The sequence below is a fragment of the Cryobacterium tagatosivorans genome, assembly GCF_004402215.1.
Lineage (GTDB): Bacteria > Actinomycetota > Actinomycetes > Actinomycetales > Microbacteriaceae > Cryobacterium > Cryobacterium tagatosivorans.
Genome location: NZ_SOEZ01000022.1, coordinates 1 through 46,946 on the forward strand (window position 1 = coordinate 1; position 46,946 = coordinate 46,946).

The 46,946-nt window shown below is 64.8% G+C and carries 40 protein-coding genes, 1 tRNA gene and 4 pseudogenes; 14 read left to right on the forward strand and 31 right to left on the reverse strand.

Going from position 1 to position 46,946, the window contains the following annotated elements:
• Positions 1 to 171 precede the first annotated feature (171 nt).
• Together E3O23_RS03895 and E3O23_RS03900 are read right to left on the reverse strand one after the other, a co-directional pair.
• Positions 172 to 1,509, reverse strand: coding sequence for a class I SAM-dependent methyltransferase (locus E3O23_RS03895; protein WP_134488359.1), 1,338 nt, complete (start codon positions 1,507 to 1,509; stop codon positions 172 to 174).
• The gene (locus tag E3O23_RS03900) at positions 1,506 to 2,882 is read right to left on the reverse strand and encodes an FAD-binding oxidoreductase (protein WP_134488361.1); all 1,377 of its coding nucleotides are present in this window, start codon (positions 2,880 to 2,882) and stop codon (positions 1,506 to 1,508) included. Before E3O23_RS03900 ends, E3O23_RS03895 begins: the two co-directional genes overlap by 4 nt.
• 519 nt (positions 2,883 to 3,401) lie before the next feature.
• Between E3O23_RS03900 and E3O23_RS03905 the strand changes: the two genes are divergently transcribed.
• Positions 3,402 to 3,725, forward strand: coding sequence for a YciI family protein (locus tag E3O23_RS03905; protein WP_134488363.1), 324 nt, complete (start codon positions 3,402 to 3,404; stop codon positions 3,723 to 3,725).
• Between the two features lie 11 nt (positions 3,726 to 3,736).
• Here the strand turns inward: E3O23_RS03905 and E3O23_RS03910 are convergent, their stop codons facing one another.
• The 3 genes from E3O23_RS03910 to E3O23_RS03915 form a co-directional block, all read right to left on the reverse strand.
• Positions 3,737 to 4,333: a potassium transporter TrkG gene (locus tag E3O23_RS03910; protein WP_198415127.1), complete on the reverse strand. Its 597-nt coding sequence runs from the start codon at positions 4,331 to 4,333 to the stop codon at positions 3,737 to 3,739.
• A gap of 30 nt (positions 4,334 to 4,363) precedes the next feature.
• A complete protein-coding gene (locus E3O23_RS18355) occupies positions 4,364 to 4,618 on the reverse strand; it encodes a hypothetical protein (protein WP_198415128.1) in 255 nt (84 codons plus the stop codon).
• Between the two features lie 108 nt (positions 4,619 to 4,726).
• Positions 4,727 to 6,712, reverse strand: a complete 1,986-nt coding sequence (locus E3O23_RS03915) for an APC family permease (protein ID WP_166790395.1) — start codon at positions 6,710 to 6,712, stop codon at positions 4,727 to 4,729.
• 462 nt (positions 6,713 to 7,174) lie between these two features.
• On the opposite strand from E3O23_RS03915, the pseudogene E3O23_RS03920 reads away from it, so the two are divergent.
• Positions 7,175 to 7,381: pseudogene (locus E3O23_RS03920) on the forward strand (PDDEXK nuclease domain-containing protein); the annotation flags it as partial.
• 173 nt (positions 7,382 to 7,554) lie between these two features.
• Here the strand turns inward: E3O23_RS03920 and E3O23_RS03925 are convergent.
• The 4 genes and pseudogenes from E3O23_RS03925 to E3O23_RS03935 form a co-directional block, all read right to left on the reverse strand.
• Complete coding sequence (locus tag E3O23_RS03925; RefSeq protein ID WP_134488367.1) at positions 7,555 to 8,871, reverse strand: flavin monoamine oxidase family protein; 1,317 nt, start codon at positions 8,869 to 8,871, stop codon at positions 7,555 to 7,557.
• 106 nt (positions 8,872 to 8,977) lie between these two features.
• Positions 8,978 to 9,118 (reverse strand): annotated as a pseudogene (locus E3O23_RS18825) (IS3-like element ISAar4 family transposase); the annotation flags it as partial.
• A gap of 148 nt (positions 9,119 to 9,266) precedes the next feature.
• A pseudogene (locus tag E3O23_RS18830) lies at positions 9,267 to 9,542 on the reverse strand (methyltransferase domain-containing protein); the annotation flags it as partial.
• 615 nt (positions 9,543 to 10,157) lie between these two features.
• Positions 10,158 to 11,543 carry an NAD(P)/FAD-dependent oxidoreductase gene (locus E3O23_RS03935; RefSeq protein ID WP_134488369.1) on the reverse strand — a complete coding sequence of 462 codons (1,386 nt, stop codon included), beginning with the start codon at positions 11,541 to 11,543 and terminating at the stop codon, positions 10,158 to 10,160.
• 204 nt (positions 11,544 to 11,747) lie between these two features.
• Between E3O23_RS03935 and E3O23_RS03940 the strand changes: the two genes are divergently transcribed.
• Together E3O23_RS03940 and E3O23_RS03945 are read left to right on the forward strand one after the other, a co-directional pair.
• Positions 11,748 to 13,202 carry a purine-cytosine permease family protein gene (locus E3O23_RS03940; protein ID WP_134488371.1) on the forward strand — a complete coding sequence of 485 codons (1,455 nt, stop codon included), beginning with the start codon at positions 11,748 to 11,750 and terminating at the stop codon, positions 13,200 to 13,202.
• Positions 13,203 to 13,221: 19 nt separating this feature from the next.
• The gene (locus tag E3O23_RS03945; protein ID WP_166790396.1) at positions 13,222 to 14,760 is read left to right on the forward strand and encodes an aldehyde dehydrogenase family protein; all 1,539 of its coding nucleotides are present in this window, start codon (positions 13,222 to 13,224) and stop codon (positions 14,758 to 14,760) included.
• A gap of 1 nt (position 14,761) precedes the next feature.
• Here E3O23_RS03945 and E3O23_RS18905 read toward each other — a convergent pair whose 3' ends face one another.
• The 10 genes and pseudogenes from E3O23_RS18905 to E3O23_RS03990 all read right to left on the reverse strand — a co-directional run bounded on the left by E3O23_RS18905 (position 14,762) and on the right by E3O23_RS03990 (position 25,640).
• Positions 14,762 to 15,082, reverse strand: coding sequence for a helix-turn-helix domain-containing protein (locus E3O23_RS18905; RefSeq protein ID WP_241983312.1), 321 nt, complete (start codon positions 15,080 to 15,082; stop codon positions 14,762 to 14,764).
• A 24-nt stretch (positions 15,083 to 15,106) separates the two neighbouring features.
• A pseudogene (gene istB / locus E3O23_RS03950) lies at positions 15,107 to 15,865 on the reverse strand (IS21-like element helper ATPase IstB); the annotation flags it as partial.
• Positions 15,865 to 17,088 carry an IS21 family transposase gene (gene istA / locus E3O23_RS03955; RefSeq protein WP_420897634.1) on the reverse strand — a complete coding sequence of 408 codons (1,224 nt, stop codon included), beginning with the start codon at positions 17,086 to 17,088 and terminating at the stop codon, positions 15,865 to 15,867. The pseudogene istB and the gene istA, both read right to left, overlap by 1 nt.
• A gap of 99 nt (positions 17,089 to 17,187) precedes the next feature.
• Positions 17,188 to 18,621, reverse strand: coding sequence for a PucR family transcriptional regulator (locus E3O23_RS03960; RefSeq protein WP_134488378.1), 1,434 nt, complete (start codon positions 18,619 to 18,621; stop codon positions 17,188 to 17,190).
• 767 nt (positions 18,622 to 19,388) lie between these two features.
• Positions 19,389 to 20,129, reverse strand: coding sequence for a TIGR03943 family putative permease subunit (locus E3O23_RS03965; protein WP_134488380.1), 741 nt, complete (start codon positions 20,127 to 20,129; stop codon positions 19,389 to 19,391).
• A gap of 7 nt (positions 20,130 to 20,136) precedes the next feature.
• Complete coding sequence (locus E3O23_RS03970) at positions 20,137 to 21,144, reverse strand: permease (protein ID WP_134488382.1); 1,008 nt, start codon at positions 21,142 to 21,144, stop codon at positions 20,137 to 20,139.
• A gap of 38 nt (positions 21,145 to 21,182) precedes the next feature.
• A complete protein-coding gene (locus E3O23_RS03975; RefSeq protein ID WP_134488384.1) occupies positions 21,183 to 22,571 on the reverse strand; it encodes a WD40 repeat domain-containing protein in 1,389 nt (462 codons plus the stop codon).
• A gap of 222 nt (positions 22,572 to 22,793) precedes the next feature.
• Complete coding sequence (locus E3O23_RS03980; RefSeq protein WP_166790397.1) at positions 22,794 to 23,354, reverse strand: M23 family metallopeptidase; 561 nt, start codon at positions 23,352 to 23,354, stop codon at positions 22,794 to 22,796.
• Positions 23,355 to 23,910: 556 nt separating this feature from the next.
• Entirely contained in the window at positions 23,911 to 25,383 is a 1,473-nt protein-coding gene (locus tag E3O23_RS03985; protein ID WP_134488387.1) for a multicopper oxidase family protein, read from the reverse strand.
• Positions 25,383 to 25,640 carry an SHOCT domain-containing protein gene (locus tag E3O23_RS03990; protein ID WP_134488389.1) on the reverse strand — a complete coding sequence of 86 codons (258 nt, stop codon included), beginning with the start codon at positions 25,638 to 25,640 and terminating at the stop codon, positions 25,383 to 25,385. The genes E3O23_RS03985 and E3O23_RS03990 overlap by 1 nt, the downstream gene beginning before the upstream one ends.
• Positions 25,641 to 25,721: 81 nt before the next feature.
• On the opposite strand from E3O23_RS03990, the gene E3O23_RS03995 reads away from it, so the two are divergent.
• The 5 genes from E3O23_RS03995 to E3O23_RS04010 all read left to right on the forward strand — a co-directional run bounded on the left by E3O23_RS03995 (position 25,722) and on the right by E3O23_RS04010 (position 31,516).
• A complete protein-coding gene (locus E3O23_RS03995) occupies positions 25,722 to 27,131 on the forward strand; it encodes a phenylacetate--CoA ligase family protein (RefSeq protein ID WP_241983311.1) in 1,410 nt (469 codons plus the stop codon).
• A gap of 57 nt (positions 27,132 to 27,188) precedes the next feature.
• Positions 27,189 to 27,323, forward strand: coding sequence for a hypothetical protein (locus E3O23_RS18670; RefSeq protein ID WP_255453288.1), 135 nt, complete (start codon positions 27,189 to 27,191; stop codon positions 27,321 to 27,323).
• A gap of 82 nt (positions 27,324 to 27,405) precedes the next feature.
• Positions 27,406 to 27,837, forward strand: coding sequence for a hypothetical protein (locus E3O23_RS04000; RefSeq protein ID WP_134488391.1), 432 nt, complete (start codon positions 27,406 to 27,408; stop codon positions 27,835 to 27,837).
• Positions 27,838 to 27,953: 116 nt separating this feature from the next.
• On the forward strand, positions 27,954 to 30,431 hold the full coding sequence (locus E3O23_RS04005) for a heavy metal translocating P-type ATPase (RefSeq protein WP_134488393.1): 2,478 nt from the start codon (positions 27,954 to 27,956) through the stop codon (positions 30,429 to 30,431).
• A 257-nt stretch (positions 30,432 to 30,688) separates the two neighbouring features.
• Positions 30,689 to 31,516 carry a DUF418 domain-containing protein gene (locus tag E3O23_RS04010; RefSeq protein ID WP_134488395.1) on the forward strand — a complete coding sequence of 276 codons (828 nt, stop codon included), beginning with the start codon at positions 30,689 to 30,691 and terminating at the stop codon, positions 31,514 to 31,516.
• A gap of 201 nt (positions 31,517 to 31,717) precedes the next feature.
• On the opposite strand, the gene E3O23_RS04015 is transcribed toward E3O23_RS04010, so the two are convergent.
• From E3O23_RS04015 to E3O23_RS04045, 7 genes are all read right to left on the reverse strand, one after another.
• Positions 31,718 to 32,575 carry a WD40/YVTN/BNR-like repeat-containing protein gene (locus E3O23_RS04015; RefSeq protein WP_134488397.1) on the reverse strand — a complete coding sequence of 286 codons (858 nt, stop codon included), beginning with the start codon at positions 32,573 to 32,575 and terminating at the stop codon, positions 31,718 to 31,720.
• Positions 32,576 to 32,677: 102 nt separating this feature from the next.
• A complete protein-coding gene (locus tag E3O23_RS04020; protein WP_134488399.1) occupies positions 32,678 to 33,955 on the reverse strand; it encodes a M23 family metallopeptidase in 1,278 nt (425 codons plus the stop codon).
• Positions 33,952 to 34,587, reverse strand: a complete 636-nt coding sequence (locus E3O23_RS04025) for a M23 family metallopeptidase (protein ID WP_134488401.1) — start codon at positions 34,585 to 34,587, stop codon at positions 33,952 to 33,954. The genes E3O23_RS04020 and E3O23_RS04025 overlap by 4 nt, the downstream gene beginning before the upstream one ends.
• A gap of 246 nt (positions 34,588 to 34,833) precedes the next feature.
• Positions 34,834 to 35,424, reverse strand: a complete 591-nt coding sequence (locus E3O23_RS04030) for a DUF305 domain-containing protein (RefSeq protein WP_134488403.1) — start codon at positions 35,422 to 35,424, stop codon at positions 34,834 to 34,836.
• Between the two features lie 95 nt (positions 35,425 to 35,519).
• Positions 35,520 to 35,993, reverse strand: a complete 474-nt coding sequence (locus E3O23_RS04035) for a hypothetical protein (RefSeq protein ID WP_166790398.1) — start codon at positions 35,991 to 35,993, stop codon at positions 35,520 to 35,522.
• 98 nt (positions 35,994 to 36,091) lie between these two features.
• Positions 36,092 to 38,377, reverse strand: a complete 2,286-nt coding sequence (locus E3O23_RS04040) for a heavy metal translocating P-type ATPase (protein WP_134488407.1) — start codon at positions 38,375 to 38,377, stop codon at positions 36,092 to 36,094.
• Entirely contained in the window at positions 38,374 to 38,700 is a 327-nt protein-coding gene (locus E3O23_RS04045) for a heavy-metal-associated domain-containing protein (protein WP_134488409.1), read from the reverse strand. The genes E3O23_RS04040 and E3O23_RS04045 overlap by 4 nt, the downstream gene beginning before the upstream one ends.
• An 84-nt stretch (positions 38,701 to 38,784) precedes the next feature.
• Between E3O23_RS04045 and E3O23_RS04050 the strand changes: the two genes are divergently transcribed.
• The 3 genes from E3O23_RS04050 to E3O23_RS04060 all read left to right on the forward strand — a co-directional run bounded on the left by E3O23_RS04050 (position 38,785) and on the right by E3O23_RS04060 (position 41,343).
• A complete protein-coding gene (locus E3O23_RS04050; RefSeq protein ID WP_134488411.1) occupies positions 38,785 to 39,108 on the forward strand; it encodes a metal-sensitive transcriptional regulator in 324 nt (107 codons plus the stop codon).
• Positions 39,109 to 39,159: 51 nt separating this feature from the next.
• Positions 39,160 to 39,468 (forward strand): thioredoxin family protein, encoded by a 309-nt coding sequence (locus E3O23_RS04055; protein ID WP_134488413.1) that lies wholly within the window; start codon positions 39,160 to 39,162, stop codon positions 39,466 to 39,468.
• 309 nt (positions 39,469 to 39,777) lie between these two features.
• Positions 39,778 to 41,343 (forward strand): molybdopterin-dependent oxidoreductase, encoded by a 1,566-nt coding sequence (locus E3O23_RS04060; RefSeq protein ID WP_134488415.1) that lies wholly within the window; start codon positions 39,778 to 39,780, stop codon positions 41,341 to 41,343.
• Here E3O23_RS04060 and E3O23_RS04065 read toward each other — a convergent pair.
• The 4 genes from E3O23_RS04065 to E3O23_RS04080 form a co-directional block, all read right to left on the reverse strand.
• A complete protein-coding gene (locus E3O23_RS04065) occupies positions 41,305 to 41,790 on the reverse strand; it encodes a recombinase family protein (protein WP_478213505.1) in 486 nt (161 codons plus the stop codon). The two genes, E3O23_RS04060 and E3O23_RS04065, sit on opposite strands and share 39 nt — an antisense overlap.
• Before the next feature lie 102 nt (positions 41,791 to 41,892).
• Positions 41,893 to 41,966, reverse strand: a tRNA-Ile gene (locus E3O23_RS04070).
• Between the two features lie 12 nt (positions 41,967 to 41,978).
• On the reverse strand, positions 41,979 to 43,187 hold the full coding sequence (locus E3O23_RS04075) for a glycosyltransferase (RefSeq protein ID WP_174776593.1): 1,209 nt from the start codon (positions 43,185 to 43,187) through the stop codon (positions 41,979 to 41,981).
• 230 nt (positions 43,188 to 43,417) lie between these two features.
• Positions 43,418 to 44,329 carry a DMT family transporter gene (locus E3O23_RS04080; RefSeq protein WP_134488419.1) on the reverse strand — a complete coding sequence of 304 codons (912 nt, stop codon included), beginning with the start codon at positions 44,327 to 44,329 and terminating at the stop codon, positions 43,418 to 43,420.
• Between the two features lie 40 nt (positions 44,330 to 44,369).
• Here E3O23_RS04080 and def point away from each other — a divergent pair, with 40 nt between their 5' ends.
• Positions 44,370 to 44,936 (forward strand): peptide deformylase, encoded by a 567-nt coding sequence (gene def / locus E3O23_RS04085; protein ID WP_134488421.1) that lies wholly within the window; start codon positions 44,370 to 44,372, stop codon positions 44,934 to 44,936.
• Positions 44,937 to 44,984: 48 nt separating this feature from the next.
• Here the strand turns inward: def and E3O23_RS04090 are convergent, their stop codons facing one another.
• Positions 44,985 to 45,362, reverse strand: coding sequence for a peptidase associated/transthyretin-like domain-containing protein (locus E3O23_RS04090; RefSeq protein WP_166790399.1), 378 nt, complete (start codon positions 45,360 to 45,362; stop codon positions 44,985 to 44,987).
• Between the two features lie 302 nt (positions 45,363 to 45,664).
• Here E3O23_RS04090 and E3O23_RS04095 point away from each other — a divergent pair.
• On the forward strand, positions 45,665 to 46,946 hold a 1,282-nt coding region (locus tag E3O23_RS04095), incomplete at its 3' end, for a DUF222 domain-containing protein (protein WP_134488425.1).

Below are 46,946 nucleotides of genomic sequence, written 5' to 3' on the forward strand. Positions count from 1 at the left end.
CCGCCGTTGCGACGTCATCTACGCCATGCTCCGCGACGGCACGCTCTATCAAGCCGAGCACCCACTCGCCGCTTGACAAAAACATAGGGGCACCCCCCCGCTCGTTGGCTCAACCTATCGCGTGCGGCAGTGATGCGACGCGCGCCACGTCCTGCACGGCCTCGTCACGAATCAGGGCGTCCACCACGGCCGCAGCGGCAGGTCGCCGACGCTGCCGGCGGCATCGGGCCTGACCGCCAGCACCTGGTGCAGCTGGATCCCCCCGGTCTCGAAGGCGAGGCGTGACCCGGCCATGTACAGGCCCCACACCTTCGCGGTGTGCAGCCCCACCTCGGCGACCGCCTCATCCCAGTGCCGGGCGAGGTTGGCGCACCAGTCGCGCAGTGTCATCGCGTAGTGCTGGCGGAGGTTCTCCTCGTGCAGCACCTCCAGTCCGACGTCCTGTGCCGCGCTGATGATGCGGCCCGAGCCGGTGAGCTCCCCATCGGGGAAGACATAGCGGTCGATGAACCCGCGGGTGGAGGGTTCGGAGCGGTTGTCCGGCCGGGTGATGCAGTGGTTGAGCAGCAGCCCGCCGGGGCGCAGCCGGGCTTGCAGGAAGCGGAAGTACGACGGATAGTTGCGCACTCCGATGTGCTCGAGCAGCCCGATCGACGACACGGCGTCGAAACCGGTCTCGGCGATGTCTCGGTAGTCGCCGTAGTGGACCTCGGCCAGATCGGTCAGGCCCTCCTCGGCGATCGCCCGCTGTGCCCACGCGGTCTGCTGTTCCGACAGCGTGACGCCGGTGGCTTTGACGCCGCGCCGGGCGGCGTAGCGCACCATTCCGCCCCAGCCGCACCCGACGTCGAGCAGCCGGTCGCCCGGCTTCAGCCGCAGCTTCTCGAATACCAGCCGGTACTTGTTCTCCTGCGCCTCGTCCAACGACGCGTCCGGGCGGGGGTAACACGCGCACGTGTAGGTCATCGACGGCCCGAGCACCCACTCGTAGAACGTATTCGAGACGTCGTAGTGGTGGTGGATCGCGTCGGCGTCCCGGGTCTTGCTGTGCCGGAGTCCCCCGGCGACGCGGCGCCAGCGCGGCGGCGCCTCCTGCGGCGGCGGTGCGATCGGGCGCAGGTGCTCCACGCCGATGGAGCGGATGATGTTGGCCGTCACTCGCGGCGGTGGCAGCTTGAAGACCAGCTCGCCGGCGAGGGCCTTGAGGATTTCGTAGGGGTCGCCGGGGTGAACCCCGTGGACCTCGAGGTCCCCGGAGATGTAGGCGCGGGCCAGGCCCAGATCGCCGCGGCCGGTGGCCAGATAGGTCGTGCCCCGTGGCGTTTTCAGTTCCAGCCCGAGCGGTGCATCCGGCGGACCGGCTGAACTCCCGTCGTAGGCGGTGAATCTCAGCGGGAGCCGCCCGCCGGCGAGGATCTCCAGGATCTCGGCGAGGGTGAGCTTCCCCTCCCCGTCCGGTTTCCCTGCCGATTCTGCATTCTCCGGCCGAGGTTCCTTGATCGTGGTCATCGTCGTTGCACCGCCTTTGCATAGAGATCGAGGAGACGTGAATCGGGGTCGTACCGCTGCTTCACGCTCCGATAGGTTTCGCCTCCATAGAGTTCGCAGAAGTCCTCCCGGGAGTAGTACGAGTCGGAGTACAGCGACTTGTGCCCGTGGAGCTCGGTGACCTTGCGTTCGATCAGACGGTTCGTCTCCCCGTCGGTCGACCCCACCGGCACCGTCGACCAGAAGCCGACGTTGACGTAGGTCCGCTGCGGCTGGATCGGGTAGAGCGGCCAAACGTCGCCCCGCAATCGCAGCGGGCACAGCCAGATCGGCTCGATCGGCACGGTGGCAAGGAACCAGTCCAGGAAGTCCACAGAGCGCTCGATCGGCACCTCGACGTCCTGCACGACGCGTTCGCGGGGCGGACGGTGGCCCAGTCGCTCGATGCGATCGCCGATGTGGAATCGCTGTTCGTAGCGCATCAGCCTGGAGTAGAAGCTGCTGCGCCGAAGCGTTCGCGGCCAGAACCGGCGGATCCGCGGGTTCTGGGCGCCGAAAGCCGCCGAGCACCAGAACCAGTCAGTGTCCCACCGCCACAGGTAGTCGGCAATCGTGAGCCGGTCGTTCTTGATGCCGTCATCGTGCTGGATGGAGCGGTAGTAGATCTGCCGGCCGGTGTAGTCGCTCACCGGGCCGGTTGCCGCGGTCTGCGTGGCCGCACAGAGGTAGCTCTCGTCGGCGCTGAACACGACACCGTCGAGGTAGTCCACGCGTTCGCCGCCCAGCGTACCGGTCGCGACGATGCGGTCCATCGCCGCGACCAGGTCGCTGAGCGAGTGGTACCGGAGGTGCCGGAGCGCGACGAACCGTTCGACCGGCTCCAGTTCGATGCGCAGGCGCACCGCGTAGCCGAGCGTGCCGTACGAGTTGGGGAAGGCGCGGAAGAGGTCTTCGTGCTCGAGGGGCGAGGCTCTGACCAGCTCTCCCGCGCCGGTGAGGATGTCCAGCTCCAGCACCGACTCGTGCGGGAGGCCGTTGCGGAAGGACGTCGACTCGATGCCGAGGCCGGTGACCGCTCCGCCCAGGGTGATCGTCTTCAGTTGCGGCACCACCAGCGGCGCCAACCCGTGGGGCAGCGTCGCGGCGACGAGATCTTCGTAGGTGCACATGCCGCCCACGTCGGCCGTGCGCGCTTCCGGGTCGACCGCGATGACGCGCGTCAGTCCCGACGTGTCGAGGCCCGGAGCGTTCGGCTTCGCGCGTGACCGGAACAGGTTCGAGGTGTGCTTGGCGAGCCGAACGGAGGCCGACGGTGGCACCGCCCGATAGCTCTCGAGGAGCCGCTCCACGCCGGCGGCGTGGGCGGTCCGTGCGTCGATCGCGGGAGTGGACACGCCTTCAAGCTAGTCCCAGGTGACTACTTTTCTGTAGGGCGGATGGGACTTGAACCCATGACCGACGGATTGCGGCCGGCCACGTTTGCCCGTAGGCCCTGGATGACGAGACCTCTACTGATCTCGAGGTGACCAGGCATTTCTTGTGAGATGTGCCCCCATTCCATCGCAACGCCTCGGCCCGCCTAGGCCGGTCTCGACGCAATAAGCGTTGAATATACGTGCGCGCATCCTAGTGCGAAGCCCAGCAGACCCAGCGACACCGCGATTGAGCCGCTCCGGAGTCCTGGTCGGCGTCCGGATTGCACAAAGCCCGGAGCGAGGGAGTTCCATGAAGCGGGCCACCACCAACTCCCTTGGGACAAGCTCCCCCGCACGCTTTCGACACTGAAGTCGGCCAGAAGCTGTGCCATTCGCCGCCCCTGAGTTCGGGGTCGGCGCGCCACTCCTCGAGGGATGGATGCCTTCAACTATCCACAACCGTTGCTGTCCGGCCCGCCCGCGGTGCACCATCGAGACATGACCAAATACCTCATCTCCTTCCCCAGCGAAGCCATGGCGCTCACCGACGAGGAGTTCCCGATCGTCTCCGCCGAATCCCACGCAGTGATCCAGGAGGCCAAGGCCGCCGGCGTCTATGTGTTCGGCGGCGGGATCGAGGAGGACGTCGATCCCGTGCTGGTCTCCGCCGACGGGTCGGTGAGCACCGAGATCTATCCGGGCAGCGAACTCAAGGGCGGGTTCACCGTGCTGGAACTGCCGACGCGCGAGGACGCGGTCGAGTGGGCGAGGAAGATCGCGCTGGCCTGCCGTTGCTCGCAGGAGCTCCGCGAGTTCATGTAAGACCCGGAGAGCTAGGCGCGTCTGCAATCCTTCCACCGCGGGGACGGCCGAGACAAGCCCGTAGGATGTTCGACTTGGCAGCCGGTCATGCCCAAAACGGCCACACGGTGAAGCCGGCTGAGAACAGCACAAACAGACTGGCGACAATCCCCGCGACAACCAGAAGAAGGCTCACGCTGCTCATCACTATTGAGCGTTGAGGGATCGGTACGAGCTATGCCATGATCAGCGCGACGCAGCCGGCGGAGCTGCACGATCACCGGGAAGCCGATGCCGCCCAGGATGACCGCGAACGCGATCGGGAGGCAGACGAACGGATCCGTCGGAAACGAGATGAGGTTGTCGCTGAATAGCGCGAATCCGGCGTTGTTGAACGAGGACACGGCGTGGAACACTCCCAGGCAGATCGCCCGGCCGACCGGTTCGCTGTAGCCGGTGAGGAAGCGCAGGCTGAGAATGACCGCGGCCGCGAGCTCGATCGTGAGCGACATCACGACCACGCCGCGCACGAGGCCCTTGACGTCTTCGAGGCCGACGCTCTTGATCTCGGCGGCCGCGGTGATCGTCGACCGGAGCGACAGCTTCCGGGCGATCGTGAGGCCGATCACGGAGGATGATCCCGAACCCGCTGACCTGGATCAGCAGGAGGATGACGACCGGGCCGACTGGGCTCCAGTACGTTGCCGTGTCGACGACGGGAGCCCGGTCACGCAGACGGCCGAGGTTGCCGTGAAGATGGCCTCGAGGAAGGTCGCCCCGCCGTCGCCGAGTTTCGCGTTCGGCAGCATGAGCAGGGCGGTGCCGATCAGGATGGTGCCGGCGAATCCGGCGACCACGATCTGGGCCGGGTGCGGCCGTCGACGGATCGTTTTCGTCCCGCCCTGGCGGGTCATCCGTGATTGCGCGTGCTCACTCTACGCGCGCGCCGGCGCGGACAGACCCCGGGTATCCCCCCAGCGCGCGCGGTGCGCCAGCTCACCCGCGCGGGCCCAACGACGCTCTCAGCCGCCGCCCACGTGGATACCCGGCCTCCGGCTCGGGTCGGACTCGCTCTTGCGCAGAATCTCACGCACGACCGGTGCGGTGTCTCCGATCCCGAGCAGCAGGTAGCGAAGAAGATGTCCCAGCGGATTGCCCTCCGACCATTCGAAGTAGGCGTGCGGCCGCACCCCGGACGCGTCCCGCATCGCAAGCAGGATGGCCGCGATGGCGTTCGGGGCCGCAGGGCTCTCCGCCCGCAACACCCGATAGCCGGCGATCTCGACGCCGCGAACCCGCAGCGTCTCGCTGAAGCCGGACGGATCCACGACATCGACCTCCAGGAACAGGACGTCGGCGGCGCCCGGCACCGGGTTCATCCCTCGCTGTTCGGCCTCCTTCGCCGCATACCCCGCCTCCTCGTCGGCCTGAGGCCGGTTGGCGATGACGTTGAGCGCGCCATCGAAGACGAGAGAATCGCTGATGAACCGGCGGGCAGCCTCGTCGAACTCGACGTGCTCCACCCGCAGCTCGGTCGTGCGTGACACCCGGGACACCAGGGAGACGGCGATGATCCCGGCGATGAAGAACGCCGAGATCATGATGCCGTCGGGCTTCTCCAGGATGTTCGCTCCCAGGGCGTACAAGAGCACGACGGTCAGGGCGCTGAAGGCCATGGTGGCTCGTCGTTGCCCACGCCGGGCGGCCGAAATGGTGACGGCCACGGCCCCGGAGACCATCATGGCGAGGATTCCGGTGGCGTAGGCGCCGGCCTGGGCGTTCACGTCGGCGTTGAATCCGATCGTGATCAGGATGCTGATTCCGGTGTAGACGAGCACGACCGGCCGCACAGCACGACTCCAGTCCGGGGCCATGCCGTACGCCGGGAGGTAGCGCGGAACGATGTTGATCAGGCCAGCCATCGCGGATGCTCCGGCGAACCACAGGATGAGGATGCTGCTGATGTCGTAAGCGGTGCCGAACGCGTTCCCGACGCGCTCATGGGCCAGGTAGGCCAGGGCGCGGCCGCTGGCTTCGCCGCCCTCCTGGAAAGCCTCTGCCGGGATGAGTACCGTGGTGACGAAGCTGCTGGTCAGCAGGTACACGCTCATGATGACGGCGGCCGCGGTCAGGAGCTTTCGCGTATTGCGGATCCGCGACGCCAGTCGCTCCTCCTGGGTCTTCCCCTTCGAGGCAACCAGCGGCATCATGCTCACCCCGGTTTCGAAACCCGACAGCCCGAGTACCAGCAGCGGGAACGCGATGAGCGCCGGGCCGATGATGTCGCCGAAGCTGCCGCCACGGGACAGGAGGGCGTCCGTCCAGCCGGCCAGGGCACCAGGTTCGGTGAACACGTCGTACAAACCGACGCCGATGACGATCCCGTTGAGGAGCAGGTAGACGGCCACGAGCGGAATCGCGACCCTGACGGCTTCGGTGAAGCCGAGGAGAAAGACTCCGCCCAGGACGAGGAGAAGTACGATCGTGATCGTGACCGCCTGCCCCTCGAGGAACGCGGGAACGTACGGGTTCTCGAGCAGGTGCACCGTGGCATCCGCCGACGACAGCGTGATCGTGATGATCCATGACGTCGCGACGAACCCGAGCAGAACCAGCACAAAGAACTTGCCCCGCCAGAACGGCAGCAGGCGTTCCAGCATGGCCACGGACCCCTGGCCGTGTGGGCTCTCCTTGGCGACCCGATGGTACATCGGCAGCATCCCGAGCAGCGTGAGGGCCACGATCAGCAGCGTAGCCAGGGGCGACAGGGCGCCGGCGGCGAGGAAGGCGATTCCGGGCAGATAGGAGAGCGTCGAGAAGTAGTCAACTCCGGTCAGGCACATCACTTTCCACCAGGAGTGCGTCGTCGCGGTGTCTTCGGAACTCTCTGGCCCGACGGGCTGCACGCTGTGCTGCAGCAGCCAGCGCGTAAGGCTGTTCGGCTGCGCTCCGACATGGATGGGCCGGGGAACGCTCTCCGGGATTATCGGCGTATTTGCTGAATCCACTTCGCTCTTCCTCTTGTTGCTCGCGCAGGTCGAACATCGAACGATTGCGCGAATGCGCGAATGCGCGAATGCGCGAATGCGAAACTCCAGCTTCAATTGTCTGCCCTGCAAAGGCAAGCGCCGCACATTCAGGCTGGGCACGCGGGGGGAATGTCGTTAGGTTTCCGGCCACGTCCGTTAGGGAGTCGTAAGGCCCGTTTCGTACCCGCTCCGGCTGGGTGTGTACTCGTGCCGTACCCCGGTACTCGCGCACCGATCGGGTGACGCGTTTCCGGCCTTCGGATGGAGTCTTCTGTGCTGGACACTGCGTACGTGCTCGGCGTGATCGCCGTCTTTGCACTGATCGGATTCGTCGCGTGGGGAGTCGAGAAGCTGTGATCGTCTTGGACCTCTCGTCACCCGGCAGTGGGGTCTCCTGAGGGTTCCAATTGGCGCCCCGACGAGAGCGCAGAGGGAACAGCCGCTGATTCTGACCTGGCCCGACAGATCGGCAAAGACCCGTACGTGTTCGACTTTCTGGAACTGACCGAGGACGCGGCCGAACGCGATCTGGAGCGAGCGCCCATGGACCGAATCGTCGACACCCTCCGTGAACTCGGTACCGGGTTTGCCTTCGTACGTCGTCAAGTACATTTCGATGCGGCCGGCGATGACTTCTATCTCGACTTACGAACCTCGATCACTCGGTCTGCTGCTCTCGACGCACCTACGTGAGAATCTCTTCGGGCGGGGCAAACGGGACGGCTCGTTCAGCAGGAGCGCTTAAGCCTATTCGCGGTGGCGCTCCAGCCCACACGCCGAACTGAGGGCGAAACGGGACGCTCCAGCCTGGAATCGAGACTTCATTTTTCGATGAGTTCTCGGGCGGCTGCGCGTCCGGTGCGAACGGCGCCTTCCATGTAACCGCACACCCATTGGTCGGAGCCCACCACCCAGAAGGGAGGTTCGTGGGTGCCGTGAAGGGGACCGACGGCAGTGAGTTCCCCGGGACGCCACGCGGTGATGTAACCCTGCGTCCACGGATCCGCACCCCAGTTGCGCATGAAGACGGCCTCCGGGGCCGCCGCCCTCGGCCCGTAGGCTGATCCCAGTTCCGCCGTCAAGGCCTTCTCACGAAGCATTGGCGGCGTGGCAAAGTAGGGCCCCAGTTTGCCAACGGGTACGAGTGCAGAGAGAATGCCCGTGTTCTGCACCCACGTCCCGCCGAGGATGGTGTGTTCAAAGTAGCCGGTGCCGTTCTGGTTGTTCTCCTCCCAGAACGAGGAATCGTAGACGGTCACGAACTTCGCGGTCGGGGCGTGTTGTTGGCGGTGTAGCGATGCGAGGCGCTCGGCGCTGAGACCGGTTATGCGAACGTCCCGAAGCGGCCCTGCCGGCAAGGAGCAGACGACGTCGGACGCGGTGAAGCGCTCACCGGTGTGGAGGGTCACGGAGACACCGTTCGTGGTGATGTCGATGGCGGCCACGGGGCTGGAGTAGCGAATGCGGTGCGCGAGTTGCTCGGCCATGAGAAGTGCGACGGTAGCGGAGCCCTCGACGACCTTCAAGCTCTCCCACGCGTCGTAGTTGTAGAACCCGAGGGCACCCGCCGCCGACTCCTTGCGGAGGTCGCCGAGCAGCGACCGCCGCTCGACGGAGTCGTCCGCCAAGGCCATCGCACGAACTTCCATGGCGCGTACGATGTTGGCGGTGGCGCCTTCAGAGCGCAACCAGTCACCGACTGACAGGCGGTCCAGAGCCAAAGCGTCGGGATGCCCCCAGGGATTGTCCGGATCCACGGTCGCCGCCAACTCTGCGAACTGCCGCTCGATTCGGTCGTGCTTCCGCTGGTCCGAGGCCGATAGCCATGGCACCGCGTTGCCCACGGACAGGCCGTCGTTCATCAGCCAGGTCGACTCGCCCGGGATATCGGTGAAGCTCGGACCGAGGTGCAGGCCCAGCTCATCGACCAGCCCACGATACGCCGTGTGGAAGTCGCCCACGACCTCTCCGCCAAGTTGAACGAGGCGGCCATCGGCAGTCCTGGTCTGCTCGACCCGCCCGCCGGGCCGGGCGCGAGCCTCCAACACAACGACATCCGACCCGGCATTCATCAGGTCCCGAGCAGCGCTCAGCCCAGCGAGGCCGGCTCCAACTACAACCACATCGTGCGTACTCATTCTGCCTCTTCGGTCTGCGGGAACGCCAGCACGAACTCGAACTCGAACTCCACGAATCGCTATCTGGGCTGCTGCGAAGATTTCGGACGGCGGAATAGTGTCTTCTTCAAGCGGTCAGGGCTGGCTGTTGATAACCATAGTGGTCTCCATCGGGCCTGCGGTAGCCCGGGGCTGAGTGCCGGCACCCGCTGTTGTAGAAGCCATCGATGCAGAGGATGACGACGCTGCGGGCTTGGGCTTTCGTCGCGCACGAGGACGGACAGCCCGGATGCCCGGCCCACGGAAGCACATTTGGCTAGCCGTTCGTCATTCTCGCAAATGACGGTGCGACTTCGGACCATCGAATCGAGCGCGTGGACCTCGGGGAACCCGGGCAATGCCCATAATGTGGTTGCTCATGTCGCGGCTTCCGGCGATCTCGCCTCCTCACCGAGGGACAACGAGGCGTGTGCAATGAATCGAGGGATGGCGGCGACGAAGACCCAACCGCCGCTGTGGACGACCCCCTGGGCTTCGCGGACCGCCACCAGGCGGCTCTCTCGGTCCGCGAGGTCATACAGCGGACCGAACATCAATGCGGCGTCGACTGAGTCATCACCGAACTTCAAATCACGTGCGTCGCCGATCTCGGCGCGGAAGGACCGTTGCGCGCGGGCGCGGGCGCGGGCGCGGGCGCGGGCAACCTTGCTCCGGCAGCGGGTCGATCATGACCACCGCATGGCCGAGTTCAGTGGGCCTCTCCGCGTGCACCCCGGTGGCGCCGCCTATGTCGAGGATGTGAGCCAGGTTCGATTCGCGACGCCACGAGTTCCTGCACGCGCTCGAACTCAAGCCGGCCCTGGCCGGACCGAACGGTCAACCGCTCTGCCTACACGAACTCGCGTTTGTAGTAGCAGGCATGCACACGACGAGCTTTACCCCGGCCGAGAGACGAACCGCTGACCTTTGACATCACGCGCGGGCGGCCGGCGACGAGGCCCCGCTCGATCGGTTTCGGCGTCAGCCCCGGCGCATACCGGTCAGCAGCTGCGGGCCCCTCCACTCGCGTTCGTGCTCGCGTCGCCCCCTGACCGGAATGTCTTGACGACAGTTGTCTCCCTGATTTCAAGTTCGATGCGTTCGGTCATGGAGGGAAACGTCTGCGTTCGGCTTGCGTCGCATACACGGTGGAGTGCCGAATCACCGCAACGGGCCGCAGAATGCTCCGCTGTCATTGGACACTCGATCGAGCGGCCTACGCTCCGGGCCGGCGCCAATCCAGCCCTCGCAGGGTTTCGTTCTTGCCGTCAGTGGCCGATGTATTTCCAAACACTCGATGCAATCTTTGAGGGTTTCCCCGAGCGCGCCTCGTTGCGATCCGACTGCGCGAAAGCCTGCGTGACGGCATTGACCCCGAGCCACCGCAATGGCTCCGGTTCCCATCGTGGCGAATGACGTTGAACCCAGGGAAGTTGACGAAGTTCCGACTCAGTGTCAAGAATTTCCGCGGCAAGGGTCCTGCCGGCGACGAATGCCGTCGATACGCCGTCGCCGACGTACCCTCCGGCCTGTCCGAAACCGGTAGCGCGATCGAATGTCACCGAGGGATACCAGTCACGCGGGATTCCCAGATTCCCTCCCCACTCGTGGGTGAATTGAACATCCGCGAGGGCTGGGAAAAGGTCCCTAAGAATGTGACGAAGCATCGCGTGAACATCCGGCTCGCTGTCGAAAGACGCACGGACGCGCGACGCATAATGGTAAGGCGCGCCGCGACCGCCGAACGCTATACGGCCGTCGGCCGTGCGTTGACCGTAAATCCGAAGGTGCCGCTTGTCGGAGAAGGTTTCGCGTTCGGCCAGACCAATTTTTTCCCAGATGTCCTTGGGAAGCGGTTCGGTGGCGACCATGAGTGAGTACATGGGGACGATATCCCGGTGGAATTGTGGAAACTCCGCCGTGAACCCTTCGGTCGCGCGAATGATGTAGTCGGCCGTGACGGTTCCCCCCGTCGTTTCCAACTTTCGAGTACCAATCGCCGTCACGCGCGAGCGCTCGTAAATCGAAACGCCGAGCTTCTCGACGACCCGAGCCAGTCCCGACGCCAGTTTTGCAGGTTGGATGGCTGCACAATTCGGGGTGTAGGTGCCGCCCATCACCTCAGTGGCGTTGCTCCGCGCCGACGCTTCCTTTGCGGACAGAAGGCTCATGTGCTCATCACCGAAGCCCCAGGACCTCCACCCCTGGACCTCGTTCTGGGAACGAACCAATTGAGCCTCGTTTCGTGCAAGCGAGACGTAGCCGCCTTGCTTCCAGTCACAGTCGATCCTTTCCTGGGCGAGAATTGTGCCCATTTCTGTGATCGATTCGTTCATCGCCTGCTGAAGTCGGATAGCCGCATCGCGCGAACTGAGGCTCGCTATTTTCTTCATCGATGCCGGGAACAGGGCCGAACACCATCCACCGTTTCGCCCTGACGCTCCGTAACCGACCGTTTCGGCCTCAAAGATCGCAATGGACAGATTCGGCTGCTGTTGCTTGAGGAAATAGGCAGTCCACAAACCCGTATAGCCGGCACCGATGATAGCGACATCGACATCCAGATCGCCGCCCAATGGCTCGGAGCTGAACGGTACGAGGCTGGAATCTGCATGCCAGAGGGACAAGGGGCTGTGGGTCGCGGAGTTGATCACGGTTCTCAGTGTGGATGTGAGGCGATTGTCTGTAAACGTGACGTTGATACAAGAGTTGACACATATTCGTACTTTTTTACAGTTCAGATTGTGGACGGCTTTGCTCACACTTGTCCACGAAGCCAAACGCAATACGTGAATGAACTTCGGGACTCGACAAACGAGATCCAATCCCCGACAACGAAGTCAAATGGAGAAGCAATCATGACCACAACGCGATCCGATTCGACCTTGATTGGTCAGATTGAAGTGCGCTCGATTGATTACGTGCCCGCGCACGAACGCAAGGGCAAACTCACGGACCAGGCAACGATTTGGTTTGCCGGCAGTGCACATCTCTTGAGCATGGCAACCGGTGCGCTCGGAATAGTTATGGGACTCAACTTGGGGTGGACGCTCATTGCGCTCGTCGTCGGCACCGTCGTCGGCACCGCGCCGGTAGCCTCACACGCCACCCAAGGACCGCACCTTGGCTTGCCCCAAATGATTCAGAGTCGACCGCAGTTCGGCCGCTACGGAGCCCTCGCCATTTGGCTGATGGCCATCGTCGTTTACTGGGGTTACATCGTATTCGGAGGCAACCTCCTCGGTGCCACCGCCGAAGAGCTTGGCGGCGGAAGCGCCCCGACGTGGGCGATCATTACGGGACTCGTCGCTGTTGCTCTCGCGATTTTTGGATATCACTGGCTCCACGTAGCTCAACGGTATATTTCGGTTGCGCTCATCATCGCGCTGGTGATTTACATCCTCGGTTTGTTCGTTAACGGTGCCATCCCGGCAAGCTCATGGGATCTCAGCTCGGCAACGTTCCAGCCTGCCGCGTTCTTCACTGCAGTCTCCGCTGCGGCCGCGTACCAGTTGTCGTGGGCGTTCTTCGTCTCCGACTACTCGCGGTACATGCCTGCCAGCACCCACAAGGCCAAGATCATGACCTGGACGTCACTTGGATTGTTCTTCGGGGTCTTCTCGTTCGAGGCGGTCGGCGCAATCTGCATGGCGCTGCTCCCCGATGAGTACTTCATCACGAGCCTCTCGCAAACGGGCGACTCGGTCTTTGCAGGGCTCGGAACAATAATGCTCGTCCTGGGTGGGCTCGGACTTCTCGGCCTCATGGCGATGTGCGTGTATGGCGGATCACTCACCATTATCACGGCCATTGACAGCGTCCGATCGGTGGTGCCAACGCGCCGAATCCGCATCGTGACCATTCTCTTGGTCGGAGTGACGGCGACCGTTGCCGGCGCGTACATGCCCTCCGACTTTCTAAACACGAGCTTCGCGACCATCCTCGTCGTGCTGTCTTACCTGATGGCGCCGTGGACCGCCATTAATTTGACGGACTTTTTTCTTGTGCGTCGTGGTCACTACTCGATTCGCGAGATGTTTTCGCGCACCGGTATTTACAGCAACTGGAACTGGCGCGGAATAGCCGCCTACGTCCTGACATTCGTCATCATGATTCCGTTCATGTATCTGTCCTTCTACCAGGGGCCAATTGCACTCGCACTCGGTGGCGTTGACGTCGCCTTCTTCGTGGGAATCCCGATTGGTGGTCTCATCTACTGGATTCTCTGCCGAGGCATGGATCTTGATGCTGAGCGCAAAATCATCGCATCCGCTGACCGCGACCTCGATTCCTTCGCCGCTCCCATCGAATAGTTCAAAGGAAAACACCACGATGAACACCACCCTTCACCGCGGCTCAAGGGTCGCGCACGACACCATGGCAGCGCTCACCAATTCCTACTTCGGCAAGAACGGACTTGCCAAAGCTGGTGACGAAACATTCGCCGACGTACTCAACCCGAGCACTGCGGAGGTCATCGGATCGTTATCGGATCTTACGGAGAAGCAGGTCGATGACGTCGTGCGCGACGCGAATGCGGCGCAACGTGAGTGGTACGCGCTCAGTGCCCTCGATAGAGCGGAGTTGATTCACGAAGCAGGTCGACGCGTTCGAGCGGACCAGCGCCTCATCGCCGAAATTCTTTCGACGGAAACGGGAAAGCCGTTCAAGGAGAGTTTCGACGAAGTGAGTTGGGCCATCACCGCGATGGACTACTTCGCCGAGGTTGGCCGACACGCCATCGGCACGGTTCAGGGCCCGGCGACAGCCGGGCAATTGCATTACACGATCAAGGAACCGATGGGCACCGCAGTAATCATCCTGCCCGCAAATTACCCCATCGTCTTATCCATGTGGACGGGAGCGGCGGCGCTTGCGGCGGGTAATGCGATCATCATCAAACCGTCCGAGTGGGCAACGCTGACAACGCTGGCATTTATGCGGGCGTTCGAGGTCCTCCCCGCGGGGCTCGTGCAGTGTGTTCCGGGAACGGCCCGCACCTCATCGCAACTGGTCAGCCACGCCGACACGCATCAAGTCTCGTTCACGGGAAGCGTACCGACTGGTCGGATTGTGGCGAAGGCGTGTGCCGATACCTTCAAGCCGTTCATCATTGAGGCATCGGGAAGCGACCCGTTCATCGTCATGCCGTCCGCGAATCTTGATGTTGCGGCACGCGGTGCGGCTTTCGCCGCCTTTATCAATGGGGGGCAGGTCTGCACGTCGACCGAAAAGCTCATCGTGCACACGGACATTTATGACGAGTTCATGGGTAAGTTCCGAAAGCACATCGCTGCTCTTCGCGTTGGGCACCCACTTGACAAAGTCGATGTCGGTCCGATGGAGAACGGTCGAGAACTCGCGCGAGTGACGAGGATTCTCGAGCGCGCCATCGAACAGGGTGCACAGGTAACTCTCGGGGGTAAGCGCCCAGCGATTGCGGATGAGTCACTGGCCAACGGATTCTTCCTGGAACCGACGATTCTTGAGGGGATGACGCGGGACATGGACATATACATGCAGGAAATATTCGGCCCCGCCGTCGCTGTCTATCGAGTCTCGAGTTTCGATGAAGCACTGGACCTGGCGAACGGATCGCCGTTCGGGCTCGGGGCCAATCTTTACTCGGCAGATATCGCTGAGATCGACCGAGCCAATCAGGAGCTCATCGCGGGAATGGTTTGGATCAACGCCCCGCTTCTCGACAACGACGCCGGACCGTTCGGCGGGCGAAAAATGTCGGGAATCGGGCGTCAACTCGGTGCGGAAGGGTTAGACACTTTCCGCCACACGAAGTTCATCATTGTCGACGCGAAGCAGTCCGAACAGAACTTCTGGTGGTTCCCCTACGACGATTCCGAAGCGTTCTAGTTCAATGGGGCTTTCGCGGGAGTTGCTTCTCACCCCCGCGACATTGCCACACTGTTCGCAGCACCCTGGGAGACCACGCGATGATGCGCTTCTTGGTGCGCTGGTCTCTCGGGGACGGTGAGACTTGTGGGCGTGACGAGCGATCGGTGAGTCTGCCCTGCGCCTGATATCGGCGGACCCATTTGGACACGGTGGCTCGAGGGATCTGGAGACGTTCCGCCGCGCGGGCCTGGGTCCAGCCGTCGCGGACGACGAGCTGTGTCGACGCTCGTTGAAAAGTAGGCCGTTGGCGCTCTTCGAAAAGTAGGCCACCGTGGTTCATTTGTTCTGCGGTGTTCTCGGGTCTGGCGGAAGGCAAAGTGGTGATTCCACTGTCCTTGAGTCGGTAGCTTGCGCCCTTGAGCGAGATGACGTCAGCGTGGTGAACGATGCGGTCGATCATGGCCGCGGCCACGACCTGGTCGCCGAAGACGTCTCCCCAGCGGGCGAACGGCAGGTTGCTCGTCAGGATCAGCGAGGCATGTTCGTAGCGGGACGACACGAGTTGGAAGAGCAGGTTCGCGGCGTCTTGCTCGAACGGGATGTAGCCGACCTCGTCGACGATGATCAGCCCGTAACGGCGCAGGCGCACGATCTCTTCCGCCAGCCGGCCGCGGTGGTGGGCATCTTGGAGCCGGGCGACCCACTCGACTGCGGTGCCGAACAGGACCCGGTGGCCGGCGTGGGCGGCTTTGATGCCCAGGCCGATCGCGAGGTGTGTTTTCCCGGTTCCGGGAGGTCCGAGCAGGACGATGTTGCGGGCCTGCTCGAGGAAGAGGCCGCCGCCGAGGTGGATGATCTGGTCCCGTTTCAACGCGGGCTGGTGGTCGAAGATGAAGTCATCAAGGGTCTTGCGGGAGGGGAACCCGGCGGCGCGGATGCGCAGCTGGGCCCCGGAAGCATCGCGGGCGGCGACTTCGCGGTCGAGGACCGCAGCGAGGTATTCCTCGTGGGACCAGCCCGCGTCTCGGGCTTGATCCGCGAGGCGGGAAGCGGCGTCGCGGATGCGGGGTGCTTTCAGGGCGCGGGAAAGAAACTCGATCTGCTTGATCGTGTCGGCGCTCATCAGGCGACCTCCTCGCCCTGCTCAAAGCTGACGCCGAACGCCGCGTCGTAATCGGCCAGGTCCCGCTCCAACGACTCCGCAGTTTCCTCCGGGGTCGGCGTTTGGAAGCGGACCCGCAGTGATTTCGCCGCGCTCACGTGCTCCGGGTCGGTGATCGTTACTGCCGAACCCATCGCCCGTTCGTGGACGGCGACGACCTGATCGTTGATCCGGACGGTGACCTGGGTCAGGTTCGCGTGAATGTCGACCATCCGGCCAATCGCCGAGGGGTCGACCGAGTAGTCATTGCCGAAGACACGAACGTAATAGTCGCGCGGCAGCCGGATCCGGGTGGTGAACCCGACCGGTGGTGGCGGTGGGACCGCCAACATTCCGGCCCGGTCCTGAGCGACCCGGTCGATCGGCCGGGCGCGCAGCGAGCGAACCGTCCGGTTGTTGGCCGTCGGCAGCCACTGCGCCAGCTGCTCATTGAAGTCCGCGACGGAGGTGAACGTGCGGCCGGGCAGGAACGAGGTTTCCAGGAACTGGTTGGCCCGCTCGACGATCCCTTTGGATTCCGGGTCAAACGGTTTCAACTGCACGATCTTCGTCGCTAACGCCCCGCAGAAAGCAGGCACTCCCTCCGCCAGCTTGTTGCGCCAGCCGATGCCGGCCTCGTTGTCCCAGATCAGCCGGTGCGGAACTGCCTCGAGCTGGCCCGAGAGCAGCGACCACATGCCAGCCAACAGATCCGGTGTTGTCCGGGAAGGCAGCATCACCCCGCTGATCAACCGGGAGAACGACGCCACGATCACCAGGACCGGCGGGGAGCCGACGCGGCCATCGCCGAGGGGAAAATCCACCGGCGGGAACCACAAGTCGCATTGCGCCTGGTCACCGGCCCGGTAGTTGATCCGGTCCGCCGGGTCTTTCGGCGCGAACTCCGGCTTCAGCTGCGCGACCTTCTTCCGGAACCAGGACGAAGAACCCGTCCAGCCCACGCGTTCGGCGACCACAGACGCGGGCATCGACGGTGTCGCTTTCAGCAGCCGGCGCACGTCGTCTTCGAATTCGTCGAAAACCGACGGACTCGGATCTCGTCGATACTGCGGCGGCCCTGCCGCCTGAACCGCGCGGGTCACGGTCACCCGCGACAGCCCCAGCTGCTTCGCAATCGCCCTCACCGACATGCCCTCACTGACGTGAAGGTGCCGAATCTCTGCCCAATCCTGCACTGTGATCACCCATCCAATCGTGGTGGGGTGGTCTACTTTTCGAAGAGCGTTACTGGTCTACTTTTCGAGGAGCGCTGACAGAGCTGGACAACCTCGGTGGGAACACATCTAGCGGGCAACGTCGTCTGCTAAACCGCTGTAGGAAGGCCAGCCTTGGTAGGCAATCCAGAAAGCCGACAGATCAGCCGAACTCGAGACGTCTCGTCCCGTGATCTCCTTGATCTTGATGAGTCTGTACGAAAGGGTTTGCCGATGGATATTCAGTTCCTGAGCTGTATCGATCCATCGTCGGTCATTTCGGATGAAGCAGAACAGGGTCTCTCTTAGGGCTGCAGACTTCAGATCGTCTCGAGCCAGGTCTCCGAGCACCTGGGCGACGATTTCCGATGCTTCTTTTCGTGAACGTGTCAGCAGAGAGATCGAGACACCCTCAAAGTCGTTCCACATCTGATTCGTTCCACGGGCGGATGCCAATGTCTTAGCTGCTTGGATCGCGGCAAATTGTGTGTCGCGATAGTCGGTGAAGGTTGAGGAAGCAGCAGCCTGTATTGAGAGCTTTGCTAAAAGCGCTTGCACAGGCTCGAGTGAGCTAAGCGGTACAAATATGAACATGGCGCCTCGGTGCAGCGTAGCTAAGGCGGGAAGTTCTGCCATACCGATAGACCGTCCAACCCTTTCGTCTTCGTGGCCCGAGACGGCGACAAGCTGGAAGCCGTCGGAAAACGTATATTGCCCGAGGATGTCATCCAGCCCCGGCGGGAGATGACTATTGAGAAGTTCCTGCAGTGCCAGACTGCTTCTTTCTACGCGCCGCCTGACGGAACGAAGGACTCTACTGACCGCAATGTCCACCACCTGCAACAGGTGCACTTGAATGAAGCTATCAAGCTCCTCGCCTGGGAATTCAGTGACCTTGAGGGCTATTCCTCGGTCTGTGGGCAGGGCGAACGATCGTACCGGTGAGTCCTCGTGGGAATCAAGATTTCGTAGCTCGCCTCCATCAACAATCACAATCCCCGTGCTGTTGTCCACGACGCTCAATGCAACTCCGAGCAATCCTTGCAGATCACGAAGAAGGGTGCGGGGATCAGATTCAGCGAACGTGGCCAGATGGTACAACTTGCTGAGCTTCAAGACTTGAAAGGTCTGCTCGGTGGTTGTGGCGGCAGCAACCGTGCGCCCAATGGAAGCGAACGGAGTATCCCGCCCCGTTTCAAGGAGGGGAAACCCTCGCTTGTTTGCCTCATCAATCATGTCCGGGCTGATCGCGGGTGCAATGTCGTTCAGACCGATTGCGATTCCTGCTAGGCCGGCGTCATCCAGAGCAGAGACGAATTCTCTCTGACGCGCAGGGTCTTCGGGGACGCACAAACCGACGGTCATGAGGAGTTCGTCAGGACCGAGCCAACGCCAGGGATCGTCCATCTCGCAACTGTGGGCCCATAAGACCTTCCGGGAGAGTCCGGCAGCACCGCCGAGTACGCGGGTGTCCAGACTAGCTGTCGTCGTTAGATCGCCGACTGTAAGTACTGAGCGTTTCATGCGCCGGAGGACTACCAGCCAGCAGGGCGTGGGGAATCAGTCATCCCCCAATCATGGCATCCTGAGGCGGCCCACTCGATCTGGTATCCCCACCCCACAACGGGGCTTACGCACTATGCTTCGACCTGGATCGCCCTCCGGGTTTTTGGCGACGCCGACATAGTCGGCAAGCTCGCTTGTTGTGAGCACGGGTTCGACGCCGATCCCGGGGAGACGTTCAGTGTCCAGAACCCGTAAGTGTCCGAGGCCAGCCCAGATGAATTGAAGCCGCTCGTGCACCGTCCGATCGGAGAGTCTCGAAAGCCATCTGCCGCTGGATAAGTGTTGGACTCATCGAGTCTTGCACTTCCATTGAGGACATGAACCCCCGGTCGGACGAGGTTTCGAGGCACGGCGGGAGGGATTTGAACCCATGACCATAGGAGAAACGATTCGAGTCTCTCCCCCCTCTTGCGTCGACAAAGAACCCTGATCAAACGGTGTTCTGATGTAGGGCGGATGGAACTTGAACCCATGACCGACGGATTGCGACGGGCCCTTTTCAACGTGTCGACCTAAGCGTCGAAACCTCGACTGATCTCGATCTGACCAGGAGTTCCTTGCAATATCTGATCCAATTCTATCGCAACACCTCGACCCGCCTAGGCAGGTTTCGACGCAATAAACGTTGAATAAACGTGCGCGCATCAAGTCCGAGTGCGGAGCCCAGCCCCCTTCGACACCATCCCCGCTCCTGCTCCGGCGATCCGCGTGGCGCTTCAAGCTACTTAGTAGACGTACGGCTCCGAGGGTCGCTCTGTGGGCGTGATCGTGTCGGGGACGAGCACGATCTGTTCGTCGCTGATCGCGCTCGGGTTCATCTTGAAGCCGCTGGTGATGGTGACCCAGCTGTCTGTTTTGAACTCGTCCTGCCACCCCGGGTAGTAGACGGGGATGCCGATGGGTTGGGCATCCACGGCGCAGCAGCTGACGAAGAAGCGGGCGACGAAGAAGACGTTCTCGGGGTCGCTCTTGTCCGGGGTGACGAATCCCGTGACGGTCGCGGTTTTGTCGGCGAAAAAGTCCTCACCGGCGCCCTGTCGGAGTAACGAGGACCAGTCGCGGACGGTGAACGCTGCATAGTCGCCGCCGACCAAACCGCTCGCCTCCGCCTGAGTGAGCGTCGACGCCGATCCGTTGAGATCGCGCTGCTTGACCGTTGCCGATGTGAGTGTCGATGGCGGAAGGACCAGGAGCGCCACAACGGCTGCGACGATGATGAGGACGCTCCCCGCTGACCAGAGCCATCTCCCCCGCCGGCCGCCGGTGTCCAGCAGTGCTTCCTCGTCCGACGGGCGGGGAACGACGGCGAAGGCGACCACGACCAGGACTGCGGCGATGACCGCCATGATGATCGTGAAGACGAAGTATCGCGGGTGGATGTACAGCCCGAGTTGCCCGGTGATCCCCAACCAGACCGTGGCGATGATGCCGACGAGGCTGAGCAGAACGCCCTGCCACTGGTTCACTAGTCGTCTAAACAAGGAAGTTGACCGCCAATCCAAGGGTTGCAGAACACAGCCCGATCACGAGCGTGACTTGCAGGAGAGTCTTCGCGGTGAAGGTGGTGCGCAGGAGCGCGAGCATCTTCACGTCGATCATCGGCCCGAAAACAAGGAAAGCGACGATCGCGCCCGGCATGAACGTGCCGCCGAACGAGAGGATGAAGAAAGCGTCCACGTTGGAGCAGATCGCAATGACGAATGCGAGCACCATCAGTGCGAGCACTGACCAGACCGGATTGCCGCCCATGGCGACGAGCACCTCGCGGGAAACGCCGACCTGGATCAGCCCCGCGATGCCGGCGCCGACAAACAGTGCCGGCAACATGGCGCTGGTTTCCTGCGTGAACAGGACCGCGCTGCGCCGCATCTTTCCGGTCGGCTGGCCGTGATGGTCGCCGAGGGCGCAGGTGTCCTGGAACCGGGGCGTCAGCAGGGACTCAGGCCGGGGGTGCCGGCTGTAAATCCAACCCACGAGGTTCGCGATGAGGAACCCACCCAGGATGCGCGACAGCAGGATTCCGTCATCCCAGCCGAATGCCTGGTAGGTGGTGATGATCGTGACGGGGTTGAGAATCGGCGCCGCGAAGAGAAACGTCATCGACTCGGCAACTGTCAGGCCCCTGGCCATCAGCCCCCGGGCGAGGGGGACGTTGCCGCATTCGCAGACTGGCAGCAGCATCCCGAGCAGCGAGAGGACAACCCGGCGCGCCAGCGGATTTCGGGGCAGGCGGCGGAGCAGGTATCCCTCCGGGAGCCAGACCTGCACAACGATCGAGAGCATGATGCCGAGGAACACAAACGGGAGGGACTCGATGACCACGCTGATCGACAGTGTGACGAAGTCGCGCACGGCGTCCGCCATCCCCGCTTCGCCCGTGGGCGGGGACACGATCCGAGTGAGGATGAGCGCGGCCAGGATGGTGAGGCCCAGCGTCAACCGGAGTGCAGGCCCGCGCCGAACGGTGAGGGTCTGGCTCATATGCACATCGTATGTGAGTTTCCGGCGCCGGCCGGGAGTCACCGGCACCAGCCGGGGAGGAACCCGGAGATGCTGCGGTTGCTTGCACCCGTTTCCAGGTCAATCAGGACGATCGTCAAACCGGTGGTGGCCGGGAGATTTGGGTAGGAGTCGCTCTTACCATCCGTGGAGAAGATCTCGGCCGCGAGATATTGTCCGTTCGGAGAAACGCAGAAGTTTCGGACGCGGGAAGACTCGGATGCCGTTTGGTAGACGATCTTCGAGGCGTTGTCGTCAGTTACCGTGATCGCAGAGATCATCTCCGTAGTGTCTGTCGACTCCTGATCGAATTGCCGTGCATACCGACCCTGGCCATCCAGGAGGACGAGCTGGCCCGGGTACGCCGTGTCGCTGAGGACGCTCTCGGCAAGGTCAAGCACCGTCACCGTGCCATCCGTGAGGTCGATGGTCGAGCCCTGCGTCGGATCGGCGACGACGAGCTCCTTGGTCCCGGGGATGAATCCGCGGATCTCCGAATGCTGCCCGAGGGGAGTGAGGGTGCCCTCCTTGCCCTCCTTCAGAGCATCGAGGAGGAACACGTTTTCATCTTCCGCCTGGACCACGAGCGAGGTCGTGCCAGGAATAAAGTCCAGATCCACCACTGACATCGGCCGCCCGTCGAGCCCCGCCACCTCCGTTGGAAGGCCCGAACCGGCGGCCAGATCGTAGACGAACGGGGTATCCCGGTACTTGGGCCCGGGAGCTGTCGGGGAACTCGTGAAGGTGTAGGCGATGAGGTTCTCCGACGCGGCCGTGCGCAGCCGCTTCACGCTCCCCTCCGTCGGCAGGGGCACCGGTACCTGCTCCGCGCCGGACAGAGAGACGATCTCCAGAGAGGTCGTCTCGTCCTCGCCGATGGTGACCACGGCCAGAGCGTCCGAGAGGACGCCGTACTCCTGGATTCGCGGCGCGCTGAAGACGGCCTTCCCGGAGCCCTGGCCGAGGATCGTCGTCCGTCGGATCGTGTCCGGCCCCTTGAGTCCGGCGTCGTCAACGCGCACATCGCGCTGGAGAGAGTAGATGTCGCTGTCCGGAGTGGTGAACGTATGCTCCAGCGTTGACGTGGCTTCCTGGGATGTCCCCTCGACTCCGCGGACGGTGACCGTGTACGTGGTGTTGTAGCGGAGGATGCCGCCGAATTGGATCGTGATCGCAGAGTCGGCGACGGTCGCTGTGACATCCGTTTTCGGTTCGACCGTCACCTGCTTCTCGTCCACGGACACGAGCGGCTGGTTGGTCTGCAGTAACAGACGCTGGCCGCTTCGCGCTACAGCCCCCTCGAGGTTGAGCTCGGCGGAAGTGAGGCGCGGCCCCTGCGTGAAATTCGCCGCCGTGAGTGCGCCGACCACCACGGCGAGGATGGCGACCGTGCCGGAAAACAGCCTCACGAATCGCTTGCCCGATCGGCGGGTAGAGCGAGAAGTCTCAGCCGACATCGAGCTGCACGATACGCCCTGTGGGCGGAGTCAACTGGTGACTCAGGTCGGTCGCCTTCGAGCCCGTCGGGCGGGAAGTCCTACCCCGCCAACTCGCCGACTGCCTCATGCGTCCAGCATAATGCGCGACTACTTCGACCGTTGACGAGGTCGTTCGCCTAGTGGCGATTACTCTTAGCCGAGCCTGATGCCCCACGAGCTCATGAACGACACCGGATCAACTTGGGCTCCGCCAACACGGGTTTCGAAGTGCACGTGACAACCCGACGACGCGCCGGTCGATCCGACGAGGGCGACCGTGGCGCCAGCGGCAACTCGCTGGCCCTTGCTCACAACGTTCTGGCTGTTGTGGGCGTAACCGGTCTGGATTCCGTTGCCGTGATCGATCAGGACCCAGTTGCCGTAACTGCCCTGATATCCGGCCTCGATGACGGTTCCCGCTTGTGCCGCGCGCACGGGCTGGCCACAGGGCGCGGCGATGTCGGCGCCCTTGTGGAATGAGCTGACACCGGCGACCGGCGCGTTGGGGCGCGGGCCGAAGGCAGAGCTGATCCGGCCTGCTACCGGCAGCAACCAGCCTTGGCCGGTTCCGACGGCGACGCTGGCGGCTTGGACTTGCGCGGCGGGCTTGGGTTTGGGCTTCGGTTTTGGAGCCGCGGCGGAGGTGTAGTCGTCTCGCTGGACTGTGATCGTTGCAGCCGGACTGACCTGCAGGCTCTGGGCCGGCCTGGACATCGGTACGTTCTGCCCTGGTCCGGAAGGCGCGTCCGGTGCCACCGCGTATGCCGGTACGGAACCACTGACGGCGAGGAGGGCAACGAAAACCATAGCGACCGGCCCGATCATGTGGCGCCGCATCGACGTCCTCACCCTGCCCTCGGTTGGAAGCGATGCATCGCGGGGCTCGTCAATTGGTAACGCCCCGTTGGCGCGGCTATTCAAGGGCGCCTCTCGGCGCAGGGCAAAGCGGACACAGCTTGATGGGACGCATGATTCAACTCTCGTTATCGCGGCGGAGCGCGCGGGGCGGTAGGACACTCGAGCGGGGGCGTTCCAGCCGGGACCAGGTCCGGGGAAACGGCACTCACAAGTGAGTAAGGAGCCCTAAATTGCGACAAGGAGGTCATCATGACGCCAAGTGCATAAGCACCGAGGCTACGTCCTAAGCCTGAGTGAACGGTGTTTAACCCGACATTTGCTCAAGTTTCTGTTGGGGGCTCGAATTTGCGACCGCGGTGATGATCGGCTCGATGCTGGCGTTCGGATCGAATTGGATCTCACGACACCAGCTCTAGCGCACCTCGATGACGCCCATCATACCGTTGTCCTCGTGGTCGAGGATGTGGCAGTGGTAGACGGAGCGTCCGGCGAAGTCGTCGAAGGCGATCCGCACGCGGACCTGGCCGCGCGCCGGCACGTTGACGACGTCCTGCCAGATCGCGGTGTCGGGGGCGCGACCATCGGACTCGACGATCTGCATTGGCCACACGTGCAGGTGCACCGGGTGATCCATTGGACTGGTGTTTCTCAGGGTCCATTCCTCGACGCTGCCCGCTTCGACCGTGGTGTCCACTCGGTCCGGGTCGAATTCCCGGCCATTGATGGTGAAGCTCATCATCGACCCACCCCCGCCCATCATTCCGCCCATTCCCATGGCAAACGTCAGTTCCCGCCGAGCCGTGACGGCCGCGCCCCGGAAGTCACGGGACGCCGGCTGCGGAGGGACCTCGGGTGCTGCCGTAACGGGCTGGCCGGCCACGGTCAGGGTCGCCAGCGAGGCGCGTCCGGCCGAAGTGCCCGAGCGCGGCCGTTCGCCTCCGCCCATCATCCCCCCGGGGCCGCCCCGGTCGTAGGGCAGAGTCTCGAGCAACGCCGTGCCATCGACCATCGTGACCAACAGGTCCGCCCGGTTGCCCGGCGCGAGCACGATCTCGTCCACGGTTTCGGGGGCGCCGAACCGGCCTGAGTCGATGCCGAGCAGCTGCATCCGCTGCCCGTCGAGCCGCAGCCGGAGATACCGGGACACGCAGGCGTTGACGATTCTCCACCGTTCCCGTTCGGCGGGGCGAGCACTCAGCCGCGGGTTCACCTGGCCGTTGACGAGCACGAGTTCGCCCTCCCGGCCCAGCATCTGCTCCATCTGAGAGACGGCCGGGATGCGCCCCAGCCCGTCGAGGGTGATATCCGAGATCACGAGCACCCGCTCCCTGGCCGCCTCAATCGGTTCGGGATCCTCGACAATGATCGCCCCGTAAAGGCCGCCGAAGATCTGGTCGGCGACGAAGCCGTGGTGGTGCGGGTGGTACCAGTACAAGCCCGGCGGATGGTCCGCCGGCAGCTGGTACTCGTAGTCGAAGGATTCGCCCGGCTCGACCATCACGAACGGATTGTCGCCGTTGCCCTCGGGCGAGACATGCAGGCCGTGGACGTGCAGGTTCGTGGGGTCGTCAAGACCGTTGTGCAGGGCCACGTCAAGCCGCTCCCCCGCCTTCAGCCGAAGGGTTGGTCCTGGGATACCGCCGTTGAAGCTCAGGGCGCTGGCGCTGCGCCCGCCGATGTGCACCGTGCCGAGGGCCGCGTCCAGTCGGAGCTGCAACCGGCCGTTCGCGCTGCGCAGTTCTGATGGCTCCGCGAGTTCTTCTCCCGGCTGCGGCTGCGCTGGTGTCGATGATGACGTCCACAGCAGGCCCGCGCCGCCGACCACGGTGCCAGCCAGCCCCAGACCGCCGAGCGTCAAGGCGCCGCGGCGGCTGATCGGTTCCACTAGGGGTTCTCGCCGAGCACCTGGACCTGTTCCCGGTGCTGTTCGGCGGTCAGCTCGCCTTTGGCGTATCGTTCGTCGAGAATCTGACGAGCCCGGCTCGGGCCAGGTGTCGGTCCAGTTGCGCCAGGACCTCCGCTACGACTGCTGCCTCCGCTGAACACGCGCACAGCAAGCACAACAAGCAGCACTATCCCGACCAGCATCAGCAGCCCAAACAGCCACGTCCAGCCCATATTCCCGCCGTATCCCCACATCATGGCTAACTCCTCTATTCGCTGGCGCGTTGCACTTGTTACGCCCCATGGTACCCCTGGAGGGTATCCGTGTATAGGGATATGATGAGGCCGGATCAGGCCACACCGTTTCGTTTGCGACAGGGATTCCGCATGGATATTCGCCTCTTGTCAAAGCTTTTGTACCTCCGTGCACGCTGGAAGGGCCGGGATCACTGGACTACCCGCCAGATCGAGGCACATCAGGCACGGGCTTTGCAGGATCTTCGCCGGGCGGCATACGCCGGCTCCGAGTTCTATCGACAGCACCACGCCGGTTTGTTTGACGCGCCGTTGTCCCAACTGCCTCCGGTGACGAAGGCAGACCTGATGGGCCACTTCGACCAGGCCGTGACCGACCCCGGGCTGCGGCTGGCAGACGTGGAGGAGCATCTGCGGAACCTGGTGGCGAGCGGCGCGGACCCCGGGCGCCCCTGGCGGGGTCGCTGGTGGGCAGCGGCGACGGCAGGCACGACCGGGCGGCGGGGCATCTTCATCTGGAATCGGCGCGAATGGGCCACGGTGCTCGCCTCCTACGCCCGGGCCAACGACTGGGCCGGCGTGCCGGCCGGACTGACTCATCCATTGCGGGTCGCTGTGGTGAGCTCCCGCACGCCGACGCATCAGTCGGCGGTGGTCGGGGCCTCCTTGCGCTCCCGGCTGGTGCCGACGCTCCGCTTGGACGCGACAGATCCGGCGGCGGAGATTGTCGCCGAGCTGAATGCCTTCCAGCCTCGGCTCCTTGTCGGGTACGCGTCGGCACTCAAGCCTCTGGCTGCGGAGCAGCGCGCAGGCCGCTTGCGCATATCGCCGCAGTCGGTCGTGTCTGCGTCTGAGGTGCTGAGCGAGCACGCGGCCGCCGAGATGCGGGCGGCGTGGGGGTCGGCGCCCTTCGACGTCTATGCCGCCACCGAGACGGCGGGCATCGCGTCGCCATGTGTGTTCCACAACAGCCACATCTACGAGGATCTGGTGATTGTGGAACCCGTGGACCAGGCCGGCCTGCCGGTTCCGCCCGGGACGATCGGCGCCAGGATCCTGGTCACCGTCTTGTTCTCCCGAACCCTGCCGCTGATCCGCTATGAAATGTCCGACAGCGTCGGTATCGACGGTCGCGGTTGCCCGTGCGGTCGTTCATTCGCCCTCCTGGCCGGGATTGAGGGACGAATTGAGGACCTACTGATGCTGCCCGGGAACACAGCCGAGGTGAGCATCCACCCCAACGTCTTCCACAACGTCCTGGACGACGCAACGATCGCGGGATGGCAGGTCATCCAGGAGCCAGCATCCCTGCGAGTCCTGCTCGCCGGCCTGGCCGCTTCGGCATCGGTTGAGCAGGTTCGCGCCGGCATGGAGGCGGCCCTGGAATCGGCGGGAGTCGTTGGAACCGACGTCGACGTGCGAGTGGTCGACGCCGTCGAGCGCACCGCCCTCGGGAAGGCGCCGCTTGTGCGGGGGTTGCGGAAACGGCCATGAACAACCTGCATGTACTGAGTGGTCGAGAGGACCCGTCATGTCCACCATCGCCATGAATTGCTTCGACGAACGATGGTCGTCGACGTCAAGGATCCGGAGGTCGGCATGTATGTCGTACTCAAGGAGCTGGGCCGCCAGGACGCGACGCGCCACCACCTCTCGATCGTCAACCACGCGGTGAAGCGCACATGATCGGCCGGATTGCCCATTCGTCGATATGCTCGGACCAGCGACTCAGAGAGGCAGACGCAACGCCGTTTGGAGGTGCAACGCAGTGATCGACATGCGACGCTCGAGCCAGCTTGCGAAGACGCCCGCGGCGGTCTCAGTGGCCGTGATCCTGGTCGCCGTTATCTCACTCTTTCTCGGTCTGCATACGCTGCACGGTCAGGGCGATGATGCGCCAGGAACGTCACATACAAGCGCCTCGGCCGGGCCGCTGGACTCGGAGTCGCTCGCCAGCGTCGCCGGTGAGACCCCGCAGACATCTTGCCCGGATTGCCAGATCCACTGCCCAGACGGTGAATCGACTGTTTCGTGTGCGCCTGCCAGCACGCCTGTGCTCATGACGCCTTCCCTCCCTCGGCAGAACGAGCCGAATGACCTGGGTCGTATCGATGACGCTGCGGGCGAGGCTCGGCTTTTGTTCGCGTCGCAAAAAACGCACCCGGTTTCGCGCGTTGAGCTGTCCGTCAGCCGCGTTTAAAATCCTGCCACCAGTCCGGGCGCAAGCATCGGATCCGGGTTCCAGACCGGTTTAGGGTTCGGCGTGGGCGCGCGTCGAATGCCGACGGCATCGCATTCCAGAGAGGAACAGTTCGTATGAGTCAGCAGATTGAAACCGCAGTTATCGAGGTGAAAGGCGTCAACTGGGCTTCGTCCAAGGCCGTCGCCGAATCCGTGCTCTCCCGCCGACCGGGGGTGCTGAGCGTGGAGGCAAATCCGGTTGCGCAGACCGCCACGGTCGCCTTTGACCCAGCGTTGACATCAATTGCAGACCTCGCGCGCTGGGTTCGGGACTGCGGTTATCACTGCTCTGGTCGCTCCGTCCCGAACCACATTTGCGACCCCATGGCGGCCGGCAGCTTGCACACGTCGCACGACGGACACGCGAGCGGCACGCACGTGTCGCACGAGGGTCACGCTGGACAGGCCACGACATCCGCTGTCGAGGAGCCGGTCCCCGACCACGCCGGCCATGCCGGCCGCGCCCAACCTGTCACCAGAACCGCGCAGGAGGCCATGGGCCACGGCGGCCACGGCGAAATGTCCATGGACTCCATGATCCGCGACATGCGCAACCGGTTTATCGTCGCGGCAGCCCTGTCCGTGCCGATCACGCTGTGGTCCCCGATCGGGCGCGAGGTCCTTGGATTCACCGTGCCGGCCCCGTTCGGCCTCCGGGACGACATCTTCGCGCTGCTCCTCTCCCTCCCGGTCATCTTCTATTCCGCCTGGATATTCTTCGACGGGGCCGTCCGGGCGCTGAGGGCGCGGACGCTGGACATGATGGTGCTCGTGGCCGTCGGTGTCGGGGCCGGCTGGCTGTACAGCCTGGTCGTCACCCTGACCGGCGGCGGCGAGGTGTTCTACGAAGCCGCCACCGTGCTGGCCAGCTTCGTGCTCCTTGGCCACTGGTTCGAGATGCGCGCCAGGGGCGGCGCGAACGACGCCATCCGCACGCTGCTGGAGCTCGCCCCGGCCATGGCGCTGGTGTTCCGGGGCGGCGAGCCGGTGGAGGTCCCGACCTCAGAGGTGATGCCCGGCGACCTGATGATGGTGCGGCCCGGGGCCAAGATCCCGACGGACGGGGTTGTAGAGGATGGAGAATCCGACATCGACGAGTCCATGGTCACCGGAGAGAGTCTCCCCGTCGCGAAGTCGGCCGGCTCCGACGTGATCGGCGCCACTGTGAACACGACCGGCACGCTGCGGGTTCGTGCCACCAAAGTCGGCGCGGACACCGCGCTTGCCCAAATTGTGGCACTCGTCCAGGAGGCGCAGAATTCCAAAGCCCCGGGGCAGCGCCTGGCCGACCGCGCGGCGTTCTGGCTCGTGCTCGTCGCCCTCATCGGCGGCAGCGTCACCCTCGCGGCGTGGTTGCTGGCCGGCGCAACCGTGCCGACTGCGATCCTCTTCGCTATCACCGTTGTCGTCATCACCTGCCCGGATGCGCTCGGTCTGGCCACGCCGACGGCCATCATGGTGGGCACGGGTCTCGGCGCGAAGCGTGGCGTCCTGTTCAAGAACGCGACCGCGCTGGAGACCGCGGCGCGGATAGATGCCGTCGTGATGGACAAAACCGGGACCTTGACCCAGGGCAAGCCGGAAGTGACCGACTTCATCGCGCTTCGGATCGATGAGGGCGAGCTTCTGTCCCTGGTCGCCGCCGTGGAGCGGGAGTCGGAGCATCCGCTGGCCGCCGCCGTCGTCACTTTCGCAGAAGCCCGGGGCGCGCCCGCCCTTTCCGCAGCGGACTTCCGCAACGTTCCCGGCCACGGGGCCGGTGCCACTGTGGCGGGCCGCCAGGTGTTCGTGGGCAATCGCAAGCTCATGCTCGCCCAGGGCATCGACATCGGCCCGGTGGCCGCGCAACGCGAAGAGCTTGCAGCCACTGGGCGCACGGCAGTTCTGGTTGCCGTGGACGGTCAAGCGGCCGGCGTCATCGCCTTGGCCGACGCCGTCCGTGAGACTGCCGCTGCGGCCGTTGCGGCCCTGCACGACGCGGGCATCGAGGTCGTCATGTTGACCGGGGACAACGAGGCAACCGCGCAGCGGATCGCGTCCCTGCTGAAGATCGACACCGTCATCGCGGAAGTACTGCCCGAAGACAAATCCGCGAAAATCGCCGAACTGCAGGCGGCCGGAAAGCGCGTCGCCATGGTCGGCGACGGCGTCAACGATGCCCCGGCGCTGGCCCAGGCCGACCTCGGCATCGCCATCGGCGCCGGCACGGATGTCGCCATCGAGACCGCGGACGTGGTGCTGATGCGCTCCGACCCGCTCGATGTTCCCGTGGCCCTGCGCATCGGAAAGGGAACCCTGCGCAAGATGCGGCAGAACCTGGGCTGGGCCATCGGCTACAACGTGATCGCGCTGCCGATCGCCGCCGGCGTGTTCTACCCGTCGCTGGGCATCATGCTCAGCCCCGAAATCGCCGCCATCTCGATGTCAGGGTCGAGTGTCATCGTCGCCGTCAACGCGCTGCTCCTGAAACGGCTCTCCCTGCCCCTACCGAGCGAGCCGGTCGACGATACGAAGGTCGTCGAATCGGCGCCGGCGCCGAGTGGCGCGCGTTAGAAGCCGGGAGCCATGCCGGAGACCTGGATTTCTCGAGCTTCCCTTCGAGCAGCGGGGTTGCGCACCGCGGGTGACGGGGGGGGTCCTCTCCCTATTGATTGTCCGAAGACGATACAGAGACTTGGAGGCACAGTGTTGTCGTCTAGTGTGTTGACTTCCAACGCCTCGCGCGTGGTCGGACTCGACATTGCGCGGGGACTCGCGATCTTAGGGATGTTCGTCGCGTCGTCGGCATCGTACTTCGTGGGCTCATCCTGTTGGTCCTCGGACTCATCCTGAACATCCTGAACAGCGAAGTGGCGGTCATCCTCGACTACTACGGAGTGATGTTTCTCCTGATCGCACCCGTATTGTTCGTCCCGCGGTGGACCCTCGGACTCGGCGCCGCAGTCCTGCTGGTGGGGGCACCTATGCTCGCGGCCGCCCTCAATGGAGCCGGACCCACGATGCAACCGCTGGCCGCCCTCGTGCGGGGCTACTTCCTCACCGGCGACTACCCGGCGCTGATGTTCCTGCCGTTTCTGCTCGTCGGCCTCATCGCGGCCCGTTCCGACCTCGGCCGCGCAAAGACCCAGTTCTGGATGATCGCCGGCGGCGTGCTCGCGGCGGTGCTGGGCTACGGCGCGGCTTACGTTCTACCCGGACTGACCGCCCGGGCACATTCGGGTTCCACTGTCGAAATCCTGGGGTCTGGGGGTTTCGCGCTCGCGGTCATCGGAACGCTGCTCTGGCTCACGGCACGCGAGCGGGGTCGCGTCGGCCAGGTGCTCCGCGCAGTGTTCTGGCCCATCGGCGCCACCGGATCGATGGCGCTCACCGTGTACACATTGCAGATCATCCTCCTCGCCGTCGCCGTTGCTGTGCGCGACAACTTCGACACGATCCACTACCCGGGCTGGCCGCTGCTGCTGGGGATGACCTTCGGATCACTCGTGTTCGTGAGCCTTTGGCGCCGCTTTCACGGCAAGGGACAGCTCGAACGCGGGCTCGCATTCGCCACCAGAGAGCCAGTGTCTCGAGCCAAGGCTCGCGCTCGTGCAAGGTCTCACGACGCGGAACCGGAGCCGAAGATCCAAAACCGATGAGGGCCTGGAATGGCAGCAAGACCTTGTCGGTACGGTCCAGAGCGCGATGTTGAGGATGAGTCCCGGTCAAGAATCGGGTTGGCGTTCAGATTCATGTCACCTCCACTACGATTTCCCCGTTGGCCGAGATCGCGCTCAACGCCCCCGCGCCCGGCTGACACGACGACGGCCGCCGCGGAGGCCCCGCGTTCGCGCGTCGACCTAGGTCAGTGGCTTCCACGCACGGCCCCGGTCGCTACTCGCGTAAACTGCGGCGTTGCTGCCGCTGAGCGCTGCGGCGTAGAGCGTCTTGCCGTCCGAGGAGAACGTGGCCGCGGACGTGCCCTCGGGCACGGTCAGGGTGATCCAGGTCTGGCCGCCGTCTCCGCTCAACGCGCTGCCGGCCATGCCGACGGCCACCAGCGTCCGGGTGTCGGTCGGGTCCCAGGCCGCCGACATCGCGCCGCTGGGACCGCCTAGCGCCGTCCAGGTGATGCCGCCGTCGGCGCTAGTGACGAGGCCGGTGGACATATCCGGCGCGATCAATCTGCGTGGGTCGGCCGGATCGACCAGGATGACGCCCATGAACGTCCGTCCCGCCTGGGCGTTGCGGGTCGTCCAGGTCGTCCCGCCGTCGCCACTGGCGAGCAGCCCGCGCTCGGGCGTGCCGGCGTACACGGTGTCTCCGGCCCCGCCCAGGGCGTGGACGTCACCGAGGTCGGCCTGACCGGTGACGCGCGAAAAGGTGTCGCCATCGGAGGAACGGTAGAGGCCCGGATGTCCGCCGATGAGCGTTTCCCCGCTGGTCGCGGCGGCCCCCATGGGATCGGCACCGTCCAGCGACGGGAGCTGTGTCCACGTCGTGCCGCCGTCGGCGGAGACGGCCCCGCCGTCGTGCCCTCCGACGTATAGCCGGTCCTGAAGCACGGTCAACACGTGGAGATCTCCGCCGACATACGGCCCGACGGTGCCGCTTGTTTGCGCCGGGGGTTCACCATCGCCAATGGCCGCTATCCAGCCCCCCGCGATGACAGCGCCGATGACGACCGCGACGGCCGTTATCCAGATTCGTGCGCGCATGAGCGCCTCCTTCTCATTCCCGAGGACAGTGACGCCGAACGCGGCGGAGCCGAGACCGAAAGTGCTCCCTTTGCGGTCGGCTCCGTTGGCATCAGTCGGCCGTTAACCAAGTCGGATTCCCCGTGTGCTCATGAAGCGTTCTGGGTCGATGCGGGCGCCGTCGACACGGGTGTCGAAGTGCACATGGCACCCGCTCGACGCTCCGGTCGTCCCGACCAACGCGATCGCCGCGCCGGCATCCACGGATTGACCCGGTTTGACCAGCACCCTGCTGTTGTGCGCGTAACCGGTTTGAACGCCGTTACCGTGGTCGATGAGAACCCAGTTTCCGTAGGAACCGAGGTCACCAGCGTAGACAACGGTTCCCGCCGTTGCGGCGAATACCCCCCTGCCACACCCGGCGGCAATGTCCGTCCCGTAGTGGAACGCGCCGACACCGGCAACAGGCCTGCTGGGGCGCGGCCCGAAGCGACTACTGATCCATCCGGAAACGGGCAGCGCCCAGCCCTGGCCGCTGAGCTGACCCGAGTCACGTGACCCTCCACCCCCAGTCGCTGCTGCCGCCGCCGCTGCTGCTGCCGCTGCTGCTGCTGCTGCTGCACGGCGTACCGTCTCGCCTTTCGCGAAGTCGGCTTCTGTGGCGGCACGTCCCTCTTTGAGGACCGCGAGTTGCGCCTGCATGGTGCCGGCGTATTGCTGCTGTTCGGCGAGCATTCGTTGCACTGCGGAGCTCGCCTCGACGGCCCTGGTCAATGCCGACTGTGCCTCTGCGGCCAGGGCGCCGAGTGCTTTCTTCGCCACCTTGGCCTGATTTGTCAACGCGGTCGCGGAATTCCTGTCCGACGCTGCTTGCGCATAGACAAGGCTCGTGCGCTCGGTGAGTTTGCTCAGTGAACCCAACCGAGAGAGTAGGCCTTCCGAGTCGCTGCCATTCAGGAACAGTGTCATCGAGAGGTCCGTGCCACCGGATCGAGAGAGCATGGACGCCAGTCTTCCTGCCTGCTTCCGAGAGGCATCCGCGCGCTTGGCGGCTTCGTCGGCCTGCCCCTGCAGAATAGTTGCGCGGTAGGTGGCCTCGTCAAACAACCCCTGGGCGCGCTCATATTCGGCACCCCGCCGCGTGGCAATGCCCTTCGCGGTCTCGACGTCTGTCTTCAGTCCCGCGATCAGGGTGGTCAGCTTGTCTATTTGGGTGCGCTTTGAGGCTTCACTGGCCCTCGCGTTTTCGACGTCCGCCCAGGAGGGGTACGCGGTGGCCCGTGCGGGTTGTATGACGCCACCAGCCGCGACGAGCGAAAGTATGACGACAACGCCCCACGCTCCCCGCCAGGAAACACGCTGCCCTCCAGAACCACCGGCCCCATTCGAATTGGCGATCACAGCGGGCCCACCCGCGTAGTGAGCCACGCGAACGGGTCCGTCGGTGTTACGCCATCGAGCAGGATCTCGAAATGCAGGTGAGGACCGGTACTCTGACCGGTGTTGCCAACGCTTCCGACCTGCTGCCCGACGACGACTGGCTGCCCCGGTCTCAGGGCGAGAGAGCCCTCCTGCATGTGGGCGTAGAGGCTGCTGACGAGCCGACCATCGACCCTGTGGTCAATGATGGCGTACACGCCGAGCCCGCTCTTGTCGGTTGAAGACACTTCGCGCACCACACCGTCAGCCATCGACTGGATGGGTGTGCCAACGCCGGGGTTCATATCGAGTCCCTTGTGGAAGCTGGAACAGCCTCCACACGGCGGCACCCGAGGCCCGAAGTAGGTCGAGATCGGGACACCCGTCAGGAACGGCCACTGGATCGGACCGAGATAGTTCATGTACGTTCCGGCAGTCTGAGAGTACGCGAACGGCGCAGGCCGAGGCGCCGTGCCCACCTTGTATCCGTCGCGCTGAACCGTGACCGACGCCGCGGCGCTGACCGGAAGACTCTGCACGCCGGCGGCGGCTGCCGAACTGTGCGGTGGCTCGGCAACGGCGCCGGGATTCACGGCGAGGGCGGGCAGCGACACGCTGATAGTGAGGAGCGCGACGAAAGCAATTGCGGTCGTCGCGATCGCCCGCTGTCGCAGGGGCTTCCTGGCCGACCGCGATACTTTTCGGCGTGTCTGCGGTCGATTTCGGCGTGTCCGCCGTCGATGTTTTCGAGTGCGCTCGCGCTCCTCGGCCTCCCTCAGGTGTCGTCGCGATGGACTGGGGGTCTCTGGGGTCGTGTTAATGACGTGCCTCGTATTCGAGATAAGAAATGCGAGGTGCGTTTACAGGGTCGCCAGGAGGTCCTTCATAACCTGAATCTCGGCAGTCTGGCTCGTGACGATCGCCTGGGCCATCGCTTTGGCGTCGGCGTTTTCGCCCGCGTCGAGCTCGGTCTGGGCCATTGCGATGGCGCCCTCATGGTGCAGCGTCATCTGCTCGAGGAACAGCTTGTCGGCCTCTGCTCCAGATGCGTCCCGAAGCGCCATCATGTCGTCGTCGGACATCATCCCGGTGGTCCCGTGGTCCATACCGGACATGCCCTCGTCCGCTCCCCAGGACGTGAGCCAGGTCTTGAGCTGCTTGATTTCCGGGTCCTGCGCCGCCTTGATCTGGGTGGCCAGGTCGACGACGCGCTGGTCGACGCCGTCCTTGGCCAGGATGTCCTCACTCATCTCCACGGCTTGTTCGTGGTGCGGGATCATCATCTGCGCGAATGTCACATCGGCCGCGTTGGCTGCGGATGCGCTTGGGGCGTTGCTGGTATCGGAGCTGCCGCCCCCGTTTGTGCCGGCCGTGCCGCCAGCGCAGGCGCTGAGGGTGAGGGCTGCTGCCAGCGCGGTGGCGGCAAGGATGTAGGTGCGTGTTCTAAGCATTGTTCTGTCCATTCATAGTCAAACATTTGGGAAACCAAGAGGCCGTGGGCACGGCAAAGCCACGCAGCCACGTGCTGGCGCGTGAGCGGGTTCTTCTAAATGCGACTGATGGAAAGCAGGGTCAGGCTGGGGCGGTGGACGTGAAGCGGGATCGTGCGGAATGAGCTGACCACGAAACCGCCGGCGTCGAGGAGACGATTGTATACCGACGGCTGGCGGGCCAGGCGGATGAGAGCCACGACAATGAGCAACACCGAGCAGGTCATCGCCAGAATGCCGCAACCGGCCATGAAGTCGTCCCCGAAGCTGAGCCATCCCCCATCGAAGCCCGAGGCGACGACGACATCCGCACCGGCGCTGGCCACCATTTCGTTCGCACCGGTGAGGTCCTGAGCTGGCGCGGAGGCGCCCGGTGCAGCGACGGCCATCTCATGCTCGGCGCCGACGCCGGCACCGGCAGAGTGAACGGCGAACAAGCCGAGGAGCAGGGCAGCCATGGCCAGAACCGACACGATCAGGGAGCGGATGACATGGCGTTGGGGACGGCCCGAGATCGGGGTGTCGTTCACAATCATGTCACCTCTAGTTCGAATCGGATTGGTTACGCACAGTTCGGGCCTCTCATACAGTACCCGATGGCCCGAGCGGCCGGCTGGGAGAACGGTGTCTAGCCGACCGGGGCGAGATCTCGGAGCTCACCCGAGGTCGCGTCGCGCACCGGCGTCGGCTCGGACAGCGAGCGGAATCCGCGGAGCCTGAGGCTGTTGCTCACCACGAAGACCGATGAGAGCCCCATGGCGGCGCCGGCGATCAGGGGGTTGAGCAGGCCGAGCATGGCCAGCGGGATCGCGGCGACGTTGTAGGCGAAGGCCCAGAACAGGTTGGCCTTGATCGTGGCGAGGGTGCGCCGGGACAGCCGGATGGCGTCCGCTGCGGCCATCAGGTCGCTGCGGACGAGGGTGAGGTCGCTGGCCTCGATCGCGACATCGGTTCCGGTGCCCATCGCGATGCCGAGGTCGGCCGTGGCGAGGGCGACGGCGTCGTTCACGCCGTCGCCGACCATCGCGACGACCCGACCCTCGCGTTGCAGGGCCCGGACGGCCTCGGCCTTCTCGGCCGGGAGCAGCTCGGCCCGCACGTCGGTGATGCCCACTTCCGCTGCCACGGCGCGAGCCGCGCGCTCGTTGTCGCCGGTCAGCAGCACAGGTCGCAGGCCGAGGCGGCGGAACGCGGCGATCGCCGCCGTGCTACTCGACTTGACCGTGTCGGACACGGCGAGGACGCCGCGAGCCTGCCCGTCCCAGGCGACGAGGATGGCGCTCTGACCCTCCTCTTCGGCGGAGGCCAGGGCCGATTGAAGGTCGGATGGGAGGGTGATGCTCCACTGCTCGGCGAGCCAGCGCGGGCGTCCGACGAGCACCAGGTGCCCGTCGACGACGGCTTGAACGCCGAGGCCGTCCGTGGAGGCGAATGATTCCAACGGCGGCAGCGGGCCCAAACTGTGCTGTGCGCCCGCAACAATGGCCGCGGCGATCGGGTGCTCAGAGCCGGTCTCGGCGGCACCCGCGAGGCGCAGCAGCTCGTCTTCGGTCACGCCTCGCGCTGGGACGGCGGCGACGAGGCTCATCCGGCCGGTGGTCACGGTGCCGGTCTTGTCGAGCACGATGGTGTCGACACTGCGGGTGGATTCGAGGATCTGCGGCCCCTTGATCAGGATGCCCAGCTGGGCGCCGCGCCCGGTGCCGACGAGCAGGGCGGTCGGGGTGGCCAGCCCGAGCGCGCAGGGGCAGGCGATGATCAGCGTTGCCACGGCAGCGGTGAATGCCACGACCGGGCCGGCGCCGATGAGGAGCCACACGGCGAGGGTGGCCAGGGAGAGCACGATCACGATCGGGACGAAGATCGCCGACACCCGGTCGGCCAGCCGCTGCACGTCGGCCTTGCCCGCCTGCGCCTGCTCGACGAGGCGGCCGATCTGGGCGAGTTCGGTGTCCGAGCCCACGCGGGTCGCCCGCACCACGAGCCGGCCGCCGGAGTTGAGCGTCGCGCCGACGACAACGGCGCCGGGGCCGACCTCCACCGGAACGGCCTCGCCGGTGAGCATGCTCGCGTCGACGGCGGAGTTGCCCTCGACGACCTCGCCGTCGGTGGCGATCTTCTCGCCGGGGCGCACGACGAACAGGTCGCCGACCACGAGCGAGGAGGTGGGGACCCTGGTCTCGACGCCGTCACGCAGCAGCGTGGCTTCTTTCGCGCCGAGTTCGAGGAGCGCCTGCAGCGCCGCGCCGGAGCATTTCTTCGCCCGGGCCTCGAAGTAGCGTCCGGCCAGGATGAAGACGGTGACCGCGGATGCGACCTCGAGGTAGATTTCGTGCGCCCCACCGCCGCGGGTGGCGGTGAGGTTGAACGTCATCGTCATTCCAGTCATCCCGGCCGTGCCGAAGAACAGGGCATAAAGCGACCAGCCCAGGGCGGCGAGCACGCCGATGCTGATCAGGGTGTCCATCGTCGCCGCCCCGTGACGGGCGTTGACCCAGGCCGCGCGGTGGAACGGCCAGGCGCCCCAGACCGCGACGGGCGCCGCGAGGGTGAGGGCGAGCCACTGCCAGTTGGTGAACTGCAGTGCCGGGATCATCGACATCAGCGCGACGGGGATGGCGAGCGCCGCGGAAACGAGGAGTCTCCGGCGCAGGCTGTCCACCTCGGACTCCGGCGAGGCCTCGGATGAGGCCTCCGGCGGGGCCGGCAGCTCGGCCGTGTAACCGGTCGCCTCGATGGTCGCAATCGCCTGCTCCACGGTCGTGCCCTCCGGCACGAAAACGGTGGCCTTCTCCGTCGCGTAATTGACGGATGCCTCCACGCCCGGCATCCGGTTGAGCTTCTTTTCGATCCGCGCCGCACAGGACGCGCAGGTCATCCCGCCAACGACAAGTTCGACCTGCTGACCGCTCATCGGGCCGGGGTCACCAGCTCATAGCCGGCCTCATCGATCGCAGCGGCGACCGCATCCGGGTCAAGCGCGCCAATGCTAGAGACGGTGACTTTGGAAATGCCGCCAGACACGAGGGCGACCTCCACGTTCTTCGCGCCTTCGAGCTGGCTGAGTTCCTCGGTGACGCTCTTCACGCAGTGCCCGCAGGTCATTCCGGACACCTCGAAGGTGCTCGTCGTCAGTCCGTCGTTGGTCGAGGCGGCACCCGCTGGTGCGTCAGCATGCGTTCCGCAGGCGCAGGACGCGTCGGTCAGGCCAAGGTCATTCTGGTTGGTCGTGCACATCAGCAGTCCCTTTCGATCGGTGTTACCCCCCAGGGGTACACGTTTACTATACCCCTAGATACCACCAGGGGGTATAGTTGGATCATGAACGAATCGACCAAAGCTGCGGGCGCGACGCACACCGGCCCACACGGCTACATCTCGAACAAGGATGACTACCTCAAGCGCCTGCGCCGCATCGAGGGGCAGGCCCGCGGCCTGCAGGGCATGGTGTCGGACGAGAAGTACTGCATCGACATCCTGACCCAGATTTCGGCGATGACGAGTGCCCTCCAGTCGGTGGCCCTGGGGCTTCTCGACGAGCACCTGAACCACTGCGTCGTGAATGCCGCCGCGGCTGGGGGCGACGAGGCGGACCTGAAGATGCGCGAGGCCTCGGCCGCGATCGCGCGATTGGTCCGCTCTTAGTCCCACCGCTCTGTTCATTGAACGAGCCCTTCGACGAAACGGGAGCACGTCATGAAAGCGGAGATCCTCCACATCGACGATTGCCCCAGCTGGGAAGAAGCGGGTCGTCGCCTTCGCGTTGCATTGGACTCGACCGGCCATCAGGACACTGCCATCACGTACACGCTCATTGCCTCATCCGCCACGGCGGCGCAGGTGCCATTCGCTGGCTCTCCGACCATTCTCCTTGACGGCACTGATCTGTTTCCCTCTGCTGGGCGCATCAACGACCTCGCTTGCCGGGTATATATGACACCCGAGGGCCTCGCTGGCCGACCGACGCAAGAACAGGTCCAGGAGGCGCTGGCGTCTCATGGATGAGAAGGCGGAGATCCGACGCTCCGCGAAACCCCGTCTACATCGCGGACGACATTCTTGTCCGCTTGCGGTTCCGGGCCGGCAGATAGGAGGGGCTTGGGACTGACGAGGGCGGTGTCCAACTCCCCCGTGTAGCCGAGTGCCACCGATTGTGTCTCGGTTCGGTTGGTTTGCAAACTACCCAGAGGGACGATCCCGCGCCCGGACGAGATTCCTCCGGCGTCAGTGTTGCGCGATGGCCATCCAAAATGGCATCGGCTCCGAATATCGGTAAGCAGGGGTTTTCTCGCCCCGGCGAAGCCGGAGGCAATAATGGACACAAACAAGTTCAGCACCAAGCGGCGGCGACTGTGGCCGTGGGCCGCCATGGCCGGTGTCGTGAGTGCAGGCGCCTTCCTGGCGGCCGCCGAGCTGGTGGCGTTGCTCATCGCGCGCGACGGGAGCCCCATCCTGGGGGTCGGCTCGTTCGTCATCGACGTCGTGCCGCAGTGGGCCAAAGAACTCGCGATCCAGGCCTTCGGATCGAACGACAAGCTATTCCTCCTCATCGGTCTCGGTGTCGGGATCGCGATCGCGGCAGCGGTCGCAGGGGTACTTGAATTCGTCCGACCGCCGATCGGTGTCACAGTCCTCATCGTCGCCGGCGTCGTCTCGGTCGCGTCCGCAGTCACCAGAGCCGCGGCCACACCCTTCGCCTCCGTGCCGACAATCGTCGGAGCCCTGACCGGCAGCGTGCTGCTGTATCTGCTCGCTCGACGGCTGCGCTCGTGGCGCGACGGTGTGGCCGGATCCGATGAGCAGCGTGCGAACCTGGACCGGCGCGGCTTCATCCGCTTCACGGTAACGGCAGGGGCGATCGCTCTGGTCGTCGGCGTCGGGGCGCGAGCTGTAAACGTTGCCAGCTCGTCGATCGCGGGGATCCGTAAAGCCCTGAAGCTGCCGGCGCCTCGTTCGACCGTGACGATTCCAGCGGGCGCCGAACTGCGCATTCCGGGCATATCTCCGCTGTTCACACCGAACCAGGACTTCTATCGGGTGGACACCGCGCTGACCGTGCCGTCCATCGATCCCGCAACGTGGCGGCTCACCATCGATGGCCTGGTCGACAAGAAGGTGAGCCTAAGTTTCGATGACCTCGTCGGGATGGGGCTCGACGAGTACGTGATTACGCTCACGTGCGTGTCGAACGAGGTCGGAGGCAACCTGGTTGGAAATGCGAGATGGCTGGGCGTGCCGATCCGGAACATCCTGAGCCTGGCGTCGCCGAGATCGGGCGCCGACATGGTCCTCTCGCGCAGTGCCGATGGATTCACCGCCAGTACCCCGCTGTCGGCCCTGACCGACCCAGGCCTGAACGCGATCCTCGCGGTCGGTATGAACGGCGAACCGCTTCCACTCGAGCACGGGTTCCCGGTGCGGATGGTCGTGCCCGGGCTCTACGGCTACGTGTCTGCCACCAAATGGCTCACCGAGCTGAAAGTGACCACGTTCGCGGCGGACACGGCGTATTGGACTCCCCGCGGATACAGCGCGAAGGCACCGATCAAACTGTCGTCGCGCGTTGACACGCCCCGCATCAATAAGGCCATCGAGCCGGGATCCACGAGGATCGCGGGCGTGGCGTGGGCGCAAACGGTCGGCATCGAAGGAGTCGAGGTGAGCATCGACGACGGCGACTGGCAGAAGGCGACACTGTCGACCCCGGTCAACCAGGACAGCTGGGTTCAGTGGTATCTGGACTGGAACGCATCCTCAGGTACCCACTATGTCGCTGTCCGGGCCACCGACAAGAACGGCAAGCTTCAAGCGCAGGAGCTCAGCCCTATCGCACCCAACGGTTCAACCGGCTGGCAGAAGACACTGATCCGGGTCAATTGATACGCGAACGGCTAAGAGGATGCTTCTTCCCGCATAGCCTCCAACTCGATCGGCGCAATGCGATCCGGTTGAGGTTCCTTGCAGAGGTCGCCCGAAGACGAGCTTGCCGGATGCGGTCGTGGTGTCGATGGCCGCGCCCTCTCCGGTGAGCACCTTGAGGCCGATGACGCGGTCGGTCAGGTCGTGCACCGTACTGACCAGGTGGCGCACGTCTCGGCCGAGCCTGTCGAGCTTCCAGACCAGGAGCGTGTCACCAGGGCGCAGCGCCTTCAGGCAAGCCGCCAGGTAAGGGCGGTCGGCATTTCTTCCGGAGGCATGGTCCTCGTAGAGGTTATCTACGTCGACGCCAGCGACCGGGAGTGCATGCCGCTGCAGATCAAAGCTGCGACCCGTCGGCCTTCGATACCCGCATGTATCCGACGAGCATGCTCGACCCCTGTCATTCATGCGGTCGATTACGTGACAGACCTATCTTCGGCTCACAACGAAGCGCATCGAGTCTTGCCCTTTCAGTGAGGACAAGAAACCCTGATCAAATTATGTTTCGAGTAGGGCGGGCGGGACTTGAACCCGCGACCGACGGATTATGAGTCCGCTGCTCTAACCAGCTGAGCTACCGCCCCAGGCGCCGGGCCCTACTCGGGTGAGCTGGCCGTGGCTTCGTCGTTGACCGGAACGATCACCGGTTCCCCACGATACAGGCATTCGAAAGTGTTCAACGTGCGGTTGATGTCGTGCGCGCCGATCAGCCTGATCGACTCCCGCTTGAGGGCCTCGAGCTCCTCGGGGGGCGCCGTCAGGACCTTCGTGAGCTTGTCGGCGAGGTCACGGGCGTTGCCCGGGCGGAACAGGAATCCGTTCTCGTTGTCGTGGATCAGGTGCGGGAGCGCCATGGCATCCGCGCCGACGACGGGCAGGCCGGAAGCCATCGCCTCCATGGTCGCGATGCTCTGCAGTTCAGCGATCGAGGGCATGGCGAAGACGGTCGCACGCGAGTAGGCCTGGCGGAGCTCCTCGTCGGTCACGTAGCCGGTGAAGGTGACCCGGTCGCTGATTCCGAGCGTGTCGGCGAGGTGCTCCAGGTTGCGCTTTTGGTCGCCGCCGCCCACGATCTCGAGCCTGGTCTTGAGCTCGGGGGCGAGCAGCGCGACAGCCTGCAGCAGCACATCGATCTGCTTCTCCCCCGTCACTCGACCGACGAACAGGATGCGGTTCTCGGTGCGCGGCGCGAAGGTCGGCGAGTAGTTGTCGGCATTGATCCCGCACGAGATGGCGTGCACGCCGACAAGCCCCGTGTATTTCTCGAGGAACTGGGCGGCCCGCAGGGTCGGCGTGGTGACCGCTTCGGCGCGGCCGAAGGTGCGGCGTGCCGCGCGCCAGAGCGCCGTGATGACCCGGTCCTGGAATCCCTTGGGGATGAGCGAGAACTGGAGCATGTTCTCCGGCATGAGGTGGTTCGTTCCGACGATCCGGATGCCCCGCTTCGCCGCCTCGATCGCCACGCCGCGACCCACGTTGATGTGCGACTGGAAGTGAACGACATCCGGTTGGAAGGTGTCGAGGATGTGCCGGCTGTGTTTGCGCACGATCCACGGCAGGGCGAAACGCAGCCAGTCGTGCGGGTACCAGCGCCAGCTCTGCAGGCGGTGCACCATCATGGGCTGGCCCTCGTGGATTTCGATCCAGCTTCCGTGCTTGCGCGTGGGGGCGGGGGCCATGATGTGAACGTCGTGCCCACGGGAGACGAGGCCTGCGGCCAGTCGTTCGGCGAACTTGGCAGCGCCGTTCACGTCCGGCGCGAACGTGTCGCAGGCGATGAGGACGCGGATGGGCTTCTTCGCCATCCCTGCGCCTGTTTGTGACAAGTCGATCGGCAGGTCCGTCGAATCTGACAAGTGGCGTGGTCCCAACGTAGAGGTGCCGGAGAGAGTCATCCGGCAAAGAAGTTTCGGTTTCGGCGACGCGCGCCGACGAGGTCTGCTTGCACCCTATTCTAAACCGAACAGCCCACGCCGAGACTGGGCACCGGCGCGCCACGATTTTTGCGGGTGAAATCCGGCGTTTTCCGGTCGGTTCAGCGAGTTTGCGGGTGGTGCTTGGACAGCAGGAAGACGCCCCAGATCGCGATGACGCCCGCGACAATGAAGGCGCCCGCCGCCCACGCCGGAGCCTGCGAGGCTTCCCCGAGAACGATGATTCCGATGCCGACCGCGACGAGGGGATCCACGACCGTCAGCCCGGCGATCACGAGGTCGGGCGGTCCGGATGCGTATGCGTTCTGCACGAAGTAGGCACCGAGCCCGCCGGCGAGGAGCAGCCCGGCGACGCAGATCAGCGTGAGCCATTCGAAGTTGCCGTACTGGGTGCGGTTGATCACGACCTTGGCGAGCGTCGCCACGAAGCCGTAGAGAACGCCCGCGCCGAGAATGTAGAAAATGGCCTGGAACCTGGTGCGCAGGAAGCCGAAGGCCAGACCGAAGGCGACGAGTACACCGCCGAGCACGGACAGGATCGCGAGCAGGTTGCCGTCGGTGACGGGTTTGTCGACGGCCGTGAACGCGGCGACCGTGACGAAGAGGCCCACGCCGCCCACGCACATGGCAATGGCGATCACCGAGGCGCGGTTGAGGCTCACCCCGCTGACCCGCGCGTTGAGGATGGCCGTGATCACCAGGGCGACGGCGCCGAGCGGCTGGACGACGATGATCGGCGCGAAGTAGAGGCTCGTGAGCTGGAACACGATCGCGAGCCCCAGCATGACGCTGCCGAGCACCCAGGACGGACGGGCCAGCAGGAGCATCAGCTGACGCGGGTTGAGCCCACCGGTGACGGCAACCGTGTTCGCTTCGACCTTGGCGACGCCCCGGTGCTGGAACTGGGCGCCGAGGGACAGGAAGACGGCACCGATCAGGGCGATCGGAATTCCGATCGCCTGGCGCGGGTCAATCGCGATGTCGACCGGTAAGGAGATCAGGTCGAGGGTCACCCAATGACCCTATCCAGATCCATCCCGATATCCTTGCTGAATGGCCGTTCGACCGATAGTTATTTCAGGTGACCCCGTTCTCCACTTCCCAGCGAATCCCGTTGTCGATTTCGACGACGACTTGCGCTCACTGGTGGCCGACATGTTCGAGACGATGGATGCCGCGCCCGGCGTGGGCCTCGCCGGCCCGCAGGTCGGCGTGCCCCTCCGGCTCTTCACCTACGGCTACGTCGATGACGACGAACAGTCCTGGCGGGGCGTGGCCATCAACCCCGAGCTGTGGATCACCCCGGTGCCCGCCGGCGCCGCTGACGAGGATGACGACATCGAAGGCTGCCTCTCCTACCCGGGCGAGCGGTTTCCGCTGCTGCGCGCCCAATCCGCCATCCTCCGTGCCGTCGATCTCGACCAGAAGCCGTTTGAGATCCGTGCGGACGGCTGGCTCGCGCGGATATTCCAGCACGAGTACGACCATCTCGAAGGCACGCTCTACGTGGATCGACTCGAACACGTCTACGCGAAGATCGCCGCGAAGGTCACGCGCAAGCGCGGCTGGGGAGTGCCGGGGCTCAGCTGGATGCCCGGCGTGGACAACCTCGAGGACTGAGCCGGGCACGGGGACTGCCGTTTCGGTGCCTGCCGGTTCGAGGGCTCCCTAGTTCCTGGCCGTGCCGTCGCCCTCGACGACGATGTCGGCCGAGTCGACGTTCCGCTCCGTGGCATCGACGGTGATCTTTCCGCTCCCGCCCGACGGGCAGTGCGCGGTGACGGTGTACTCCCCCGCCGGCAGGGTCCAGGCATAGGAACCGTCCGATCCGCTGAGCAGGGCGATTTCGGGCACCGGACCTCCCGTGATTACGCCGACGACGATGGCGCAGTCCGCCCGAGGTCGGCCGTCCGCGCCGCTCACCGTGCCGCTGATCGTGTACTGAGCGGCCGTGCAGCCTGCGCACGCCACCAGGACCGCGATCGCCAGGCAGCCTGCCCGGAGCGCTCGCACGGTTCTGCCGCCGCCAATCGTCTCTTCCCTCACAGCCCGCGTTCTCACGGTCTCCGTTCTCACAGTCACCGTTCTCACGGTCACCGGCCTCACGGTCACCGGCCTCACAACGACCCCAATCCGGTTGGCCCTCCCCATGCCTTCCCCCTGACCTTCCCTGTTGATCCTTCCTGTCAGCGTGGAAGGGAATGGGGACGTTGTCAATGATTGGGCTGTGGTCGCCAGGTCCTTCGTCTTGTGCTCTGTCCTGTCCTCCACAGGGCGGGGCAGCAGGTTCTTGTCTCCGGAGGGTGAACGTAGCTACGAATGTCGGTGGTTACTGAGAGAATCTCAGCATGGCAAGCATCGAAGCTGTATTCAGGTCCCTCACCGGCTCCCTCGCCGGCGAGCGGCTGGACGCGGCCGCGTTCGCCGCCCTGACCGACGACGACCTCGAGGCCACCCACAAGAGCATCGCCGCGCACCTGGGCGAAACCACGAAATACGCGGCCCTGTCCGCGGCCGAGATCGCCCGCCGCTCCGACTGGGCCCTCGGCCAGGCCGGCCTGGCCCGGCGCAAGGGCCACCAGAGCCCCGAAGCGATGGTGCAGTCCCTCTCCGGCGGCTCCCGCGTCGACTCCCGCCGGCTCGTGGACGTCGGCACGATGATGGCCGAAGCCCAAACCGCCGAACAGCTCGCCAAACACACCGCCGACCAGGCCGCGGACCACCCCGAGTGGGACCTCCCCGAGGTCGCCCTCGAGGCGCCCTGGCACGCGCCGCTCGGCGACGCCGTCACCGCCGGCCGGATCGGCCTCGACACCGCCGGCTACCTCCGCAAGGGCCTGGGCGAACCAGCCGCCGACGTCACCCCGGACATGCTCCGGAACGCCCTGACCGCGCTGATCGAACGCTGCGCGGACGTCCGGACCAGCGATCGCGGGATTGCCGCCAGCCAGGGCCTCAACGCCGAGCAAGCGTTCACCGCGGCCCGGCACGCCCGGGACCAGATCGACGAGACCGGCATCGCCGCCCGCGCCGACGCCATGCGCGCCGCGCAATACCTCCGCACCTGGCGCAAACCCAACGGGATGGTCCACGGCGACTTCGAGCTCAACCCCGAAAACGGCACCTTCCTCCTCGAAGTCCTCGGCCAGCTCACCGGACCGCGCCGCGGCGGCCCCCGCTTCGTCGACAAGGAACGCAAGGCCCGCGCCCAGAAAATCATCGACGACCCCCGCAGCACCGACCAGATCCACGCGGAAACCCTCATCGAACTCATCCACATCGCCATCACCGCCGACCCCGGCACCGTGTTCTCCGGCTCCCGACCAACCGCCAGGGTCGTCGTCCAACGCAGCAGCACCGGCCACAGCCCCACCGACAGCCAGAGCGCGATCGAAGTCCACGGTGCCACCGAAACCGACAGCCGCACCTCAGGGCCCAACTCCGCCGAGGGGCACGGTGCCATCGAGGGTCATCCCGACCCGATCCCGCTGACCGACATCGACCGGCACCTCTGCGCCGGCTTCACCGCGATCGCCTTCGACCAGGGCCAGGTCGTCGACCTCGGCCGGGAAAACCGCCTCTTCTCCCCAGCCCAGAAAGCCGCCCTCGCCGTCCGCGACGGCGGCTGCC

Excerpts from the sequence above, each read along its gene's own strand:
- def (WP_134488421.1), top strand. The coding sequence starts at position 44,370 with ATGGCCGTTCGACCGATAGTTATTTCAGGTGACCCCGTTCTCCACTTC.
- E3O23_RS18355 (WP_198415128.1), bottom strand. The coding sequence starts at position 4,618 with ATGACCCGCCAGGGCGGGACGAAAACGATCCGTCGACGGCCGCACCCG.
- E3O23_RS03960 (WP_134488378.1), bottom strand. The coding sequence starts at position 18,621 with ATGAAACGCTCAGTACTTACAGTCGGCGATCTAACGACGACAGCTAGT.
- E3O23_RS04060 (WP_134488415.1), top strand. The coding sequence starts at position 39,778 with ATGGACACAAACAAGTTCAGCACCAAGCGGCGGCGACTGTGGCCGTGG.
- E3O23_RS04030 (WP_134488403.1), bottom strand. The coding sequence starts at position 35,424 with ATGCTTAGAACACGCACCTACATCCTTGCCGCCACCGCGCTGGCAGCA.
- E3O23_RS03895 (WP_134488359.1), bottom strand. The coding sequence starts at position 1,509 with ATGACCACGATCAAGGAACCTCGGCCGGAGAATGCAGAATCGGCAGGG.
- E3O23_RS04055 (WP_134488413.1), top strand. The coding sequence starts at position 39,160 with ATGAAAGCGGAGATCCTCCACATCGACGATTGCCCCAGCTGGGAAGAA.
- E3O23_RS03990 (WP_134488389.1), bottom strand. The coding sequence starts at position 25,640 with ATGATGTGGGGATACGGCGGGAATATGGGCTGGACGTGGCTGTTTGGG.
- E3O23_RS04005 (WP_134488393.1), top strand. The coding sequence starts at position 27,954 with ATGAGTCAGCAGATTGAAACCGCAGTTATCGAGGTGAAAGGCGTCAAC.
- E3O23_RS04040 (WP_134488407.1), bottom strand. The coding sequence starts at position 38,377 with ATGAGCGGTCAGCAGGTCGAACTTGTCGTTGGCGGGATGACCTGCGCG.
- E3O23_RS03940 (WP_134488371.1), top strand. The coding sequence starts at position 11,748 with ATGACCACAACGCGATCCGATTCGACCTTGATTGGTCAGATTGAAGTG.
- E3O23_RS03945 (WP_166790396.1), top strand. The coding sequence starts at position 13,222 with ATGAACACCACCCTTCACCGCGGCTCAAGGGTCGCGCACGACACCATG.
- E3O23_RS03970 (WP_134488382.1), bottom strand. The coding sequence starts at position 21,144 with ATGAGCCAGACCCTCACCGTTCGGCGCGGGCCTGCACTCCGGTTGACG.
- E3O23_RS03905 (WP_134488363.1), top strand. The coding sequence starts at position 3,402 with ATGACCAAATACCTCATCTCCTTCCCCAGCGAAGCCATGGCGCTCACC.
- E3O23_RS03980 (WP_166790397.1), bottom strand. The coding sequence starts at position 23,354 with ATGTCCAGGCCGGCCCAGAGCCTGCAGGTCAGTCCGGCTGCAACGATC.
- E3O23_RS04045 (WP_134488409.1), bottom strand. The coding sequence starts at position 38,700 with ATGTGCACGACCAACCAGAATGACCTTGGCCTGACCGACGCGTCCTGC.
- E3O23_RS18905 (WP_241983312.1), bottom strand. The coding sequence starts at position 15,082 with ATGAACCACGGTGGCCTACTTTTCGAAGAGCGCCAACGGCCTACTTTT.
- E3O23_RS03925 (WP_134488367.1), bottom strand. The coding sequence starts at position 8,871 with ATGAGTACGCACGATGTGGTTGTAGTTGGAGCCGGCCTCGCTGGGCTG.
- E3O23_RS04015 (WP_134488397.1), bottom strand. The coding sequence starts at position 32,575 with ATGCGCGCACGAATCTGGATAACGGCCGTCGCGGTCGTCATCGGCGCT.
- E3O23_RS04075 (WP_174776593.1), bottom strand. The coding sequence starts at position 43,187 with ATGGCGAAGAAGCCCATCCGCGTCCTCATCGCCTGCGACACGTTCGCG.
- E3O23_RS04050 (WP_134488411.1), top strand. The coding sequence starts at position 38,785 with ATGAACGAATCGACCAAAGCTGCGGGCGCGACGCACACCGGCCCACAC.
- E3O23_RS03995 (WP_241983311.1), top strand. The coding sequence starts at position 25,722 with ATGAGGCCGGATCAGGCCACACCGTTTCGTTTGCGACAGGGATTCCGC.
- E3O23_RS04065 (WP_478213505.1), bottom strand. The coding sequence starts at position 41,790 with ATGAATGACAGGGGTCGAGCATGCTCGTCGGATACATGCGGGTATCGA.